This window comes from Pseudomonas sp. PDM15 (assembly GCF_014851565.1).
Classification (GTDB): domain Bacteria; phylum Pseudomonadota; class Gammaproteobacteria; order Pseudomonadales; family Pseudomonadaceae; genus Aquipseudomonas.
This window is the reverse complement of sequence record NZ_JACVAA010000011.1, coordinates 1-51,492: the sequence shown is the minus strand read 5'-3', so window position 1 is coordinate 51,492 and position 51,492 is coordinate 1. Positions and strand designations below refer to the sequence as shown.

Annotated in this window: 58 protein-coding genes, 4 tRNA genes and 1 pseudogene; 6 read left to right on the top strand and 57 right to left on the bottom strand. The window is 61.2% G+C overall.

Annotated elements, in window-relative coordinates:
* Positions 1–133, bottom strand: a 133-nt coding sequence (locus IB232_RS24065) for a cysteine peptidase family C39 domain-containing protein (RefSeq protein ID WP_192400821.1), incomplete at its 3' end; no start/stop codon positions are given.
* A gap of 282 nt (positions 134–415) precedes the next feature.
* Here IB232_RS24065 and IB232_RS23055 point away from each other — a divergent pair.
* Together IB232_RS23055 and IB232_RS23050 are read left to right on the top strand one after the other, a co-directional pair.
* On the top strand, positions 416–574 hold the full coding sequence (locus tag IB232_RS23055) for a hypothetical protein (protein ID WP_192400849.1): 159 nt from the start codon (positions 416–418) through the stop codon (positions 572–574).
* A 10-nt stretch (positions 575–584) separates the two neighbouring features.
* A complete protein-coding gene (locus IB232_RS23050) occupies positions 585–764 on the top strand; it encodes a general stress protein (RefSeq protein WP_192400848.1) in 180 nt (59 codons plus the stop codon).
* Between the two features lie 15 nt (positions 765–779).
* Here the strand turns inward: IB232_RS23050 and IB232_RS24060 are convergent.
* From IB232_RS24060 to IB232_RS23030, 4 genes and pseudogenes are all read right to left on the bottom strand, one after another.
* Positions 780–1,295: pseudogene (locus IB232_RS24060) on the bottom strand (methyl-accepting chemotaxis protein); the annotation flags it as partial.
* 1,261 nt (positions 1,296–2,556) lie between these two features.
* Positions 2,557–2,922: a DUF3509 domain-containing protein gene (locus IB232_RS23040; RefSeq protein WP_192400846.1), complete on the bottom strand. Its 366-nt coding sequence runs from the start codon at positions 2,920–2,922 to the stop codon at positions 2,557–2,559.
* 208 nt (positions 2,923–3,130) lie between these two features.
* On the bottom strand, positions 3,131–5,215 hold the full coding sequence (locus IB232_RS23035) for a TonB-dependent copper receptor (RefSeq protein WP_192400845.1): 2,085 nt from the start codon (positions 5,213–5,215) through the stop codon (positions 3,131–3,133).
* A gap of 62 nt (positions 5,216–5,277) precedes the next feature.
* A complete protein-coding gene (locus IB232_RS23030; protein ID WP_192400844.1) occupies positions 5,278–5,646 on the bottom strand; it encodes a DUF2946 family protein in 369 nt (122 codons plus the stop codon).
* 159 nt (positions 5,647–5,805) lie between these two features.
* On the opposite strand from IB232_RS23030, the gene IB232_RS23025 reads away from it, so the two are divergent.
* The 3 genes from IB232_RS23025 to IB232_RS23015 all read left to right on the top strand — a co-directional run bounded on the left by IB232_RS23025 (position 5,806) and on the right by IB232_RS23015 (position 8,848).
* Positions 5,806–6,942 carry a two-component system sensor histidine kinase NtrB gene (locus IB232_RS23025; RefSeq protein ID WP_192400843.1) on the top strand — a complete coding sequence of 379 codons (1,137 nt, stop codon included), beginning with the start codon at positions 5,806–5,808 and terminating at the stop codon, positions 6,940–6,942.
* A gap of 90 nt (positions 6,943–7,032) precedes the next feature.
* Positions 7,033–8,475 carry an ATPase domain-containing protein gene (locus IB232_RS23020; protein WP_192400842.1) on the top strand — a complete coding sequence of 481 codons (1,443 nt, stop codon included), beginning with the start codon at positions 7,033–7,035 and terminating at the stop codon, positions 8,473–8,475.
* Between the two features lie 7 nt (positions 8,476–8,482).
* Positions 8,483–8,848: a response regulator gene (locus IB232_RS23015; RefSeq protein ID WP_192400841.1), complete on the top strand. Its 366-nt coding sequence runs from the start codon at positions 8,483–8,485 to the stop codon at positions 8,846–8,848.
* 114 nt (positions 8,849–8,962) lie between these two features.
* Here the strand turns inward: IB232_RS23015 and IB232_RS23010 are convergent, their stop codons facing one another.
* The 3 genes from IB232_RS23010 to IB232_RS23000 all read right to left on the bottom strand — a co-directional run bounded on the left by IB232_RS23010 (position 8,963) and on the right by IB232_RS23000 (position 11,200).
* Positions 8,963–9,121 (bottom strand): DUF3309 family protein, encoded by a 159-nt coding sequence (locus IB232_RS23010; RefSeq protein WP_137975157.1) that lies wholly within the window; start codon positions 9,119–9,121, stop codon positions 8,963–8,965.
* Positions 9,122–9,301: 180 nt separating this feature from the next.
* Positions 9,302–9,796, bottom strand: coding sequence for a single-stranded DNA-binding protein (locus IB232_RS23005; protein ID WP_137975156.1), 495 nt, complete (start codon positions 9,794–9,796; stop codon positions 9,302–9,304).
* A 9-nt stretch (positions 9,797–9,805) separates the two neighbouring features.
* A complete protein-coding gene (locus IB232_RS23000) occupies positions 9,806–11,200 on the bottom strand; it encodes an MFS transporter (RefSeq protein WP_192400840.1) in 1,395 nt (464 codons plus the stop codon).
* 199 nt (positions 11,201–11,399) lie between these two features.
* Here IB232_RS23000 and uvrA point away from each other — a divergent pair, with 199 nt between their 5' ends.
* A complete protein-coding gene (gene uvrA, locus IB232_RS22995) occupies positions 11,400–14,234 on the top strand; it encodes an excinuclease ABC subunit UvrA (protein ID WP_192400839.1) in 2,835 nt (944 codons plus the stop codon).
* Positions 14,235–14,281: 47 nt separating this feature from the next.
* On the opposite strand, the gene katG is transcribed toward uvrA, so the two are convergent.
* The 49 genes from katG to birA all read right to left on the bottom strand — a co-directional run bounded on the left by katG (position 14,282) and on the right by birA (position 51,132).
* Positions 14,282–16,429 (bottom strand): catalase/peroxidase HPI, encoded by a 2,148-nt coding sequence (gene katG, locus IB232_RS22990; protein ID WP_192400838.1) that lies wholly within the window; start codon positions 16,427–16,429, stop codon positions 14,282–14,284.
* A gap of 234 nt (positions 16,430–16,663) precedes the next feature.
* Complete coding sequence (gene rplQ / locus IB232_RS22985) at positions 16,664–17,053, bottom strand: 50S ribosomal protein L17 (protein ID WP_021702687.1); 390 nt, start codon at positions 17,051–17,053, stop codon at positions 16,664–16,666.
* 43 nt (positions 17,054–17,096) lie between these two features.
* On the bottom strand, positions 17,097–18,098 hold the full coding sequence (locus IB232_RS22980) for a DNA-directed RNA polymerase subunit alpha (RefSeq protein ID WP_192400837.1): 1,002 nt from the start codon (positions 18,096–18,098) through the stop codon (positions 17,097–17,099).
* 22 nt (positions 18,099–18,120) lie between these two features.
* Entirely contained in the window at positions 18,121–18,741 is a 621-nt protein-coding gene (gene rpsD, locus IB232_RS22975; protein WP_192400836.1) for a 30S ribosomal protein S4, read from the bottom strand.
* 16 nt (positions 18,742–18,757) lie between these two features.
* A complete protein-coding gene (rpsK, locus tag IB232_RS22970; RefSeq protein ID WP_021702690.1) occupies positions 18,758–19,147 on the bottom strand; it encodes a 30S ribosomal protein S11 in 390 nt (129 codons plus the stop codon).
* 30 nt (positions 19,148–19,177) lie between these two features.
* Complete coding sequence (rpsM, locus tag IB232_RS22965; protein ID WP_021702691.1) at positions 19,178–19,534, bottom strand: 30S ribosomal protein S13; 357 nt, start codon at positions 19,532–19,534, stop codon at positions 19,178–19,180.
* Between the two features lie 133 nt (positions 19,535–19,667).
* A complete protein-coding gene (gene rpmJ, locus IB232_RS22960; RefSeq protein ID WP_003281814.1) occupies positions 19,668–19,784 on the bottom strand; it encodes a 50S ribosomal protein L36 in 117 nt (38 codons plus the stop codon).
* A 31-nt stretch (positions 19,785–19,815) separates the two neighbouring features.
* Positions 19,816–21,144 carry a preprotein translocase subunit SecY gene (gene secY, locus IB232_RS22955; protein WP_137975151.1) on the bottom strand — a complete coding sequence of 443 codons (1,329 nt, stop codon included), beginning with the start codon at positions 21,142–21,144 and terminating at the stop codon, positions 19,816–19,818.
* The gene (gene rplO / locus IB232_RS22950; RefSeq protein WP_192400835.1) at positions 21,145–21,579 is read right to left on the bottom strand and encodes a 50S ribosomal protein L15; all 435 of its coding nucleotides are present in this window, start codon (positions 21,577–21,579) and stop codon (positions 21,145–21,147) included.
* Between the two features lie 2 nt (positions 21,580–21,581).
* Positions 21,582–21,758, bottom strand: coding sequence for a 50S ribosomal protein L30 (gene rpmD / locus IB232_RS22945; protein ID WP_043310318.1), 177 nt, complete (start codon positions 21,756–21,758; stop codon positions 21,582–21,584).
* A 2-nt stretch (positions 21,759–21,760) separates the two neighbouring features.
* Positions 21,761–22,288: a 30S ribosomal protein S5 gene (gene rpsE, locus IB232_RS22940; protein ID WP_137975149.1), complete on the bottom strand. Its 528-nt coding sequence runs from the start codon at positions 22,286–22,288 to the stop codon at positions 21,761–21,763.
* A 3-nt stretch (positions 22,289–22,291) separates the two neighbouring features.
* Positions 22,292–22,642: a 50S ribosomal protein L18 gene (gene rplR, locus IB232_RS22935; protein ID WP_021702696.1), complete on the bottom strand. Its 351-nt coding sequence runs from the start codon at positions 22,640–22,642 to the stop codon at positions 22,292–22,294.
* Between the two features lie 10 nt (positions 22,643–22,652).
* A complete protein-coding gene (gene rplF, locus IB232_RS22930) occupies positions 22,653–23,186 on the bottom strand; it encodes a 50S ribosomal protein L6 (protein ID WP_137975148.1) in 534 nt (177 codons plus the stop codon).
* A 12-nt stretch (positions 23,187–23,198) separates the two neighbouring features.
* Positions 23,199–23,591: a 30S ribosomal protein S8 gene (gene rpsH, locus IB232_RS22925; protein ID WP_192400834.1), complete on the bottom strand. Its 393-nt coding sequence runs from the start codon at positions 23,589–23,591 to the stop codon at positions 23,199–23,201.
* 175 nt (positions 23,592–23,766) lie between these two features.
* Entirely contained in the window at positions 23,767–24,072 is a 306-nt protein-coding gene (gene rpsN / locus IB232_RS22920) for a 30S ribosomal protein S14 (RefSeq protein ID WP_137975146.1), read from the bottom strand.
* Between the two features lie 14 nt (positions 24,073–24,086).
* Positions 24,087–24,626 (bottom strand): 50S ribosomal protein L5, encoded by a 540-nt coding sequence (gene rplE / locus IB232_RS22915; RefSeq protein WP_137975145.1) that lies wholly within the window; start codon positions 24,624–24,626, stop codon positions 24,087–24,089.
* A 19-nt stretch (positions 24,627–24,645) separates the two neighbouring features.
* Positions 24,646–24,960: a 50S ribosomal protein L24 gene (rplX, locus tag IB232_RS22910; protein WP_137975144.1), complete on the bottom strand. Its 315-nt coding sequence runs from the start codon at positions 24,958–24,960 to the stop codon at positions 24,646–24,648.
* Positions 24,961–24,972: 12 nt separating this feature from the next.
* Positions 24,973–25,341, bottom strand: a complete 369-nt coding sequence (gene rplN / locus IB232_RS22905) for a 50S ribosomal protein L14 (RefSeq protein ID WP_003243907.1) — start codon at positions 25,339–25,341, stop codon at positions 24,973–24,975.
* A gap of 22 nt (positions 25,342–25,363) precedes the next feature.
* Positions 25,364–25,630, bottom strand: a complete 267-nt coding sequence (rpsQ, locus tag IB232_RS22900; RefSeq protein ID WP_137975143.1) for a 30S ribosomal protein S17 — start codon at positions 25,628–25,630, stop codon at positions 25,364–25,366.
* Between the two features lie 2 nt (positions 25,631–25,632).
* Positions 25,633–25,824 (bottom strand): 50S ribosomal protein L29, encoded by a 192-nt coding sequence (rpmC, locus tag IB232_RS22895; protein WP_016490538.1) that lies wholly within the window; start codon positions 25,822–25,824, stop codon positions 25,633–25,635.
* The gene (gene rplP / locus IB232_RS22890) at positions 25,824–26,237 is read right to left on the bottom strand and encodes a 50S ribosomal protein L16 (RefSeq protein WP_043310310.1); all 414 of its coding nucleotides are present in this window, start codon (positions 26,235–26,237) and stop codon (positions 25,824–25,826) included. Before rplP ends, rpmC begins: the two co-directional genes overlap by 1 nt.
* A gap of 12 nt (positions 26,238–26,249) precedes the next feature.
* Positions 26,250–26,936 carry a 30S ribosomal protein S3 gene (rpsC, locus tag IB232_RS22885; RefSeq protein WP_137975142.1) on the bottom strand — a complete coding sequence of 229 codons (687 nt, stop codon included), beginning with the start codon at positions 26,934–26,936 and terminating at the stop codon, positions 26,250–26,252.
* A gap of 13 nt (positions 26,937–26,949) precedes the next feature.
* A complete protein-coding gene (gene rplV / locus IB232_RS22880) occupies positions 26,950–27,282 on the bottom strand; it encodes a 50S ribosomal protein L22 (RefSeq protein ID WP_003210077.1) in 333 nt (110 codons plus the stop codon).
* 13 nt (positions 27,283–27,295) lie between these two features.
* Positions 27,296–27,571 (bottom strand): 30S ribosomal protein S19, encoded by a 276-nt coding sequence (gene rpsS / locus IB232_RS22875; RefSeq protein ID WP_003448728.1) that lies wholly within the window; start codon positions 27,569–27,571, stop codon positions 27,296–27,298.
* A gap of 16 nt (positions 27,572–27,587) precedes the next feature.
* Complete coding sequence (rplB, locus tag IB232_RS22870) at positions 27,588–28,409, bottom strand: 50S ribosomal protein L2 (protein ID WP_137975141.1); 822 nt, start codon at positions 28,407–28,409, stop codon at positions 27,588–27,590.
* Positions 28,410–28,423: 14 nt separating this feature from the next.
* Positions 28,424–28,723: a 50S ribosomal protein L23 gene (gene rplW, locus IB232_RS22865; protein ID WP_021702707.1), complete on the bottom strand. Its 300-nt coding sequence runs from the start codon at positions 28,721–28,723 to the stop codon at positions 28,424–28,426.
* Positions 28,720–29,322, bottom strand: coding sequence for a 50S ribosomal protein L4 (gene rplD, locus IB232_RS22860; RefSeq protein WP_192400833.1), 603 nt, complete (start codon positions 29,320–29,322; stop codon positions 28,720–28,722). Before rplD ends, rplW begins: the two co-directional genes overlap by 4 nt.
* A gap of 14 nt (positions 29,323–29,336) precedes the next feature.
* Positions 29,337–29,972, bottom strand: coding sequence for a 50S ribosomal protein L3 (gene rplC / locus IB232_RS22855; protein WP_137975140.1), 636 nt, complete (start codon positions 29,970–29,972; stop codon positions 29,337–29,339).
* Between the two features lie 83 nt (positions 29,973–30,055).
* Complete coding sequence (gene rpsJ / locus IB232_RS22850; protein WP_003103876.1) at positions 30,056–30,367, bottom strand: 30S ribosomal protein S10; 312 nt, start codon at positions 30,365–30,367, stop codon at positions 30,056–30,058.
* Between the two features lie 153 nt (positions 30,368–30,520).
* Positions 30,521–31,714, bottom strand: coding sequence for an elongation factor Tu (gene tuf, locus IB232_RS22845; RefSeq protein ID WP_137975139.1), 1,194 nt, complete (start codon positions 31,712–31,714; stop codon positions 30,521–30,523).
* Between the two features lie 30 nt (positions 31,715–31,744).
* A complete protein-coding gene (fusA, locus tag IB232_RS22840) occupies positions 31,745–33,874 on the bottom strand; it encodes an elongation factor G (protein ID WP_192400832.1) in 2,130 nt (709 codons plus the stop codon).
* Positions 33,875–33,904: 30 nt separating this feature from the next.
* Positions 33,905–34,375, bottom strand: coding sequence for a 30S ribosomal protein S7 (gene rpsG, locus IB232_RS22835; RefSeq protein WP_192400831.1), 471 nt, complete (start codon positions 34,373–34,375; stop codon positions 33,905–33,907).
* A 105-nt stretch (positions 34,376–34,480) separates the two neighbouring features.
* Positions 34,481–34,852 carry a 30S ribosomal protein S12 gene (gene rpsL, locus IB232_RS22830; RefSeq protein WP_021217014.1) on the bottom strand — a complete coding sequence of 124 codons (372 nt, stop codon included), beginning with the start codon at positions 34,850–34,852 and terminating at the stop codon, positions 34,481–34,483.
* Positions 34,853–35,008: 156 nt separating this feature from the next.
* A complete protein-coding gene (gene rpoC, locus IB232_RS22825) occupies positions 35,009–39,208 on the bottom strand; it encodes a DNA-directed RNA polymerase subunit beta' (protein WP_192400830.1) in 4,200 nt (1,399 codons plus the stop codon).
* 56 nt (positions 39,209–39,264) lie between these two features.
* A complete protein-coding gene (gene rpoB / locus IB232_RS22820; RefSeq protein ID WP_192400829.1) occupies positions 39,265–43,338 on the bottom strand; it encodes a DNA-directed RNA polymerase subunit beta in 4,074 nt (1,357 codons plus the stop codon).
* 220 nt (positions 43,339–43,558) lie between these two features.
* Positions 43,559–43,927: a 50S ribosomal protein L7/L12 gene (gene rplL, locus IB232_RS22815; protein WP_043310286.1), complete on the bottom strand. Its 369-nt coding sequence runs from the start codon at positions 43,925–43,927 to the stop codon at positions 43,559–43,561.
* A 77-nt stretch (positions 43,928–44,004) separates the two neighbouring features.
* Complete coding sequence (rplJ, locus tag IB232_RS22810; RefSeq protein ID WP_192400828.1) at positions 44,005–44,505, bottom strand: 50S ribosomal protein L10; 501 nt, start codon at positions 44,503–44,505, stop codon at positions 44,005–44,007.
* Between the two features lie 214 nt (positions 44,506–44,719).
* Entirely contained in the window at positions 44,720–45,415 is a 696-nt protein-coding gene (gene rplA, locus IB232_RS22805) for a 50S ribosomal protein L1 (protein ID WP_192400827.1), read from the bottom strand.
* Positions 45,415–45,846 (bottom strand): 50S ribosomal protein L11, encoded by a 432-nt coding sequence (gene rplK / locus IB232_RS22800; RefSeq protein ID WP_004373444.1) that lies wholly within the window; start codon positions 45,844–45,846, stop codon positions 45,415–45,417. The genes rplA and rplK overlap by 1 nt, the downstream gene beginning before the upstream one ends.
* Before the next feature lie 118 nt (positions 45,847–45,964).
* Entirely contained in the window at positions 45,965–46,498 is a 534-nt protein-coding gene (nusG, locus tag IB232_RS22795) for a transcription termination/antitermination protein NusG (RefSeq protein ID WP_021702718.1), read from the bottom strand.
* A gap of 9 nt (positions 46,499–46,507) precedes the next feature.
* The gene (secE, locus tag IB232_RS22790; RefSeq protein WP_137975133.1) at positions 46,508–46,876 is read right to left on the bottom strand and encodes a preprotein translocase subunit SecE; all 369 of its coding nucleotides are present in this window, start codon (positions 46,874–46,876) and stop codon (positions 46,508–46,510) included.
* 49 nt (positions 46,877–46,925) lie between these two features.
* A tRNA-Trp gene (locus tag IB232_RS22785) sits at positions 46,926–47,001 on the bottom strand.
* Positions 47,002–47,055: 54 nt separating this feature from the next.
* Positions 47,056–48,249, bottom strand: a complete 1,194-nt coding sequence (gene tuf, locus IB232_RS22780; protein WP_192400826.1) for an elongation factor Tu — start codon at positions 48,247–48,249, stop codon at positions 47,056–47,058.
* A gap of 84 nt (positions 48,250–48,333) precedes the next feature.
* Positions 48,334–48,409: transfer RNA gene (locus tag IB232_RS22775), tRNA-Thr, on the bottom strand.
* A gap of 26 nt (positions 48,410–48,435) precedes the next feature.
* Positions 48,436–48,509, bottom strand: a tRNA-Gly gene (locus IB232_RS22770).
* Positions 48,510–48,534: 25 nt separating this feature from the next.
* A tRNA-Tyr gene (locus IB232_RS22765) sits at positions 48,535–48,619 on the bottom strand.
* Between the two features lie 131 nt (positions 48,620–48,750).
* Positions 48,751–49,425 carry an SPOR domain-containing protein gene (locus IB232_RS22760; protein WP_192400825.1) on the bottom strand — a complete coding sequence of 225 codons (675 nt, stop codon included), beginning with the start codon at positions 49,423–49,425 and terminating at the stop codon, positions 48,751–48,753.
* Positions 49,425–50,177 carry a pantothenate kinase gene (locus IB232_RS22755; protein ID WP_192400824.1) on the bottom strand — a complete coding sequence of 251 codons (753 nt, stop codon included), beginning with the start codon at positions 50,175–50,177 and terminating at the stop codon, positions 49,425–49,427. The genes IB232_RS22760 and IB232_RS22755 overlap by 1 nt, the downstream gene beginning before the upstream one ends.
* Positions 50,167–51,132, bottom strand: a complete 966-nt coding sequence (gene birA / locus IB232_RS22750; protein ID WP_192400823.1) for a bifunctional biotin--[acetyl-CoA-carboxylase] ligase/biotin operon repressor BirA — start codon at positions 51,130–51,132, stop codon at positions 50,167–50,169. Before birA ends, IB232_RS22755 begins: the two co-directional genes overlap by 11 nt.
* Between the last annotated feature and the right edge of the window lie 360 nt (positions 51,133–51,492).

Below are 51,492 nucleotides of genomic sequence, written 5' to 3'. Positions count from 1 at the left end.
CATCTTCGGCGAACTCATGGGCCAACTGCTCGGACGAAGCGGCCACATTGTGAAAGCGCGCCAGCATCACCAAGCACGCTAGGCCCGTATCGACCTCGGGCGTGGGACCCGATCCTTGGGTGTTGTCCAACATCTGCAGTCCTTTGCACGCCATTTCGTGACGGGCAAGGGAAACAGCTACCTAAAGCGTGCAACGAGGGCATTCCCTTGCCATCTGGTAGTGGCATTTAACCATTACCTACCTTGGCGATACCACGCCCTCTTGGACCTAATTGCGAATCGCTCCACTAAATGATCATTTTCAGAGAATTGCCAATTGCAATCCGGCCGACGCCTTCACTGAGCACCAAACACTGAATCATGCCCTTGGCACCACAATCGTACCTCCTGAGAGCCACGAGCTGAGAGGCGCAGCATGAACACATCCCAAGGCGGTAAGCATACGGCCCACCACGGCCCCGAGAGCCTGCCCAGGTCCGGCATCAAGAACACCGGCCAGGGCGGCGGCAACGTGCTCGGCAACGGCATCCGGCAACGCGCGGAAAGCAGCGATCAGCGCGGCCAACGGCATTGAGGAGACAGACATGACAACCCATAAAGGCGGCAAGCACAGCTTCGCCGATGACCCGCAGAAAGTCTCCGAGGCCGGTCGCAAGGGCTCCGGCCATGCTACCGGCGGCAATGTAAGGAGCGATACCGACCGCGCCGAGAAGGCTCGCAAAGGCGGCCAGCACAGCCATGGGGGTGAGCGTAGCGGACGCTGAACCAGCGCCTGGTCGTCAGGTGCGGAATACGCCCAAGCCGCTCTTCAGCGCGCGGGCGGTGTCGCCCAGTTCGGCGGCGGAGCGGTTGATCGCGTCCACGTCCTGACGGGTGTGCTCGAAGGCGTCGCGCATGCCGCCGATACGACCGGACATGTCGGCCACGGCATGCTGGATTTCTTCGCTGCTGACCAGCGCCTGGTCCACCGTGCTGCTCACCTGGCCCATCTGCTGCACCAGCGCGTCGAGTGCCTCCAGCGCCTCATCGGCGTCGCCGGCAAGGGCGCGGGAACGCTCGGCGGTGCTGCTCATGCGCTGGGCCACTTGGCGGATGGCGCCGGTGACCTTGTCGATCACTTGATGGGCCTCGCCCAGGACGGTCTGGGTCTGCCCTGCCAGCTTGCGCACCTCGTCGGCCACCACGGCGAAACCGCGGCCCGCTTCGCCGGCACGCGCAGCCTCGATGGCTGCATTGAGCGCCAGCAGGTTGGTCTGTTCGGAGATGCCGGCGATCATCTGCAGTACCTGGCCGATCTGCTCGGCTTCGCTGCTCAGGCGCTCCAGGTCGACGGCCAGCTCGACGTTGGCCGAGGTGCTGCCGTGCACATCGCCGATCAGTCGTTGCAGTTCGTGGTGGGCACGACTCAGTTCGCCACTGGCGCGCTCCAGGCTGGCGCGCACGGCGCCTGCCAGGCTGGAGGAATGCCCGGCCGCATGCTGGATCGACTGGCCGTGCTGGTCGACATCGGCCAGCTGGCCGGCGGCCTGCTGGATCTGCCGGGTGATGTCGTCGGCGCGCAGCAGGAAGGTGTCCGCCAGTTTTTGCTGGTTGCTGTCGGCCATGCCCGACGCGCCGGACAGGGTCTGGCGCAGGTCCTGCAGCAGGCCGGACAGGCGCTCGCCCATCTGCCCCAGCTCGTCGCCGCTGATCAGGGCGATGGGCCGCGACAGGTCGCGGTTGTCGGCGATGCGGTTGAGCTGGCCGGTGAGCTGGAGAATTCCGTGCACCAGCATGCGTGCCGCCAGCCAGGACAGCAGCAGGCCGACGCCGAGGGTGGCGGCACCGATCAGCAGCAGGCTTTGCAGGCTGTCGTGGATGGCCTGCTGGAGGCTGTCCAGGGTCACATCCACGCCCACCACGAAGGGCTGGCCGCCGGCGGTGCGCAGGGGCAGGAAGATCGAGCGGAAGCTGCCGTAGCTGTCCGTGTATTCGTCGAACTGCACCTGGCCGCTGCGCGCGGCGACGGTGACAGCAGGGCTGGCATCGGAGTAGTGCTCCAGGTGCTTGGCGTATTCGTCGGCGGCGATGTCTTCGGGGCTGGCGCCGTCGGAGAGGTAATACACCTGGCCACCGGGATCCACCATCATGGTGTAGGCGTACTTGAGGTCGACCTCCGCCGCGTACTCACCGAGGTTGCGCACCTGGCCCAGGTAATCGCCCTCCTTCAAGCCCTCGGCGCTGCGCGCACGCTCCAGATAGTCGTCACCGAGCAGGCGCGGCACCGCATGGGCGGCGGCACGCAGGCGGTTGTCCATCTGCGCGCGGATATCCAGGGCTTTGGCGTATTGGGCGTAGCTGATGAAGGCGGCGATGCTGATCAGGTTGACCAGGGTAAACGCCAGCAACAGCTTGGTTTGCAGGCTGAGATTGCGCAGCAGCATGGCGGCAGTTCCATCCGATGGTAGAGGGCCGCGGCTGGCGGCGGCCTCCTACTGTGGCGGTTGGCGCCGGTAAAACTTGAGTGTCCAACGGCCTGCCGATCCCGGTCGGCGGCCGCCATGCCGCAGCCGAAGTCTAGACCGCAATCGCTTCGCGGCGCTGCTTCTTCATCAGCTCCAGCTTGCGCTTGTGCACCAGCATGCGCGAGGCGGTGACGTGGATCGGCCCGCCGGTGAAAGTGGGCAGATTACGCAGGCCCCAGCGGTCACCGTCATCCTTGTCGATGGCCTGGCCGTTGGCCAGTTTGAGGCTCAGGGTCACGTCGAAGATCAGCTCGCGCACGCTGTCCCGATTGAAGATCGCGGCGCTGTCGATAGCCTTGCTCAACGGCACTTCGTTCGGCTTGCGCAGGGTCAGCAGCAACATGCCGTCCGGGCGCGGCTTGATCGAAACGTTGTGGTCGGGAAAGGCGTCGAAGAATTCCTTGATCGCGATTTGCATCTCTCTACTCCCTATTGTTGTGTTCCGGGGTACTCAGCTAGTGCAGCGCCTGTGCCAACTCGCTAATCGCAGAAATACCAATACACATCAACAACTTACGAAACAGAGATAGCACCTTGCCCGATGCAGAATGCACGGCGCGCCGTTAGCGACGTGCAAAATGCACGACGCCACACAGCAGAAGCCCACCTCGCGGCGGGCCGTTGGCTCAGAAGTCGAGATCGACTTTGGCCCACAGGGTTCGCCCGGGCTCATCGATGGCCACCGGCTCGGCCGGATAGCCGAACCCGGCGTCGCCAGCCAGGTTGAGATGTTCGGCGTAGTCCTTGCCGAACAGGTTGTCGACGCCGGCGCTGAGCTTGAGGTTGGCACTGACGCGGTAGGCGCCGTTGAGCGAGAACACGCCGAAGCCGGCGCTGCTGCCGAAGTCCTGGCCGACCACGTTGCCGCGGCCCTCGTCCACCCGGTTCTGCGCCGCCACTACGCGCCACAGGGCGCCGGCGCTCCAGGCGTCGCGCTGGTAGGTCAGACCCAGGCGTGCTTCCAGCGGCGGCATCTGCGGCAGCGCCTCGCCATCGGAGCTGTTCTTGCCCCAGGCGTAGGCCAGGGTGGCGTCGGTCTTCCACTGCTCGCTGAGGTCATAGTCCACCCCCAGTTCGCCGCCCATGATGCGCGCGTCGATATTGTCGGCCCGCGAGCCGCCCGTCATACCGCCGCTGTAGTCGAACAGGATGTAGTCGCGCGCCTGGCCGACATAGCCGGAGGCCCAGGCCTGCAGATCGACGCCGTTGTACTGCACGCCGAAGTCGAGCTGAGTGGTCTTCTCGGGTTTGACGCCGTCGAAGGCATTGTCACTGCCGACAGCTCCGGTCTCCGCCGAGAACAGCTCCCAGTAGTCGGGGAAGCGCTGCACATGGCCAAGGCCGGCGTACAGAGTGGTTGGCGAGCCGGCCAGATCGTGCTCGTAGCGGAAGAAGCCGCTGGGCAGGGTATCGGCACGGGTCTCGCCCTCGGTCGGGTTGGCCACCTGCATCATGCCGCTCCACTGGCTGGCGCGATAATCCTTGGCCGAGGCACGGTCCAGGCGCGCACCGCCGACCAGACGCTCCCGCTCCGCCAGGTGCCAGGTGGCCTCGGCGAAGGCACCGTAGCTGTGCATCACCGCATCCTTGTCCCAGGGGAACTGGTCAGTGTCGATGTAGCGATCGCTCATCATGTCGTAATCGGAGTTGCGCCAGCGATGCTCGCTGCGCAATGCGTCGATACCGGCCACCAGTTCGACCTCGCTCCATTTGAACGTAGCCGCGAAGCGCCCGCCAATCGTGCGTCGATCGACCTGGGACGCCATGGGCATGGCCATCATGCTGCTCGGGTCGGGCTGGCGCAGACTAAAGTTGTCCATGATGTGGTCGGCGTAGTTGTAGTAGAGCTGCGCCTCCAGCTTGTCGAGCGTGCCACCCAGGTTGGACTTCTCGAAACGCAGGCCGAGGCTCTCGCGCTCGAACTGCGCGCCGTCCATGCCGCGCCCGGCATAGCGCGCCTCACCGTCGCCCTTGCCGGCGCTGAACTCGATCAGGGTGTCGGCGTCCGGCGTCCAGCCGATAGCCAAGTCGCCGTTCCACTTGCTCCAGCGTGACGGCACGGTATCGCCGTCGCCGTCCTCGTAGTCATCGGCCTGGACCTGGTTGCCGACGAAGCGCAGGTAGCCCTGTTCGCCGCCCACGGCGCCGTCCAGCACCTTGTCCACGCGGCCGTTGGAGCCGGCCAGCAGGCTGGCATGCAGGCGGCTGCCGAGTTCGCCGAAGCGCTCCGGCTCACGCTCGAACAGCACGGTACCGGCCGAAGCACCCGGTCCCCAGAGCACGGTCTGCGGGCCCTTGATCACGGTCAGTTGGTCGAAGGTCTCCGGCGAGATATAGGAGCTCGGCGCATCCATGCGGTACGGACAGGCGCCGAGCATCAGGCCGCCGTTGGTGCGCAGGTTGATGCGCGAGCCGAACATGCCGCGCAGCACCGGGTCGCCGTTGCTGCCGCCGCTGCGGATGGCGGCGAAGCCGGGGATGGTCTTCAGATAGTCGGTGGCATCGCTGGCCGGCACCGGCTGGCGGGCGTCCTTGGGATCGGCGTGGATGGTCAGTGGCGAGCTCTGCTGCACGGCGGTGACCACTGTGGGCGCCAGCTCGGCATCGGAGGGTTGGGCAGCGAAGGTCGGGGCGGCCATGGTCAGACCGAGGGCGGACAGAACGAAAGGCAGGCGAGCGGCGCGTGCCGGCACGAAAACGAACGGAATCATGGTGTTTTCCTGAAAGAGTGAACAGCGCTGGGCCCTCGCGGAGAGGGCGAGTGTGGGCGGGTTCAGGAAAACGTCGGGGGTGCCCTGCCGGGTGGCGCAACGAGGAACGGCGGACTGAGGCCCAGCGCCTCGGCGAAGCGCGGACGCTCCGGCGGCGCTACCCGCGGAGGTGGCGGCGTGAAGGGCAAAGACTGCAGGTTGGCGATCTGTACGCCGCACTGCACGCAGGGCAACTGGTGCGAGGCGGCGCCACCCTTGTCCTCGCCGAGCTGCCACTGCATGCCCTGCGAGGTGCACATCAGCATGAAGCCGCCTTCGCTCATCTGCGGCGGCGCCCACAGCGGCATGCTCACGCGCAGCAGCATGCCCACCAGGGCAAAGGCGTAGAGCCAGTCGCGGAAGTTGTGGCTGAGCGGGTTCAGGTGGGGCATCCTTTCATGGCTGCGCATTCTAGCCAGTGAACGGCCCCGGGCTACTGCCAAGGCGTCGCACCCAGGTGCGCCATCCCTGAACCAGTCGCAAACATCGCCAGGGCCGTCGCTCTACACTGCATAACCACGAGCTCACTCGGAATCGGATCGAAAAACGCCATGGCCGATGAACCACCACTGACTCCCAGCGGCCTGACCGAGCGCAGCTACGAGCTGCTGGTCCAGGCAGTGGTCGACTACGCGATCTACATGCTCGACCCGCAGGGCCGGATCATGACCTGGAATGTCGGCGCCGAGCGGATCAAGGGCTACACAGCCAAGGAAGTGATCGGCCAGCACCTGGAGCTGTTCTTTCCGGAGGAGGATCGCCGCCAGGGCAAGGCGCAACGGCTGATCGCCACTGCCCTGCGCGAGGGCCGCGCCCAGGACGAGGGCTGGCGGGTGCGCAAGGACGGCTCGCGCTTCTGGGCGCTCACCGTGCTCGACGCCATCCACGACGAAGCCGGTTGTCTGGTCGGCCTGGCCAAGATCACCCGCGACATGACCGAGCGCCACGAGGCGCAACAGCACCTGGACGAGGTGCGCGCGCAGCTGTTCCAGGCGCAGAAGATGGAAGCCCTCGGCCAGCTCACCGGCGGCATGGCGCACGACTTCAACAACCTGCTCACGGTGATCATCGGCTCCAGCGATCTGGCCCGGCGTAGCAACAACCTGGAACGCATCCAGCTGCTGCTGGAGAACATCCACGAGGCCGGCATTCGCGGACGTGAGCTGACCCAGAACCTGCTGACCTTCGCCCGCCGCCGAACCCCGCAGGATTGGGCGCTCGACCTGGCTAGCACCCTGCAGGCCTCCTCGGCCCTGTTCGCCCAGGCACTGCCCAAGAGCATTAGCCTGGACTTGGAAATCCCTCCCGCGCTGCATCAGGCGCGGGTCGACGCCAACCAGCTGGAAATGGCCCTGCTCAACCTGGTGTTCAACGCCCGCGATGCCATGGAACAGCAGGGTGGGCGCATCCTGCTGCGCGCCGAGAATCGGCATCTGGCGGGCGAGTGGGAAGAGCTCCACGGCGACTTCGTGCTGATCTCGGTCAGCGACGACGGCCCCGGCATCGCCCCCGAGCTGCAGACGCGTATCTTCGAACCGTTCTTCACCACCAAGCAATTCGGCAAGGGCACCGGCCTCGGCCTTAGCCAGGTGTACGGATTCGCGCGGAACGCCGGTGGTTCGATCCGGGTCGAAAGCGAACCCGGCAAGGGCACCCGCATGACCCTTTATCTGCCCGCCGCAGTCTAGCTGGCGTTGTCCGCCATACTGGCTTGCCGGTAAAGTGCGACCATTCGCAGCGCACCGGCGCTGCCACTCGATATAGAGATGGAACGGACCTTGGAACAACTAAAACGCCTTCAAAGCGGCATCGATGGCCTCGACGTCCTGTTGAAAGGAGGACTGGTCAGCGGTGCCTCATACATTGTTCAGGGCCGCCCAGGTTCGGGCAAGACCATCCTGGCCAACCAGATTGCCTTCAACCACGTGCGTGAAGGCGGTCGCGTGCTGGTGGCCACGCTGCTGGCCGAATCCCACGACCGGTTGTTCCAGTTCCTCTCCACCCTGAGCTTCTTCGAGCCGCAGCGGGTGGGCAGCGAGATCCAGTTCGTCAGCGCCTTCGACACCATGCAGAACGAAGGCCTGGACGAAGTGGTGCGCCTGCTGCGCCGCGAGATCAACCGGCAGAAGGCTACCCTGCTGATCGTCGACGGCGTGCTCAATGCCCGTTCGCGCGCCGAGTCGCCACTGGACACCAAGAAATTCATCTCCGAGCTGCAGGGCCACGCCGCCTTCGCCGGCTGCACCGTGCTGCTGATCACCAGCGCCCGCCTGGACGATGGCAGCCCCGAGCACACCATGGTCGACGGCGTGATCGAAGTCGGCGAAGAGCTGCATGGCAGCCGCTCGGTGCGCCGCATCCAACTGCGCAAGACCCGCGGCAGCGGCGCCCTTTCGGGCCTGCACGAATGCGAGATCACCAGCGACGGCATGGTCATCTACCCACGCCTGGAGAGCCTGTATTCGCGCCCCTCGCAACCGGACAGTGGCGACCTGCGCCGCCTCACCAGCGGCATCGCTGGCTTGGACGAGCTGATCGGCGGCGGCCTGCCGGAATCCTCGGTGACCCTGCTCATGGGCCCCTCCGGCGTGGGCAAGACCAGCGCCGGCCTGAACTTCCTGGCCCAGAGCACTGCGCAAGAGCCAGGCCTGCATTTCGGCTTCTACGAGACGCCGCAGCGCCTGCGCCTGAAGGCCCAGGCGTTGGGCCATGACCTGCGAGCCCTGGAGGACAGCGGCGCGCTGCATATCGTCTGGCAGCCAACCACGTCCGGCTTGCTCGATGCCCTCGGCCTGAAGCTGCTCGACACGGTCGAGCGCCTGGGTATCAAGCGTGTGCTGCTCGACAGCCTGGGCGGCATGGCCCGCGTGGCGACCAACCAGGCACGCCTGGTCGAGTTCTTCAGTGCCCTGATGAACGAGCTACGTTCACGCGGCGTGACCGTGATGGCCACCTGGGAGATGCGCGACCTGTTCGGCTCCGAGATCAACGCACCAGCGCCGGAGCTTTCCAGCCTCGTCGACAACCTGCTGCTGATGCGCTTCGTGGAAATCAATTCCGAACTTAAACGGGTTCTCTCCACCCTGAAGATGAGAGACAGCACCTATGACCCGGCCCTCCTGGAGGTCGTGTTCGATGAACAGGGGCTACGTCTGAAGAAGGCTTTTAGGAATGCGACTGCAGTGCTGTCCGGCACCGCAATACCGAGCGCGAATAAATGAGCAGAGCATGACGACCATCCTGATAGTCGATGACGAATATCTGATTGCGGATATTCTCGGCTACGCGTTGGAGGATGAAGGCTACATGGTGGTCAAGGCCGCCAATGGCCGGCGCGGCCTCGAAGTGCTCGACCGTGAACGCCCTTCTCTGGTCATCACCGACTTCATGATGCCGATGATGGACGGCGTAGAGTTCGCCCGGGCCATTCGCAGTCGCCCTGCCACCGCCGACCTGCCCATCCTGTTGATGAGCGGCGCCCATGGCAGCAACGGCCGGGCCACGCCCGAACTGTTCGCCGAGGTGTTCGACAAGCCCTTCGAACTCGATTACGTGATTGCCAAGATCCGCGAACTGGTCGGCCCGGCGGGCTGATAGCACGCTGCTCCCAGCATATCGCCGGCAGCTCTCAGGCAAGGCGATCCTGACAAAATCCCGGCGGTACTTGGCGACACGCCGCCCCGAGCGGGGCGACGCTTGCCGTGGTGGCTAGACGTATCCCAGCAACAGCAATATCAGCAGGATCACCACCACCAGGCCGAGGCCACCGGACGGGCCGTAGCCCCAGGAGCGGCTGTGTGGCCAGGCCGGAATGGCACCGATCAACAGCAGGATCAGGACGATCAGCAGTATGGTTCCCAAGGTCATGACGATTTCCTCGCAGTCGTGGTCATGCGCGCGCCAACGGGCGACGCCCATCTAGCCAGGCCATTCCCGGCCCTACAGAACTATCGACCCATCTGCCGCAACGGCAGTTCGGACTATTTCCTCGGCCCTGAAATGCAAAAGCCCGGCGATGCCGGGCTTTTTCCTGTCCTGGGGCGAACCTCAGAACGGGATGTCGTCGTCGAAGCTGTCGTAGTCCGGGGCCGGCTGTTGGGCCGCCGGCTGCGGCGCCGGACGCGGTGCGGCCTGCTGCGGGGCCGGGCGCGACTGCTGCTGACGCGGGGCGTATTCACCGCCGCCTTCGCTGTTGTTGCCACGGCCGCCGAGCAGTTGCAGGGTGCCGTTCATGTCGACCACGATCTCGGTGGTGTAGCGCTTGACGCCGTCCTTCTCCCACTCGCGGGTCTGAAGGCGGCCTTCGACGTAGCACTGGCCGCCCTTACGCAGGTATTCGCCGGCGATCTCGGCGAGCTTGCCGAAGAACACCACACGGTGCCATTCGGTACGATCCTGCTGTTGGCCGGTCTGCTTGTCCTTCCAGCTGTCGGTGGTGGCGAGGGTGATGTTGGTCACCGCGTTGCCATTGGGCAGATAGCGAGTTTCCGGGTCGCCGCCGACGTTGCCGATCAGAATGACTTTGTTAACCCCACGGGCCATTTCGTTCTCCTAAGCTGAATGCGTCTCCGCGGCCTCTTCGAGCACTCGCTCGAGCAACACGCGGTCCAATTGTTGGGTGTCCACTTTGATGTACAACGCGGCCTCCTCGGCCACCACGATGGCGTCGCTGACGCCGGGTATCGCGAGGAGTCGCCCCACCAGTGCGCTATCGGCCACGGCATGGGCCGTGAGCGGCCGGCGCAGGCTGGTCACATAAGGCGGCTCGCGCATAGTAGCAGCTGCCAGCAGCCAAATAACCCCCAGCGCAGCGCAGCCGACGAACACCAGGCCGAGCCCGCCATGCTGGTACAACCAGCCGCCGAGAATGCCGCCCACGGCGGCGCCGAGGAACTGGCTGGTGGAGTACACGCCCATGGCCGTGCCCTTGCCGCCGGCAGGCGCCACCTTGCTCACCAGCGAGGGCAGCGAGGCCTCCAGCAGGTTGAAGGCGGTGAAGAACAGGATGAAGCCGAACACCAGCGCCTTGAGGCCATGACCAAAGGCCCAGAAGTACAGCTCGCACAGCACCAGCACCAGCACCGCACCGCTCAGCACGCGTTTCATCTGGCGCTTCTTCTCGCCATAGATGATGAACGGCACCATGCCGAAGAAGCCGATCAGCAGCGCACTGAGATAGACCCACCAGTGCTCTTCCTTGGCTAGCCCGCCCTGCTCCACCAGCGCCAGCGGCAACACCACGAAGCTGGCCATAAGGATCGCGTGCAGCACACCGATGCCCAGGTTCAGGCGCAGCAGCTCGGCGTTGCGCAGAGTCGGCAGCAGCGCCTGGCGCGCCACCCCGGACTCGCGGTGTTGCAGCGCGCTGGAGGCACGCGGCACGAACAGAGCAATGATCAGCATGCCGACCAGCGCCATACCGGCAGTGGCCCAGAACAGACCGGACAGGCCGAAGGCGCGGGTCAGCAGCGGGCCGACCACCATGGCCACGGCGAACGACAGGCCGATGCTCATGCCGATCATGGCCATGGCCTTGGTGCGGTGCTGCTCGCGGGTGAGGTCCGACAGCAGCGCCATCACCGCCGCCGAGATGGCGCCCGCGCCCTGCAGCACGCGGCCGGCGATCACGCCCCAGATGGAGTCGGCATTGGCCGCCAGCACGGCGCCGGCGGCGAAGATCAGCAGGCCGATATAGATCACCGGCAAGCGGCCGATGCGGTCGGAGATGATGCCGAAGGGAATCTGCAGCAGCGCCTGGGTCAGGCCGTAGGCGCCGATGGCCAGGCCGATCAGCGCCGGCGTGGCGCCGGCCAGGTCGGTGCCGTAGGTGGCCAGCACCGGCAGGACCATGAACATGCCCAGCATGCGGAAGGCGAACACCAGGGCCAGGCCACCGGCGGCGCGCGTTTCCCTGGCGCTCATGCGTTCGCTGTGCGGATCGTGCATGGAAAAACCCTGAACAAAGAGGCCGGCGATTCTATCAGTCATGACAGGGGCTGTGACCTTCTGTAAGCGCAGCGGGGTGTATGGAAAGCACGCCAGCCGTCAGGGCGTGCGCCACTTCGGCAAAGCCGCGGCGCTTTGCCGCGCGGCAGGCCGCGGCCGTATACTCCGTCGTTTCCGCCCGCCACCTGCGAGGCCGTTCGTGGACAAGATTCTGATCCGGGGTGCGCGCACCCATAACCTGAAAAACGTCGACCTGACCCTGCCGCGCGACAAGCTGATCGTGATCACCGGCTTGTCCGGCTCCGGCAAGTCGTCGCTGGCCTTCGACACCCTGTACGCCGAGGGCCAGCGCCGCTACGTGGAATCGCTGTCGGCCTATGCTCGGCAGTTCCTGTCGATGATGGAGAAGCCCGACGTCGACACCATCGAGGGGCTCTCCCCGGCCATCTCCATCGAGCAGAAGTCGACCTCGCACAACCCGCGCTCGACCGTCGGCACCATCACCGAGATCTACGACTACCTGCGCCTGCTCTACGCTCGCGTCGGCATCCCGCGCTGCCCGGACCACGACGTGCCGCTGGAGGCGCAGACCGTCAGCCAGATGGTCGACCAGGTACTGGCCCTGCCCGAGGGTCGCAAGCTGATGCTGCTGGCTCCGGTGATCCGCGAGCGCAAGGGCGAGCACCTGGCGGTGTTCGACGAGCTGCGCGCCCAGGGCTTCGTCCGCGCCCGGGTCAACGGCCGCATCTACGAGATGGATGAGCTGCCCAAGCTGGACAAGCAGAAGAAGCACTCCATCGACGTGGTGGTGGACCGCTTCAAGGTGCGCGAAGACCTGCAGCAGCGCCTGGCAGAATCCTTCGAGACCGCTATCAATCTGGCCGACGGCATCGCTCTGGTCGCCCCCATGGACGATGAAGTCGGCGACGAGATCATCTTCTCCGCGCGCTTCGCCTGCCCGCATTGCGGCCACTCGATCAGCGAGCTGGAACCCAAGCTGTTCTCCTTCAACAACCCGGCCGGCGCCTGCCCGACCTGCGACGGCCTGGGCGTGAAGCAGTTCTTCGACGGCAAACGCCTGGTCAACGGCGAGCTGACCCTGGCCGAGGGCGCGATCCGTGGCTGGGACCGGCGCAACGTCTACTACTTCCAGATGCTCGGCTCACTGGCCGCGCACTACGGCTTCAGTCTGGACAAGCCGTTCGACGACCTGGCCGCCGAACACCAGAAGTTCATCCTGTTCGGCAGTGGCACGCAGAACGTCGACTTCAAGTACCTCAACGACCGCGGCGACATCGTCAAACGCTCGCACCCGTTCGAGGGCATCATCCCCAACCTCGAGCGCCGCTACCGCGAGACCGAGTCGGCCACCGTGCGCGAGGAACTGGCCAAGTTCCTCAGCACCCAGCCCTGCCCGGATTGCCGTGGCACCCGCCTGCGCCGCGAGGCGCGCCACGTGTGGGTCGGTGACCGCACGCTGCCGGCCGTCACCGGCCTGCCGGTCGGCGACGCCTGTGACTACTTCGGCGGCATGCACCTCACCGGCCGGCGCGGCGAGATCGCCGAGAAGATCCTCAAGGAGATCCGCGAGCGCCTGCAGTTCTTGGTCAACGTCGGCCTCGACTACCTGACCCTGGACCGCAGCGCCGACACCCTGTCCGGTGGCGAAGCCCAACGTATCCGACTGGCCAGTCAGATCGGCGCCGGCCTGGTGGGCGTGATGTACATCCTCGACGAGCCCTCCATCGGCCTGCACCAGCGCGACAACGAGCGCCTGCTGGGCACCCTCACCCACCTGCGCAACCTGGGCAACACGGTGATAGTCGTCGAGCACGACGAGGACGCCATCCGCCTGGCCGACTACGTGGTCGACATCGGCCCCGGCGCCGGCGTACACGGTGGCCGCGTGGTCGCCGAAGGCACTCCGGACGAGGTGATGAACCACCCAGACTCGCTGACCGGCAAGTACCTCTCCGGCCGCGAGAAGATCCGCTACCCGGCGCAGCGCACCGTGCGCGACAAGAAGAAGTCGCTGAAGCTCAAGGGCGCGCGCGGCAACAACCTGCGCAACGTCGACCTGGAGATTCCGCTCGGCCTGCTCACCTGCGTCACCGGCGTATCCGGCTCAGGCAAGTCGACGCTGATCAACAACACCCTGTTCCCGCTGGCCGCCACCGCACTGAACGGCGCTACCACTTTGGAAGCCGCCGCCCACGACTCGCTGGACGGCCTGCAGCACCTGGACAAGGTGGTCGACATCGACCAGAGCCCGATCGGCCGTACGCCGCGCTCCAACCCGGCGACCTACACCGGCCTGTTCACCCCAATCCGCGAGCTGTTTGCCGGCGTGCCGGAGTCGCGCTCGCGCGGCTACGGCCCGGGCCGTTTCAGCTTCAACGTCAAGGGCGGCCGCTGCGAGGCCTGCCAGGGCGACGGCGTGATCAAGGTGGAGATGCACTTCCTGCCGGACATCTACGTGCCGTGCGATGTGTGCAAGGGCAAGCGCTACAACCGCGAGACCCTGGAAGTGAAGTACAAGGGCAAGAGCATCACCGAGGTGCTCGACATGACCATCGAGGAGGCTCGCGAATTCTTCGATGCCGTGCCGGCCCTGGCGCGCAAGCTGCAGACCCTGGTCGACGTGGGCCTGTCCTACATCAAGCTGGGCCAGAGCGCGACCACGCTGTCCGGCGGCGAGGCGCAGCGGGTCAAGCTGAGCCGCGAGCTGTCCAAGCGCGACACCGGCAAGACCCTGTACATCCTCGACGAGCCGACCACCGGCCTGCACTTCGCCGACATCCAGCAACTGCTCGACGTGCTGCACCGCCTGCGCGACCACGGCAACACCGTGGTGGTGATCGAGCACAACCTGGACGTGATCAAGACCGCCGACTGGCTGGTGGACCTCGGCCCCGAGGGCGGCTCCAAGGGCGGCATGATCATCGCCACCGGCACCCCGGAAGACGTGGCGGCGAACAAGGCCTCGCACACCGGGCACTTCCTCAAGCCATTGCTGGAACGCGATCGCGCCTGATACGAAAAAGCCCCGCATCTGCGGGGCTTTTTCTTGTTGCGGACGACTCAGGCCGCCAGGTCGAACCGATCCAGATTCATCACCTTGGTCCAGGCGGCGACGAAGTCCTTCACGAACTTCGCCTTGCCATCGGCGCTGGCATATACCTCGGCATAGGCCCGCAGGATCGAGTTGGAGCCGAAGATCAGGTCGCTGCGGGTGCCGCTGTACTTCACGGCACCGGTCTTGCGGTCCTTGCCCTCGAACACCTCGGCGTCGGCATCCACGGCTTTCCACACGGTGTTCATGTCCAGCAGGTTGACGAAGAAGTCGTTGCTGAGTACGCCAACCTTGTCTGTGAGCACGCCCTGCTGGCTGCCATCGTGGTTGGCGCCGAGCACACGCAGGCCGCCGACCAGGGCGGTCAGCTCCGGCGCGGTGAGCGTGAGCAGCTGCGCCCGATCGACCAGCAAGGCCTCGGTGGTGGCACCGACCTTGCCCCTGCGGTAGTTGCGGAAGCCATCGGCGGTCGGCTCCAGCACGGCGAAGGAGTCGACATCGGTCTGTTCCTGAGACGCGTCGACCCGACCGGCAGAGAAAGGCACCTCCACGCTGACGCCCGCGGCCTTGGCAGCCAGCTCGATGCCGACATTGCCGGCCAGCACTAGCACGTCAGCCAGCGATGCCTTGCCGGAAGCCTTCTGGATCTCGACCAGCTTGGGCAGCGCCTTGATGGCACGCTGGTTGACCTCCCAGTCCTTCTGCGGCGCCAGGGCCAGACGTGCACCATTGGCACCGCCGCGCTTGTCCCCGCCGCGGTAGGTGGAGGCCGAGGCCCAGGCCACCGAGACCAGGTCGCCGACCGACAACCCAGAGGCGGCGATCTTCGCCTTGAGGTCGGCGATGTCCGCCGTCGAGGGGTTGTGCGTGGCAGCCGGCAGCGGATCCTGCCAGATCAGGTCTTCCTTCGGCACCTCCGGGCCGAGGTAGCGGGCCTTCGGCCCCATGTCGCGGTGGGTCAGCTTGAACCAGGCGCGGGCGAAAGCCTCGGCGAAGGCCTGCGGATCCTCGAGGAAGCGCTTGGAGATTTTGCCGAACTCCGGATCGAAGCGCAGGGTCAGGTCGGTGGTGAGCATCTTCGGCTTGTGGAACTTGCCCGGCACATGGGCATCCGGGATGTTCTCCGGCGCGTCCTTGGCCACCCACTGCTTGGCGCCGGCGGGGCTTCGCTCAAGCTCCCACTCATACTTGAACAGGTTCTCGAAGAAGTTGTTGCTCCACAACGCCGGGGTCTTGGTCCAGGTCACCTCCAGGCCACTGGAAACGGTGTCCTTGCCGGAGCCGCTACCGAAGTTGCTGGTCCAGCCCAAGCCCTGGTCCTCGATGGTGCCGCCCTCGGGCTCGGCGCCCTTGTGCGACTCGGGCGCGGCACCGTGGGCCTTGCCGAAGGTGTGGCCGCCGGCGATCAGGGCGACGGTTTCCTCGTCGTCCATGGCCATGCGACCGAAGGTGGCGCGTATGTCCTTGGCCGCGGCCATGTAGTCGCCGCTGGCATTCGGACCTTCCGGGTTCACGTAGATCAGTCCCATGTGGGTGGCGCCCAGGCTGTTGATCAGCTCGCGGTCGCCCTCGAAGCGCTGGTCGTCAGCCAGCCACTTGGTCTCGGCGCCCCAGGCCACGTCCATGTCCGGTTCCCAGACATCCTCGCGACCGCCGGCGAAGCCGAAGGTACGGAAGCCCATGGACTCCAGCGCCACGTTGCCGGCCAGGATGTACAGGTCGGCCCAGGAAATCTGCTGGCCGTACTTCTGCTTGATCGGCCACAGCAGGCGTCGCGACTTGTCGATGTTGACGTTGTCCGGCCAGGAGCTGAGCGGCGCGAAGCGCTGCTGGCCCCGCCCGCCGCCGCCGCGGCCGTCGGTGGTGCGGTAGGTACCGGCGGAGTGCCAGGCCATACGGATCATCTGCGGGCCATAATGCCCAAAGTCCGCCGGCCACCAGTCCTGGCTGTCGGTCATGAGCTTGACCAGGTCGCCCTTGAGGGCCTTGTAGTCGAGCTTCTTGAATTCTTCGGCGTAGTTGAATTGCTCGCCGAGCGGGTTGGATTTCTCGGAGTGCTGGTTGAGCAGATCGACGCGCAGCTGATTCGGCCACCAATCCTTGTTGGTAGTCCCGCCAGCGGCATGATGGAACGGGCATTTGCCTTGATTCGACATTGTTCTCTCCTTCTCCTCTCTGGTCGGTCCCTGCGATTGCGGCCGACGGTGGAAGGAGACTAGACCCGCTTCGCCTGGCGGACCAATTTATGAAAGACAACAAGTCGATAGCTTTTATCTCTTAAGAACGAATGCTCATCGCCAAATCGTTAAGGTGCTGAACACGCCAGAAAACCGGATTCCAGAAAGCAAAAAACCGGGCCTAGGCCCGGTTCCTTGTGCAGCAGAAGCAGCTTATTCGGCAGCTTCTACGGCTTCACCAGCAACCTGACGGTCAACCAGCTCGACGTACGCCATAGGAGCGTTGTCGCCAGCACGGAAGCCGCACTTCAGGATGCGCAGGTAGCCGCCCTGACGGGTGGCGTAGCGCTTGCCCAGATCGTTGAACAGCTTGCCGACGATGGCTTTCGAACGGGTACGGTCGAAGGCCAGACGACGGTTGGCAACGCTGTCTACCTTGGCCAGGGTGATCAGCGGCTCGGCAACGCGGCGCAGTTCCTTGGCTTTCGGCAGGGTGGTTTTGATCAGTTCGTGTTCGAACAGCGACACCGCCATGTTCTGGAACATAGCCTTGCGGTGTGCGCTGGTGCGGCTCAGGTGACGGCCACTTTTACGATGACGCATGATTAATTCCTTACCAAACTTTCGGTTCGGTGATTACGGACGATCAGGCAGTAGCCTTATCGTCCTTCTTCAGACTTGCCGGCGGCCAGTTGTCGAGGCGCATACCGAGGGACAGACCGCGGGAGGCCAGAACGTCCTTGATCTCGGTCAGGGACTTCTTGCCCAGGTTCGGAGTCTTGAGCAGCTCTACTTCAGTGCGCTGAATCAGGTCACCGATGTAGTAGATGTTCTCCGCCTTCAGGCAGTTGGCCGAACGTACGGTCAGCTCGAGGTCGTCGACTGGACGCAGGAGGATCGGATCGATCTCGTCTTCCTGCTCGACCACTACCGGCTCACTGTCGCCCTTCAGATCAACGAAGGCCGCCAGTTGGTGCTGGAGGATGGTCGCGGCACGGCGGATGGCCTCTTCAGGATCCAGGGTGCCGTTGGTTTCCAGGTCAATGACCAGCTTGTCCAGGTTGGTACGCTGCTCGACGCGGGCGTTCTCCACCACGTAGGCAACACGACGGACCGGGCTGAACGAGGAGTCCAGCTGCAGACGGCCGATGCTACGGCTTTCGTCTTCATCGCTCTGACGGGCATCAGCCGGCTCGTAGCCACGGCCACGACGCACGGTGAGTTTCATGTTCAGAGCGCCGTTGGCCGCCAGGTTGGCGATTACGTGATCGCCGTTGACGATCTCGACGTCGTGATCCAGCTGGATATCGGCAGCAGTGACCACACCCGAGCCTTTTTTGGCCAGAGTCAGGGTGACTTCGTCACGGCCGTGCAGCTTGATGGCCAGGCCTTTCAGGTTGAGCAGGATCTCAATCACATCTTCCTGCACACCTTCGATGGCGGAGTACTCGTGGAGTACGCCGTCAATCTCGGCCTCGACCACTGCACAGCCAGGCATGGAGGACAACAGGATGCGACGCAGCGCGTTGCCCAGGGTATGGCCAAAACCACGCTCGAGAGGCTCGAGGGTGATCTTGGCGCGGGTCGAACTGACCGCCTGAACGTCGATATGACGGGGGGTCAGGAACTCATTTACCGAAATCTGCATGGATGCACCTATTTTCTAGCCCTTACTTGGAGTAGAGCTCGACAATCAGGCTTTCGTTGATGTCGGAGGACAGATCGCCGCGAGCCGGAACGCTTTTGAACACGCCGGATTTCTTCTCAGCATCTACTTCGACCCACTCAACGCGACCACGCTGGGCGCACAGGTCAAGAGCCTGGGCAACGCGCAGCTGGTTCTTGGCCTTTTCGCGAACGGCCACGACGTCACCAGCTTTGATCTGGTAGGACGGGACGTTCACGGTCGAACCGTTCACGGTGATGGCTTTGTGCGATACCAGCTGACGAGATTCGGCGCGGGTAGCACCGAAGCCCATGCGGTAAACCACGTTGTCCAGACGGCATTCCAGCAGCTGCAGCAGGTTCTCGCCGGTAGCGCCCTTGCGACGGGCAGCTTCCTTGTAGTAACCGCTGAACTGACGCTCCAGCACGCCGTAGATACGACGAACTTTCTGCTTCTCACGGAGCTGGGTACCGTAGTCGGACTGACGACCACGGCGAGCGCCGTGCTGGCCAGGAGCCGCTTCGATGTTGCACTTGGATTCGAGCGCGCGCGCACCACTCTTCAGGAAGAGATCGGTGCCTTCACGGCGAGACAGTTTGCACTTGGGACCAATGTAACGAGCCATTCTTCACTGTCTCCTATTACACGCGACGCTTCTTCGGCGGACGGCACCCGTTGTGCGGGATAGGCGTCACGTCGGTGATGCTGGCGATTTTGTAGCCGCAGGCGTTCAGAGCACGCACAGCGGATTCGCGACCAGGACCTGGGCCCTTGACGTTGACGTCGAGGTTCTTCAGGCCATATTCCAGAGCTGCCTGACCAGCGCGCTCGGCAGCCACCTGGGCAGCGAACGGAGTGGACTTACGGGAGCCGCGGAAACCGGAACCACCGGAGGTAGCCCAGGACAGAGCGTTACCTTGACGGTCGGTGATGGTCACGATGGTGTTGTTGAAAGACGCGTGGATATGGGCGATCCCATCAACCACTGTCTTTTTGACTTTCTTACGAGTACGAGCAGCTGGCTTAGCCATGACTTATATCCTGTCGATTCGCGGGCGCAATTACTTGCGGATCGGCTTACGCGGGCCCTTACGGGTGCGCGCGTTGGTCTTGGTGCGCTGACCGCGGACCGGCAGGCCACGGCGGTGACGCAGACCGCGGTAGCAGCCCAGGTCCATCAGACGCTTGATCTTCATGTTGATTTCGCGGCGCAGGTCACCCTCGGTGGTGAGCTTGGCAACTTCGCCACGCAGCTGCTCGATCTGCTCGTCAGAGAGATCTTTGATCTTTGCCGCCGGATTGACACCGGTGGTTGCACAGATTTTCTGCGCAGTGGTGCGACCAACACCGTAGATGTAGGTCAGCGAGATAACAGTGTGCTTGTTATCCGGAATGTTGACGCCTGCAATACGGGCCATTCAGTGGAACTCCAATTGACAGCTACCCACGCCCTGGAAGCCAAGAAATAGGGCGCGCGATATTAGCGCTGTAATAACAAAGAATCAACCCGGCAGCGCACTAGCTGCCGGGCTCATTACGCGTGAATCACACTCAGCCTTGGCGCTGTTTGTGACGCGGCTCCGCGCTGCAGATCACGCGCACGACACCGTCGCGGCGGATGATCTTGCAGTTGCGGCACAGCTTCTTGACCGATGCACGAACTTTCATCAGTAACTCCTAGAACCTTACGGAAACCATGTCAGCGGAGCATGCCGCCGCCATAGCCCTTCAGGTTGGCTTTCTTCATCAGGGATTCGTACTGGTGCGAAACGAGGTGCGATTGTACTTGGGACATAAAATCCATCACAACCACGACCACGATCAGCAACGAGGTCCCGCCAAGGTAGAACGGAACGTTGGCTGCCACCTGCAGGAACTGCGGGAGCAGACATACGGCCGTCATGTACAGAGCACCGAACATGGTCAAGCGGGTCAACACGCCATCGATATAGCGCGCGGACTGCTCGCCCGGACGGATGCCCGGAATAAAGGCACCGGACTTCTTCAGGTTTTCCGCTACGTCTTTCGGGTTGAACATCAGCGCCGTATAGAAGAAGCAGAAGAAGATGATCCCTGCACTAAACAGCAGAATGTTCAACGGCTGACCGGGAGCGATCGCCTGGGACAGATCCTGCAGCCAGCTCATGCCAGAAGACTGGCCGAACCAGGTACCCAGCGAAGCCGGGAACAGCAGGATGCTGCTGGCGAAGATAGCCGGAATGACGCCGGCCATGTTCACCTTCAGCGGCAGGTGGCTGGTCTGCGCAGCGAAGACCTTGCGGCCCTGCTGACGCTTGGCGTAGTGCACCGCAATGCGACGCTGACCACGCTCGATGAACACCACGAAACCGATGATCGCTACCGCCAGCAGGCCGATGGCAATCAGGGCGAAGATGTTGATATCACCCTGGCGAGCAGACTCGAAAGACTGCCCGATAGCCGACGGCAGACCGGCCACGATGCCTGCAAAGATCAGCATCGAGATACCGTTGCCGACACCCCGCTCGGTGATTTGCTCGCCCAGCCACATCATGAACATGGCGCCGGCCACGAAGGTCGTCACCGCCACGAAGTGGAAGCCGAAATCAACCGAGAAGGCCACGCCCTGACTGGCCAGACCGACGGACATGCCGACGGCTTGAACCACTGCCAGGACGAGAGTGCCGTAGCGGGTGTACTGGCTGATCTTGCGACGGCCAGCTTCCCCTTCCTTCTTCAACTGCTCCAGCTGCGGGCTGACGGCGGTCATCAGCTGCATGATGATCGAGGCCGAGATGTACGGCATGATCCCCAGTGCAAAGATGCTCATCCGCTCCAGCGCGCCGCCGGAAAACATGTTGAACAGGCTAAGAATGGTCCCCTCGTTCTGTCGGAACAGGTCGGCCAGCCGGTCAGGGTTTATTCCGGGAACCGGAATGTGCGCACCGATCCGATAGACGATGATCGCCAGGAACAGAAAACGCAGCCGAGCCCACAGCTCGGACAACCCGCCATTGCTGAGCGCGGAGAGAGCACCTTGCTTAGCCATTTAGTCCTCGAACTTGCCGCCAGCTGCTTCGATAGCCGCACGCGCACCTTTGGTGACGGCGATACCTTTCAGGGTAACCGCACGAGTAACCTCGCCGGACAGCATGACTTTCACGCGCTGTACGTGCTGGTTAATCAGGTTGGCATCCTTCAGCGACTGCAGGGAGACGACATCGCCTTCCACTTTGGCCAGCTCGGAAGTGCGCACTTCAGCGCGGTCCATGGCCTTCAGGGAAACGAAGCCGAACTTCGGCAGACGGCGGTGCAGGGGCTGTTGGCCACCCTCGAAGCCCGGAGCAATGGTGCCGCCGGTACGAGAGGTCTGACCCTTGTGACCACGGCCAGCAGTCTTACCCAGACCACTACCGATACCACGGCCTACACGAAGCTTCTCGCGACGGGCACCGGGCGCGGAGCGCAGATCGTTCAGTTGCATGATTAACCCTCCACCTTCAGCAGGTAGTAAGCCTTGTTGATCATGCCGCGATTCTCAGGAGTGTCCTGAACTTCCACGGAGTGACCAATGCGACGCAGGCCGAGACCCTTGACGCAAGCTTTGTGGTTGGCCAGACGGCCGTTGGTGCTCTTGATCAGAGTAACTTTGACGGTAGCCATGATCAGAGAATCTCCTCGACGCTCTTGCCACGCTTAGCAGCCACGGAAGCCGGGGACTGCATGGCTTTCAGACCCTTGAAGGTGGCGTACACCACGTTCACCGGGTTGGTGGAGCCGTAGCATTTGGCCAGGACGTTCTGCACGCCAGCCACTTCCAACACGGCACGCATGGCGCCGCCGGCGATGATGCCGGTACCTTCGGAAGCCGGCTGCATGAACACGTGGGACGCGCCATGGACGGACTTCATCGGGTATTGCAGAGTGGTGCCGTTCAGGTCGACCTGAATCATGTTGCGACGTGCAGCTTCCATCGCCTTCTGGATGGCGGCCGGCACTTCGCGGGACTTGCCGCGACCGAAACCGACGCGACCATTGCCATCACCCACCACGGTCAACGCGGTGAAGGTGAAGATACGGCCACCCTTTACGGTCTTGGCAACACGGTTAACCTGGACCAGTTTCTCGGTGTAGCCATCGCTCTGGGCATCGTCACGGTTGCCGCGATCGCGCTTTTGCTCGTTATTTGCCATAACTTAGAACTCCAGCCCGCCTTCACGAGCAGCATCAGCCAGCGCTTTCACGCGGCCGTGGTACTTGAAGCCAGAACGATCGAACGCTACCTGGGTAACGCCAGCGGCTTTCGCGCGCTCGGCAACCAGTTGGCCGACTTTCTTGGCCGCGTCGACGTTGCCGGTGGCGCCGTCACGCAGTTCTTTGTCCAGGGTCGAGGCGCTGGCCAGAACCTTGGCGCCGTCGGCCGAAATGACCTGGGCGTAGATGTGCTGGGAAGAGCGGTACACGCTGAGGCGTACAGTTTCCAGCTCGCGCATTTTCAGGCGTGCCTTGCGAGCGCGACGCAGACGAGTTTCTTTCTTTTCGCTCATTTGCTATGCCCTACTTCTTCTTAGCTTCTTTACGACGTACGACTTCGTCGGAGTAACGCACACCTTTGCCTTTGTACGGCTCAGGACGACGGAAGTCGCGGATCTCCGCAGCTACCTGACCAACCAGTTGCTTGTCGATGCCCTTGATCAGGATATCGGTCTGGCTCGGGGTCTCGGCAGTTACGCCCTGCGGCAGTTCGTAGTCGATCGGATGGGAGAAGCCCAGAGCGAGGTTCAGCACCTGGCCTTTGGCCTGGGCTTTGTAACCCACACCAACCAGCTGCAGCTTGCGCTCGAAGCCTTGGCTCACGCCAATGACCATGTTGTTGACCAGTGCACGGGTTGTACCGGCCATGGCACGGTTCTGCTGATCGCCATTGCGGGCAGCGAAACGCAGCTCACCGGCGTCCTGGATGACTTCCACGGACGAGTGCACGTTCAGTTCGAGGGAGCCCTTGGCGCCCTTGATCGAAAGCTGTTGACCTGCGAGTTTGACCTCGACACCAGCCGGCAGCTTAACGGGGTTCTTAGCAACGCGAGACATGCTTATCCCCCCTTAGAACACGGTGCAAAGCACTTCACCGCCGACACCGGCAGCGCGTGCAGCGCGATCAGTCATCACACCTTTGTTGGTGGAGACGATGGAAACGCCCAGACCGCCGCGAACTTTCGGCAGTTGATCAGCCGGCTTGTACTGGCGCAGGCCAGGACGGCTGACACGTTTCACTTCCTCGATGACCGGACGGCCCTCGAAGTACTTCAGCTCGATGGACAGCTGCGGCTTGGCGTCGCTGCTGACCTGGTATCCCGCGATGTAACCTTCATTCTTCAGAACGTTGGCTACTGCCACCTTCAGCTTGGAAGACGGCATGCTTACTACCGACTTTTCAGCCATCTGGGCATTACGGATACGAGTTAGCATGTCCGCTAACGGGTCCTGCATACTCATGGGCTAGATGCTCCTGATACAAAAAGAACAGCCTTTCGGCTGGAACCATCCACGAGCTCGGCAAATGCCAGGCTCAGGAGAGCCGGACATTCTAGAGATCGATCAAAAATGAATCAAGCCCCAAAAGGGGCTTGATCGATAAAACAAAGCCGGCGCTAGGCCGGCTTCGCTTTTCTTACCAGCTGGCTTTCACCAGGCCCGGCACATCACCGCGCATCGCAGCTTCGCGCAGCTTGTTACGGCCGAGGCCGAACTTGCGGTACACGCCGTGCGGACGGCCAGTGATGCGGCAACGGTTACGCAGGCGGCTGGCGCTGGCGTCACGCGGTTGCTTTTGCAGGGCGACCTGGGCTTCCCAACGCTGCTCCGGAGTGGAGTTCGGGTTGGCGATGACAGCTTTCAGCTCGGCACGCTTCTTGGCGTACTTGGCTACCGTTTGCTGACGCTTCAGCTCACGGTTCTTCATGCTCGTTTTGGCCATGATCCAAACTCCAATCAGTTGCGGAACGGGAACTTGAAAGCACGCAGCAGAGCGCGGCCTTCATCGTCCGTACGGGCAGTGGTGGTCAGGGTGATGTCCAGACCACGCAGCGCATCGATCTTGTCGTAATCGATCTCCGGGAAGATGATCTGCTCTTTGACGCCCATGCTGTAGTTGCCACGACCATCGAAGGACTTGGCATTCAGGCCGCGGAAGTCACGCACGCGCGGCAGGGAGATCGCGAGCAGACGATCCAGGAATTCGTACATACGATCGCGACGCAGAGTCACCTTGACACCGATCGGCCAACCTTCACGAACCTTGAAGCCTGCAATGGACTTGCGGGCGAAGGTCACGACGGGCTTTTGACCGGTGATCTTTTCCAGGTCGGCAACGGCGTTTTCGATGATCTTCTTGTCACCGATCGCTTCGCCAAGACCCATGTTCAGGGTGATTTTGGTAACGCGCGGAACTTCCATCACGTTGGCCAGCTTCAGTTCTTCCTTCAGCTTGGGCGCGATTTCCTTCCGGTAAATCTCTTTCAGTCGTGCCATGGTGTTTTACCTATGATTCTCAAGCGCCAACCGGCTTTTGGGTGGACTTGAAGACACGAATTTTCTTACCGTCTTCGACTTTGAAACCAACGCGGTCAGCCTTGCTGGTTTCGCTGTTGAAGATGGCGACGTTGGAAACGTGTAGGGGCGCCTCTTTCTCGACGATACCGCCCTGAACACCAGCCATCGGGTTCGGTTTGGTATGACGCTTGACGAGGTTGATGCCGCCGACGATCAGACGATCGTCAGCCAGCACTTTCAGCACCTTGCCACGCTTGCCCTTGTCTTTGCCGGCGATGACGATGATCTCGTCGTCACGACGAATCTTTTGCATGACGGCTTCTCCTTACAGCACTTCGGGGGCGAGCGAGACGATCTTCATGAACTTCTCGGAACGCAGTTCACGAGTCACCGGCCCGAAGATACGGGTGCCGATCGGCTCTTGCTTGTTGTTCAGCAGAACAGCAGCGTTGCCGTCGAAGCGGATGATCGAGCCATCGGCACGGCGTACGCCGTGACGGGTACGGACCACAACAGCGGTCATTACCTGGCCTTTCTTCACCTTGCCGCGCGGAATCGCTTCCTTCACGGTGACCTTGATGATGTCGCCGATACCGGCGTAACGACGGTGCGAACCACCAAGGACCTTGATGCACATAACGCGACGAGCACCGCTGTTGTCAGCGACGTCGAGCATGGATTGAGTCTGAATCATATCTTTCTCCGACCCTTAGTCCTTAGACTTCCACGGCACGTTCGAGGACTTCCACCAGGGCCCAGCACTTGGTCTTGGCCAGCGGACGGGTCTCGCGAATGGAGACCTTGTCGCCGATCTTGCACTGGTTGGTTTCGTCGTGAGCGTGCAGCTTGGTCGAGCGCTTAACGTACTTACCGTAGATCGGGTGCTTAACGCGACGCTCGATCAGAACGGTGATGGTCTTGTCCATTTTGTCGCTGACGACGCGGCCAGTCAGCGTGCGGACGGTTTTCTCAGCTTCAGCCATGATTACTTACCTGCCTGCTGGTTGAGCACAGTCTTCACGCGAGCAATGTCGCGCTTCACTTGCGAGAGCAGGTGAGACTGCCCCAACTGACCAGTTGCCTTCTGCATACGCAGATTGAACTGGTCGCGCAGCAGACCGAGCAGTTGCTCGTTCAGCTGCTGAACCGATTTTTCACGAAGTTCATTCGCTTTCATCACATCACCGTCCGCTTAACAAAGGAGGTGGCGAGGGGCAGCTTTGCAGCAGCCAGGGCGAATGCCTCACGCGCCAGCTCTTCTGGAACACCTTCAATCTCGTACAGCACCTTGCCCGGCTGGATTTGGGCTACCCAGTACTCGACGCCACCCTTACCTTTACCCATACGAACTTCGAGGGGCTTTTTGGTAACTGGCTTGTCCGGGAACACACGGATCCAGATCTTACCGCCACGCTTAACGTGACGAGTCAGAGCACGACGGGCCGATTCGATCTGACGAGCAGTCAGGCGACCACGGGAAACAGCTTTCAGGGCGAATTCGCCGAAGCTGACCTTGCTACCGCGATGGGCCAGACCACGGTTGTGGCCGGTCATCTGCTTGCGGAATTTTGTACGCTTGGGTTGCAGCATGTTGCGTACTCCTTACTTAGCAGCTTTCTTACGCGGCGCCGGGGCGGCAGGTTTGGACTCTTCCAGCTGGCCACCGATGACCTCGCCTTTGAAGATCCACACCTTCACACCGATCACACCGTAGGTGGTGTGCGCTTCGTAAGTGGCGTAGTCGATATCGGCACGCAGGGTGTGCAGAGGCACACGGCCTTCGCGATACCACTCGGTACGGGCGATTTCTGCACCGCCAAGACGACCGCTCACCTGGATCTTGATGCCCTTGGCACCAATACGCATGGCGTTTTGTACGGCACGTTTCATGGCGCGGCGGAACATCACACGACGCTCCAGCTGCTGAGCAACGCTTTGTGCTACCAACATACCGTCGAGTTCCGGCTTGCGGATCTCTTCGATGTTGATGTGCACCGGCACACCCATTTGCTTGGTCAGGTCCTGACGCAGCTTCTCAACATCTTCACCTTTCTTGCCGATCACGATGCCGGGACGAGCGGTGTGGATGGTGATGCGTGCAGTCTGAGCCGGACGAGCGATGTCGATACGGCTTACGGACGCGCTTTTTAGTTTGTCTTGGAGGTACTCACGAACCTTCAGGTCGGCAAACAGATAATCAGCGTATTGACGCTTGTCTGCGTACCAGACGGAGGTGTGCTCCTTGACGATTCCCAGGCGGATGCCAACGGGATGTACTTTCTGACCCATCTGATCGACTCCGTTACTTGTCCGCAACCTTGACAGTGATATGGCAAGACCGCTTGACGATGCGATCAGCACGGCCTTTGGCACGCGGCATGATGCGCTTCAGCGAACGCCCCTCGTTGACGAAAACGGTGCTGACCTTCAGGTCATCAACGTCTGCGCCTTCGTTGTGCTCGGCGTTGGCTACGGCCGACTCCAGCACTTTCTTGATGATCTCGGCGGCTTTCTTCGAGCTGAAAGCCAGCAGGTTGAGCGCTTCGCCCACCTTCTTCCCGCGGATCTGGTCGGCGACCAAGCGGGCTTTCTGGGCGGAGATGCGAGCGCCCGACAGCTTAGCGGCTACTTCCATCGTTCCTTACCCCTTAACGCTTGGCTTTCTTGTCCGCAGCGTGCCCACGATAAGTGCGGGTACCAGCGAACTCGCCGAGTTTGTGGCCGACCATGTCTTCGTTCACGAGGACCGGGACATGTTGACGACCGTTATGCACAGCAATGGTCAGACCGACCATTTGCGGCAGAATGATGGAGCGACGCGACCAGGTTTTAACCGGCTTGCGATCGTTCTTTTCCACCGCCACTTCGATCTTCTTCAGTAGGTGAAGATCGATAAAAGGACCTTTTTTCAGAGAACGCGGCACTGTCGTATCCCTCTAATTACTTACGGCGGCGAACGATCATGTTGTCGGTACGCTTGTTCGCACGGGTCTTCGCACCCTTGGTCGGGAAGCCCCACGGCGAAACAGGGTGACGACCACCAGAGGTACGACCCTCACCACCACCATGCGGGTGGTCGACCGGGTTCATGGCAACACCACGAACGGTCGGGCGAACACCGCGCCAGCGAGTGGCACCGGCTTTACCCAGGGAACGCAGGCTGTGCTCGGAGTTGGATACTTCACCCAGGGTCGCACGGCACTCGGAGAGAACCTTGCGCATCTCGCCGGAGCGCAGACGCAGGGTAACGTAGGCACCTTCACGAGCTACCAGCTGGGCGGAAGCACCAGCGGAGCGAACCAGCTGTGCGCCTTTACCCGGCTTCAGTTCGATCGCATGAATGGTCGAACCAACAGGGATATTGCGCAGCGGCAGGCTGTTACCGGCCTTGATCGGAGCAGCAGCACCGGATACCAGTTGATCGCCAGCACTCACACCTTTCGGAGCGATGATGTAGCGACGCTCACCGTCGGCGTATTTCAGCAGAGCGATGTGGGCGGTACGGTTCGGATCGTATTCCACGCGCTCAACGACGGCAGGGATGCCATCCTTGTTACGACGGAAGTCGACCAGACGGTAGTGCTGCTTGTGGCCACCGCCGATGTGGCGAGTGGTGATACGACCGTTGTTGTTACGGCCGCCAGTTTTCGACTTCTTCTCGAGCAGCGGAGCATAAGGAGCGCCTTTGTGCAGCTCCTGATTGACCACTTTGACCACGAAACGGCGGCCAGCGGAAGTCGGTTTGCATTTAACGATTGCCATGATGCGCCCCTACCTTACTCAGCACTGCTGGTGAAATCGAGATCTTGGCCAGCCTGGAGGGAGACATAAGCCTTCTTCCAGTCGTTGCGCTTGCCCAGACCGCGAGCGGTACGCTTGGTCTTGCCCTGTACATTGACAGTGCGGACCTCGTCCACTTTCACGCTGAACAGGCTTTCAACGGCCTTCTTGATTTCCAGCTTGGTTGCATCAACGGCAACCTTGAAAACGAATTGGCTCTTACCATCTGCCAGCACGGAGGCTTTCTCGGAGATGTGCGGGCCAACCAGCACTTTGAATACGCGTTCCTGGTTCATGCCAGCAGCTCCTCGAATTTCTTCACGGCCGACACGGTTACCAGCACTTTGTCGAAGGCGATCAGGCTGACCGGATCGGTGCCTTGAACGTCACGAACATCAACGTGCGGCAGGTTGCGCGCAGCCAGGTACAGATTCTGGTCAACGGCCTCGGTAACGATCAGCACATCGCGCAGACCCATACCGTCCAACTTGCCCAGCAGAGCCTTGGTCTTCGGAGCGTCGACGGCGAAGTCTTCGACAACGACCAGACGATCCAGACGAACCAGCTCGGAGAGGATGGAGCGCAGAGCGGCGCGGTACATCTTCTTGTTCAGCTTCTGGCTGTGATCCTGCGGCTTGGCCGCGAAGGTCACACCACCGCCCCGCCAGATCGGACCAACGCTGGAACCGGAACGAGCACGACCAGTGCCCTTCTGACGCCACGGCTTTTTGCCACCACCGGTGACTTCAGCGCGAGTTTTCTGAGCACGGGAGCCCTGACGACCGCCAGCCATGTAGGCGACGACAGCCTGGTGCACCAGAGTCTCGTTGAACTCACCGCCGAACGTGCGCTCGCTGACTTCGATAGCCTGAGCGCCATTTACATTCAGTTGCATCTCAGCTTCCCCTATTAACCGCGAGCTTTGACAGCCGGACGCACCAGCACGTCGCCACCGGTAGCGCCCGGAACGGCACCCTTGACCAGCAGCAGATTACGCTCGGCGTCGACACGGACCACTTCCAGGGACTGCACGGTCACGCGCTCAGCGCCCATATGACCGGACATTTTCTTGCCCTTGAAGACACGACCAGGAGTCTGGCACTGGCCGATGGAGCCCGGAGCACGGTGGGAAACGGAGTTACCGTGGGTATTGTCCTGACCGCGGAAATTCCAGCGCTTGATGGTACCGGCGTAGCCTTTACCTTTGGACTCACCGGTAACATCTACCAGCTGGCCAGCTTGGAACAATTCGGCAGTGATCTGATCGCCAGCCTGGTATTCGCCGTCCTGCAGACGGAATTCCCAGACGCCACGACCAGCAGCGACATTAGCCTTAGCGAAATGACCAGCCTGAGCCTTGGTCACGCGGGAAGCACGACGCTCGCCCACGGTCACCTGCACAGCGCGGTAGCCATCGCTATCTTCGGATTTGAACTGAGTGACGCGATTCGGCTCGATCTCAATGACCGTGACCGGAATGGAGACACCTTCTTCGGTGAAAATACGGGTCATACCCGCTTTTCTACCGACTACACCAATAGTCATGTTGTAAACCTCATGAGTGTACGGGGCTTTCACCCGCTATGGCCGCCCATTTCAGAGCGTTACACGACTAAAACCGCCAGGTTTTAGCCGAGGCTGATCTGCACTTCCACGCCAGCAGCAAGGTCAAGCTTCATCAGCGCGTCGACGGTCTTATCCGTCGGCTGGACGATGTCCAGAACACGCTTATGAGTGCGAATCTCGTACTGATCACGCGCGTCTTTGTTGACGTGCGGGGAGATCAGAACGGTGAAACGCTCCTTGCGAGTGGGCAGCGGAATAGGACCACGCACCTGAGCACCAGTACGTTTCGCGGTTTCCACGATTTCCTGGGTGGATTGATCGATCAGGCGATGGTCAAAAGCCTTCAACCGAATACGGATTTGTTGGTTTTGCATTTTGACCTCAGACTCTATCTCTGCTTTCCCCAACGGACGGACTACGCCCGTTAAAAGGAGGCGTGATTGTACGGATGCCCCCTGGGGGTGTCAACTTTTAACCAATACAAAGAAAAAGGGCCCCGAAGGGCCCTTTTCCTCAACAGCCTTCGATTACTCGATGACTTTGGCAACCACGCCAGCACCAACGGTACGACCGCCTTCGCGAATTGCGAAACGCAGGCCGTCGTCCATGGCGATCGGCTTGATCAGGGTGACAACCATTTTGATGTTGTCGCCCGGCATTACCATCTCAACGCCTTCCGGCAGTTCGCACGAACCGGTTACGTCGGTGGTACGGAAGTAGAACTGCGGACGGTAGCCCTTGAAGAACGGGGTGTGACGACCACCTTCTTCTTTGGACAGAACGTACACTTCAGCTTCGAACTTGGTGTGCGGCTTGATGGTGCCCGGCTTGGCCAGAACCTGACCACGCTCTACGTCGTCACGCTTGGTGCCGCGCAGCAGAACGCCGCAGTTCTCGCCAGCACGACCTTCGTCGAGCAGCTTGCGGAACATCTCAACGCCGGTGCAGGTGGTCTTGGTGGTATCACGCAGACCAACGATCTCGATTTCTTCCTGGATCTTGACGATGCCGCGCTCAACACGACCGGTTACCACGGTACCGCGGCCGGAGATGGAGAACACGTCTTCGATCGGCATCAGGAACGGCATGTCGATGGCACGAACCGGCTCAGGGATGTAGGCATCCAGAGTCTCGACCAGCTTCTTAACAGCGCTGGTACCCATTTCGTTGTCGTCTTGGCCGTTCAGAGCCATCAGAGCGGAACCGATGATGATCGGAGTGTCGTCGCCCGGGAAGTCGTAGGTGGACAGCAGGTCACGAACTTCCATCTCAACCAGTTCCAGCAGCTCAGCGTCGTCCACCATGTCAGCCTTGTTCAGGAAGACAACGATGTAAGGAACGCCTACCTGGCGGGACAGCAGGATGTGCTCACGGGTTTGCGGCATCGGGCCATCGGCGGCCGAGCAAACCAGGATCGCGCCGTCCATCTGGGCAGCACCGGTGATCATGTTCTTCACGTAGTCGGCGTGACCCGGGCAGTCAACGTGCGCGTAGTGGCGAACGGCCGAGTCGTACTCAACGTGAGCAGTGTTGATGGTGATACCGCGAGCCTTCTCTTCCGGAGCGGAGTCGATCTTGTCGAAGTCGACCTTGGCCGAACCGAACACTTCGGAGCAGACGCGGGTCAGAGCAGCGGTCAGAGTGGTTTTACCGTGGTCAACGTGACCGATGGTGCCAACGTTGACGTGCGGTTTGTTACGTTCGAATTTTTCTTTAGCCACGACAGTGAACCTCTTGCCTAAAGGGCTGGATCAGCCTTGTTTTTTAACCAGTGCTTCGACGATGTTCGACGGAGCTTCGGAGTATTTGGAGAATTCCATGGAGTAGCTTGCGCGACCCTGGGACATGGAACGCACGTCGGTCGCGTAACCGAACATCTCGCCCAGCGGAACCTCAGCACGGATCACCTTGCCGGAAACCGTGTCTTCCATACCCTGGATCAGACCACGACGACGGTTCAGGTCACCCATCACGTCACCCATATAGTCCTCAGGGGTTACCACTTCGACCTTCATGATCGGCTCAAGCACAACACCGCCGCCCTTCTGAGCGAGCTGCTTGGTCGCCATGGAGGCGGCCACCTTGAACGCCATCTCGTTGGAGTCGACGTCATGGTAGGAACCATCGAATACGGTCGCCTTCAGGCCGATCAGCGGATAGCCGGCAACAACGCCGTTCTTCATCTGCTCTTCGATGCCCTTCTGGATGGCCGGGATGTATTCCTTCGGAACCACACCGCCCACGACTTCGTTGACGAATACCAGACCTTCCTGGCCTTCGTCAGCCGGCGCGAAGCGAATCCAGCAGTGACCGAACTGACCACGACCACCGGACTGGCGAACGAACTTGCCTTCGATTTCGCAGTTCTTGGTGATCTTCTCGCGGTAGGAAACCTGCGGCTTACCGATGTTGGCCTCGACGTTGAATTCGCGGCGCATACGGTCGACCAGGATGTCCAGGTGCAGCTCACCCATACCGGAGATGATGGTCTGGCCGGTTTCTTCGTCGGTCTTGACGCGGAACGACGGGTCTTCCTGGGCCAGCTTGCCCAGAGCGATACCCATCTTCTCCTGGTCAGCCTTGGTCTTCGGCTCAACAGCTACCGAGATTACAGGCTCCGGGAAGTCCATACGCTCGAGGATGATCGGCTTCTCCGGATCGCACAGGGTCTCACCAGTGGTGACGTCCTTCATGCCGATCAGAGCAGCGATGTCGCCAGCGCGCACTTCTTTGATCTCGTCACGCTGGTTGGCGTGCATCTGCACCATACGACCAACGCGCTCTTTCTTGCCCTTGACCGAGTTGATCACCGAGTCACCGGAGTTCAGCACGCCCGAGTAAACGCGAACGAAGGTCAGAGTACCCACGAACGGGTCGGTAGCGATCTTGAACGCCAGAGCGGAGAACGGCTCAGCATCATCAGCATGACGCTCGTCGTACTGTGCGTCAGTGATCTCTTCCTTCGGAGTGTCGACCAGGTCAGGGTGGATACCCTTGATCGCCGGGATCTCGGTCGGAGCAGGCAGGAAGTCGATCACGGCGTCGAGAACCAGGGGCACGCCCTTGTTCTTGAACGAGGAACCGCAAACGGCCGGAACGATTTCGCAGGCGATGGTACGCTGACGCAGGCCGGCCTTGATCTCTTCGATCGACAGCTCACCCTCTTCCAGGTACTTGTTCATCAGCTCTTCGCTGGCTTCGGCAGCAGCTTCAACCATGTTCGAGCGCCACTCGTTGGCCAGATCGACCAGCTCGGCAGGAATCTCTTCCTCGCGGTAGCTGGTGCCCTTGTCGTCTTCGTTCCAGTAGATCGCCTTCATCTTCAGCAGATCGATCTGGCCCTGGAAGTCATCTTCCGCACCGATGGCCAGCTGAACCGGGACCGGAGTGTGGCCCAGGCGCTGCTTGATCTGCCCGACTACGCGCAGGAAGTTGGCACCAGCACGGTCCATCTTGTTCACGTAGACGATACGCGGAACACCGTACTTGTTGGCCTGACGCCATACGGTCTCGGACTGCGGCTCAACGCCAGAGGTGCCGCAGAACACCACGACAGCACCGTCCAGTACGCGCAGGGAGCGCTCAACTTCGATGGTGAAGTCTACGTGGCCGGGGGTGTCGATGACGTTTACGCGGTACTTGTCGTACTGACCACGCGAACCTTCCCAGAAGGTGGTGATGGCAGCGGAGGTAATGGTGATACCACGCTCCTGCTCCTGCACCATCCAGTCGGTGGTAGCAGCGCCGTCATGCACCTCACCCATCTTGTGGCTGAGACCTGTGTAGAACAGGATCCGCTCGGTGGTGGTGGTCTTGCCCGCGTCAACGTGGGCGCAGATACCAATGTTCCGGTAGCGGTTAATTGCTGTGTTACGAGCCATAAAGCCCTCGCAAAAGAATGGAAGCCGTAATTAGAAGCGGTAGTGCGAGAACGCTTTGTTGGCCTCAGCCATACGGTGCACGTCTTCACGCTTCTTGACAGCAGCGCCTTTGCCTTCGAAGGCATCCAGCAGCTCGCCAGCCAGGCGCAGGGCCATGGACTTCTCACCACGCTTGCGCGCGCTTTCTACCAGCCAACGCATGGCCAGAGCATTACGACGGGACGGACGAACTTCGACCGGAACCTGGTAGGTAGCACCGCCTACACGGCGGGACTTTACTTCGACCAGCGGAGCGATGGCGTCGAGAGCTTTCTCGAAGATCTCCAGGGGATCGCTGTTCTTGCGGGTTTTGACGGTATCCAGAGCACCATAAACGATGCGCTCGGCCACGGCCTTTTTACCGCTTTCCATCACGTGGTTCATGAACTTGGCGAGAATCAGGCTTCCGTATTTCGGATCGTCCAGAATCTCACGCTTAGCTGCTACACGACGTCTTGGCATGATAAGCCCTCAAACGGTCTTCAGGTTAGCCCGGGACCAATAACCAACTGGTTACGCCCGACCTTACTCTTATCGACTCAATAAATAGAAAAATGGCGAACCGAATTACTTCGGACGCTTGGTACCGTACTTCGAGCGACCCTGCTTACGGTCTTTGACACCGGTGGTGTCCAGCGAACCGCGAACAGTGTGGTAGCGCACACCCGGAAGGTCTTTTACACGACCGCCACGGATCAGCACGACGCTGTGCTCTTGCAGGTTGTGACCTTCACCACCGATGTAGGAGGTGACTTCAAAACCGTTGGTCAGACGAACACGGCACACCTTACGCAGTGCGGAGTTCGGTTTCTTCGGCGTGGTGGTGTACACACGAGTGCACACGCCACGACGCTGCGGGCAGTTCTGCAGCGCAGGCACGTCGCTCTTCTCGACGATGCGCTTGCGCGGCTGGCGTACCAGCTGGTTGATAGTTGCCATCTATAAGCTCCACTGTTGTCTTTCGACGCTATTGCCCTAAAGCAAAATGGCAGAGCTAGTCGCCCTGCCAAATTTAGGGGTGCATGAGTCTAAAGAGACGCACGCCCCCAGTCAAGACAAGGCCCCGGGCGATTGCTCACCCGGGGCCCTATCCGATCAGTTGCCGCTGGAGTTCAGCGCTTCGGTCAGAGCCGCTTCGACCTCACTCGCGCTCACGCGCTGAGGCTTGTCGGCATCACGACGACGCTTACGCTCGCTGTGGTAGGCCAGACCGGTACCGGCCGGGATCAGACGACCCACAACGACGTTCTCCTTCAGGCCGCGCAGGTAGTCGCGCTTGCCGGTCACGGCCGCTTCGGTCAGCACGCGGGTGGTCTCCTGGAAGGAAGCCGCGGAGATGAACGATTCGGTGGACAGCGACGCCTTGGTGATACCCAGCAGCACGCGCTCGAACTTGGCGATGAACTTGTCGTCTGCCGCCAGTTGCTCGTTCTCGCCCAGGACGTGGGTCAGTTCCATCTGGTCGCCCTTGATGAAGCTGGAGTCGCCGGATTCGCTGATCTCAACCTTACGCAGCATCTGACGCAGAATGGTCTCGATGTGCTTGTCGTTGATCTTCACGCCCTGCAGACGGTAAACGTCCTGGATCTCGTTGACGATGTACTTGGCCAGCGCGCTGACGCCCAGCAGACGCAGGATGTCGTGCGGATCGCTCGGGCCATCGGAGATAACTTCGCCGCGGTTCACTTGTTCGCCTTCGAAGACGTTCAGGTGACGCCACTTCGGAATCAGCTCCTCGTACGGATCGCTGCCATCGGTCGGGGTGATGACCAGACGGCGCTTGCCTTTGGTCTCCTTGCCGAACGAGATGGTGCCGCTGATTTCCGCCAGGATCGACGCCTCTTTCGGACGACGGGCTTCGAACAGGTCGGCAACGCGCGGCAGACCACCGGTGATGTCGCGGGTCTTCGAGGTTTCCTGCGGGATACGGGCGATGACGTCACCGACACCGATCTGCGCACCGTCGGCCACGCCGACCAGGGCGTTGGCCGGCAGGAAGTACTGGGCCGGTACGTCGGTACCCGGCAGCAGCAGCTCCTTGCCATTGGCGTCGACCATCTTCAGCGCCGGGCGGATGTCCTTGCCGGCGGCCGGACGATCCTTCGGATCCAGTACCTCGATGTTGGTCAGACCGGTCAGTTCGTCGGTCTGGCGCTTGATGGTGATGCCCTCCTCCATGCCGACGAAGGTCACGGTACCCTTCATTTCGGTCACGATCGGGTGGGTGTGCGGGTCCCACTTGGCGACGATGGCGCCAGCGTCGACCTTGTCGCCTTCCTTCACGGAAATCACGGCACCGTACGGCAGCTTGTAGCGCTCGCGCTCGCGGCCGAACTCGTCGGCGATGGCCAGCTCACCGGAGCGCGAAACCGCGACCAGGGCGCCATCGGCACGCTCGACGTGCTTCAGGTTGTGCAGACGGATCGCGCCACCGTTCTTCACCTGAACGCTGTCGGCAGCCGAAGTACGGCTGGCAGCACCACCGATGTGGAACGTACGCATGGTCAGCTGGGTACCCGGTTCACCGATGGACTGGGCGGCGATAACGCCGACCGCCTCACCGATGTTGACCTGATGACCACGGGCCAGATCGCGACCGTAGCACTTGGCGCAGATGCCATAGCGGGTTTCGCAGGTGATCGGCGAACGCACGATTACTTCGTCGATGCTGTTGCGCTCGATGAACTCGACCCACTGCTCGTCGACCAGGGTACCGGCCGGAACGATGATTTCATCGCTGCCTGGCTTCGGTACGTCCTTGGCAATTACACGGCCGAGTACGCGCTCACCGAGCGGCTCGACCACGTCGCCACCTTCGATGTGCGGAGTCATCAGCAGACCGTGTTCGGTGCCGCAGTCGACTTCGGTCACAACCAGGTCCTGGGCCACGTCGACCAGACGACGAGTCAGGTAACCGGAGTTCGCGGTCTTCAGTGCGGTATCCGCCAGACCCTTACGAGCACCGTGAGTGGAGATGAAGTACTGCAGTACGTTCAAGCCTTCACGGAAGTTCGCAGTGATCGGCGTTTCGATGATGGAGCCGTCCGGCTTGGCCATCAGGCCACGCATACCGGCCAGCTGGCGGATCTGGGCGGCACTACCACGAGCACCGGAGTCCGCCATCATGTACATGGAGTTGAAGGACTCTTGGTCGACTTCCTTGCCCTCGCGGTCGATGACCTTCTCTTTCGAGAGGTTGGCCATCATCGCCTTGGACACTTCGTCGTTGGCCTTGGACCAGAGGTCGATCACCTTGTTGTACTTCTCGCCCTGGGTAACCAGGCCGGAGGCGTACTGCGATTCGATTTCCTTCACTTCCTCGGTGGCGGCGTCGATGATGCGCGCCTTCTCGTCCGGGATGACGAAGTCGTTCACGCCGATCGACACACCGGAGATGGTCGAGTAGGCGAAACCGGTGTACATCAGCTGGTCGGCGAAGATCACGGTGTCCTTCAGACCAACGGTGCGGTAGCACTGGTTGATCAGACGGGAGATCGCCTTCTTCTTCATCGACTGGTTGACCACGTCATAGGACAGGCCGGCCGGCACGATCTGGAACAGCAGCGCACGGCCGACGGTGGTGTCGACGATGCGGGTGTTCTTGACCAGGCTGCCATCCTTCTGCTTGACGGTCTCGTTGATGCGCACCTTGACCTTGGCGTGCAGGGAGGCCTCGCCGGCGCGGAACACGCGGTCGACTTCCTGCAGGTCGGCGAACACGCGACCTTCGCCCTTGGCGTTGATGGCTTCACGGGTCATGTAGTACAGACCCAGTACCACGTCCTGCGACGGCACGATGATAGGCTCGCCGTTGGCGGGCGACAGCACGTTGTTGGTCGACATCATCAGCGCGCGCGCTTCCAGCTGGGCCTCGAGGGTCAGCGGAACGTGTACGGCCATCTGGTCACCGTCGAAGTCGGCGTTGTACGCGGCGCAGACCAGCGGATGCAGCTGGATGGCTTTACCTTCGATCAGAACCGGCTCGAACGCCTGGATGCCCAGACGGTGCAGGGTCGGTGCGCGGTTGAGCAGCACGGGATGTTCGCGGATGACTTCGGCGAGAACGTCCCAGACCTCTGGCAGTTCGCGCTCGACCATCTTCTTGGCCGCCTTGATGGTGGTGGCCATGCCGCGGGCCTCGAGCTTGCCGAAGATGAACGGCTTGAACAGCTCGAGGGCCATCTTCTTCGGCAGACCGCACTGGTGCAGACGCAGGGTCGGGCCCACGGTGATCACGGAACGACCGGAGTAATCCACGCGCTTACCGAGCAGGTTCTGACGGAAGCGACCTTGCTTACCCTTGATCATGTCGGCCAGGGACTTCAGCGGACGCTTGTTCGAGCCAGTGATGGCGCGACCGCGACGGCCGTTGTCGAGCAGGGCGTCGACCGCTTCCTGCAGCATGCGCTTTTCGTTGCGCACGATGATGTCCGGCGCAGCCAGGTCGAGCAGGCGCTTCAGACGGTTGTTACGGTTGATCACGCGGCGATACAGATCGTTGAGATCGGAAGTCGCGAAGCGGCCGCCATCCAGCGGAACCAGCGGACGCAGGTCCGGCGGCAGTACCGGCAGAACGGTCAGGACCATCCACTCCGGGTGGTTGCCGGAGTCCTTGAAGGCTTCCATCAGCTTCAGGCGCTTGGACAGCTTCTTGATCTTGGTCTCGGAGTTGGTCTGCGGAATCTCTTCACGCAGGCGGCCGATCTCGTGATCCAGGTCGATAGCGTTGAGCAGCTCGCGAACGGCCTCGGCGCCCATGCGCGCGTCGAAGTCGTCACCGAACTCTTCGAGGGCTTCGAAGTACTGCTCGTCGTTCAGCAGCTGGCCCTTTTCCAGGGTGGTCATGCCCGGGTCGATCACCACGTAGCTCTCGAAATAGAGCACGCGCTCAATGTCACGCAGGGTCATGTCCAGCAGCAGGCCGATACGGGACGGCAGGGACTTCAGGAACCAGATGTGGGCGACCGGCGAAGCCAGTTCGATGTGCGCCATGCGCTCACGACGAACCTTGGCCAGGGCCACTTCCACGCCGCACTTCTCGCAGATCACGCCGCGGTGCTTGAGGCGCTTGTACTTACCGCACAGGCACTCGTAGTCCTTGACCGGGCCAAAGATCTTGGCGCAGAACAGGCCGTCACGCTCGGGCTTGAAGGTACGGTAGTTGATGGTTTCCGGTTTTTTCACTTCACCGAAAGACCAGGAGCGGATCATCTCAGGCGAAGCCAGACCGATACGGATCGCATCGAACTCTTCAACCTGACCCTGGTTTTTCAACAGATTCAGCAAGTCTTTCAAGGCCTTTCCTCCTCACGGACCTGCTGCGGCCGACGGTGCGGCCGCAGCAAGGCGTGTTATTCGGTTTCCAGTTCGATGTCGATACCGAGCGAGCGGATCTCTTTGATCAACACGTTGAAGGACTCGGGCATGCCGGCCTCCATGCGGTGATCGCCGTCCACGATGTTCTTGTACATCTTGGTCCGGCCGTTCACGTCGTCCGACTTCACGGTCAGCATTTCCTGCAGGGTGTAGGCGGCGCCGTAGGCTTCCAGTGCCCAGACCTCCATCTCACCGAAGCGCTGACCACCGAACTGCGCCTTACCACCCAGCGGCTGCTGGGTAACCAGGCTGTAGGAACCGGTGGAACGAGCGTGCATCTTGTCGTCGACCAGGTGGTTCAGCTTGAGCATGTACATGTAGCCGACGGTGGTCGGACGCTCGAACTGGTTACCGGTACGACCGTCGAACAGGCGCATCTGGCCGCTTTCCGGCAGATCGGCCAGTTTCAGCATGGCCTTGATCTCGGTTTCCTTGGCACCGTCGAATACCGCGGTAGCCATCGGAACGCCGCCTTTCAGGTTCTTCGCCAACTCAAGGATCTCGGTGTCCGAGAACTCGTTCAGGCTTTCCTGGCGACCGCCGATTTCGTTGTAGATCTCGTTGAGGAACTTGCGCAGCTCGGCGATCTTGCGCTGCTCTTCGAGCATGCGATTGATCTTCTCGCCCAGGCCCTTGGCCGCCAGGCCCAGGTGGGTTTCGAGGATCTGACCGACGTTCATACGCGACGGCACGCCCAGCGGGTTGAGGACGATGTCGACCGGGGTGCCATTGGCATCGTGCGGCATGTCTTCGACCGGCATGATCACGGAGACCACACCCTTGTTACCGTGACGACCGGCCATCTTGTCGCCCGGCTGGATGCGGCGCTTGATGGCGAGGTAGACCTTGACGATCTTCAGCACGCCCGGCGCCAGGTCATCGCCCTGCTGCAGCTTGCGCTTCTTGTCTTCGAACTTGTCGTCGAGCATCTGACGACGATCGCTGATGTAGGCCTGGGCCTTCTCCAGCTGCTCGTTCAGAGCATCGTCGGCCATGCGCAGCTTGAACCACTGGCCACGCTCCAGACCGTCGAGGTACTCGTCGGTGATCGCGGTGCCCTTCTTCAGGCCAGCGCCGCCTTCGGCCTTGGCGCCGACCAGAGCGGAACGCAGACGCTCGAAGGTAGCGCCTTCGACGATGCGGAACTCTTCGTTGAGGTCCTTGCGGATCTCGTCGAGCTGCTGCTTCTCGATGGCCAGGGCGCGGCTGTCGCGCTCCACGCCATCACGGGTGAAGACCTGTACGTCGATGACGGTGCCCTTGGTGCCGGTCGGCACGCGCAGAGAGGTGTCCTTAACGTCGCTGGCCTTCTCACCGAAGATCGCACGCAGCAGTTTCTCTTCCGGAGTCAGCTGAGTCTCGCCTTTCGGAGTGACCTTGCCGACCAGGATGTCGCCGGCCATGACTTCAGCGCCGACGTAGACGATACCGGCTTCGTCCAGCTTGTTCAGCGCAGCCTCACCCACGTTCGGGATGTCCGCGGTGATTTCCTCTGGGCCGAGCTTGGTGTCACGGGCCACACAGGTCAGTTCCTGGATGTGGATCGTGGTGAAACGGTCTTCCTGGACCACGCGCTCGGACAGGCAGATGGAGTCTTCAAAGTTGAAGCCGTTCCACGGCATGAACGCGACGCGCATGTTCTGACCCAGCGCCAGTTCACCCATGTCGGTGGACGGGCCGTCGGCCATGATGTCGCCACGCGCCACCACGTCACCCTTGCTCACCAGCGGGCGCTGGTTGATGCAGGTGTTCTGGTTGGAGCGGGTGTACTTGGTCAGGTTGTAGATGTCGACACCGGCTTCACCGGTTTCCACTTCGTCATCGGCAACACGAACCACGATACGGCTGGCGTCGACGGAGTCGATCACACCGCCACGACGGGCCACGACGCAGACACCGGAGTCACGGGCGACGTTGCGCTCCATGCCGGTACCCACCAGCGGCTTGTCGGCGCGCAGGGTCGGTACAGCCTGACGCTGCATGTTCGAGCCCATCAGTGCACGGTTGGCGTCGTCATGCTCGAGGAACGGAATCAGCGAGGCAGCGACGGACACGACCTGCTTCGGCGATACGTCCATCAGGGTGACGTCTTCCGGCGCCTTGACGGTGAACTCGTTGAGGTGACGCACGTTTACCAGTTCGTCGACCAGTTGGCCCTTGGCGTTCATGGTCGCCGAAGCCTGGGCGATCACGTGATCGGCCTCTTCGATGGCGGACAGGAACACGATCTCGTCGGTGACCTTGGTGTCCTTCACCACGCGGTACGGGCTTTCCAGGAAGCCGTACTGGTTGGTGCGGGCATAGGCGGCCAGGGAGTTGATCAGACCGATGTTCGGACCTTCAGGGGTCTCGATCGGGCACACGCGGCCGTAGTGGGTCGGGTGTACGTCGCGGACTTCGAAGCCGGCGCGCTCACGGGTCAGACCGCCCGGGCCGAGTGCGGAGACGCGACGCTTGTGGGTGATCTCGGAGAGCGGGTTGTTCTGGTCCATGAACTGGGAGAGCTGGCTGGAACCGAAGAACTCTTTCACCGCCGCCGCAACCGGCTTGGCGTTGATCAGGTCTTGCGGCATCAGGCCTTCGCTTTCGGCCATCGACAGACGCTCTTTGACCGCGCGCTCGACGCGGACCAGGCCCACGCGGAATTGGTTCTCGGCCATCTCGCCGACGCAACGTACGCGACGGTTACCCAGGTGGTCGATGTCGTCGACGATGCCCTTGCCGTTACGGATGTCGACCAGGGTCTTCAGCACGTCGACGATGTCTTCTTTGGACAGAACGCCGGAGCCTTCGATCTCGGTGCGACCGATACGACGGTTGAACTTCATGCGGCCGACGGCGGACAGGTCGTAACGCTCGGCGCTGAAGAACAGGTTGTTGAACAGGGTCTCGGCGGCATCCTTGGTTGGCGGCTCGCCAGGGCGCATCATGCGGTAGATCTCGACCAGGGCTTCCAGCTGGTTGCCGGTGGAGTCGATCTTCAGCGTGTCGGAGATGAACGGACCGCAATCGATGTCGTTGGTGTACAGGGTCTCGATGCGGACAACCTGGGCCTTGACGATCTTGGCCAGCAGGTCGGTGGTCATCTCGGTGTTGCACTCGGCAACGATCTCGCCGGTGGCCGGATGCACGATGGCCTTGGCGGTGGTGCGGCCCAGCAGGTAGTCGAGCGGAACTTCCAGCTCTTTGATGCCGGCCTTGTCGATCTGGTTGATGTGGCGCGCGGTGATACGGCGGCCCTGCTCAACGATGACCTTGCCCTTCTCGTCCTTGATGTCGAACGCGGCGATCTCGCCACGCAGACGCTGCGGCACCAGTTCCAGGTTCAGGGTCTCGCCCTTCACGTGGAAGACGTTGGTGTCATAGAAGGTGTCCAGCACTTCCTCGGTGCTGTAGCCCAGGGCGCGCAGCAGGACGGAAGCCGGCAGCTTGCGGCGACGGTCGATACGGACGAACACGGCGTCCTTCGGATCGAACTCGAAGTCCAGCCAGGAACCGCGGTAGGGGATGATACGCGCGGAGTACAGCAGCTTGCCGGAGCTGTGGGTCTTGCCACGGTCGTGGTCGAAGAACACACCCGGGGAGCGGTGCAGCTGGGAGACGATCACACGCTCGGTACCGTTGATGATGAAGGTACCGTTCTCGGTCATGAGCGGAATTTCGCCCATGTACACTTCTTGCTCTTTGATGTCCTTGATCGCTTTGTTCGACGACTCTTTGTCGAAGATGATCAGACGGACTTTGACCCGCAGCGGCACGGCGAAGGTCACGCCACGCAGCACGCACTCTTTGACGTCGAACGCCGGCTCGCCCAGGCGGTAGCCAACGTACTCGAGAGCGGCGTTGCCGGAGTAGCTGATGATCGGGAATACGGACTTGAAGGCCGCATGCAGGCCAACGTCGCGGAACTGCTCCTTGCTCACTCCTTGCTGCAGGAATTCGCGATACGAATCCAGCTGGATGGCCAGGAGATACGGCACATCCATCACGTCCGGCAACTTGCTAAAGTCCTTGCGGATACGTTTTTTCTCAGTGTATGAGTAAGCCATCAGCGTTCCCCAGCTTGGTCACCTGCTTGTTTGGCCGCTGCCGACGGCAACGACCAGAAAATCGTGCAAACCCCTTGGTTTGCGCCGCCCTCGGGCGGGGTTTTCACGCCATGGACAGAGCTCATTCGAACTCCGCCCATAACGGAAAAAGGCCGGTGGCATTAGCCACCAGCCATCAGCCTTTCGCTTAACGCTCGGGCTGTAGACGCAAGGTCGTCGCTTACTTGAGCTCGACTTTGGCGCCAGCTTCTTCCAGCTTCTTCTTGGCGTCTTCAGCAGCTTCCTTGGTCAGGCCTTCGGCGATGACTTGCGGAGCGGTGTCGACTTTCTCTTTGGCTTCTTTCAGACCCAGACCGGTCAGTTCGCGAACAGCCTTGATCACGTTGACTTTCTTGTCGCCGGCTTCGGCCAGAACAACGTTGAACTCGGTTTGCTCTTCAGCAGCGGCAGCAGCCGGGCCAGCAGCAGCAACGGTGGCAGCAGCGGCGGTAACGCCGAACTTCTCTTCCATCGCTTTGATCAGCTCAACAACTTCCAGAACGGTTTTCTGGCCGATGGCTTCGATGATTTGCTCGTTAGTCAGAGACATGACTTAAATCCTGTATTGGGGTGACAGCCTACGCAGCCATCAAATTAAACATATGATTTGAAAGGTACTTCCGCGCCTTAGGCGGCGGCAGATTCTTTCTGGTCGCGAACGGCCGCCAGAGTACGAGCCAGCTTGCTGGTAGCGCCTTGAATCACGCTCATCAGCTGCGAAATGGCTTCGTCGTAGGTCGGCAGAGTTGCCAGTACGTCGATCTGGTTTGCTGCGAGGAACTTGCCCTCGAACGCAGCTGCCTTGATCTCGAACTTGTCGTTACCTTTAGCGAACTCTTTGAACAGACGGGCAGCAGCGCCCGGGTGCTCGTTGGAGAAAGCGATCAAGGTCGGGCCGGCGAAAACGTCGTTGAGGATACTGTAATCAGTATCAGCAACTGCACGCTTGAGCAGGGTGTTACGTACGACTTTCACGTACACACCAGCTTCACGAGCCTCTTTACGGAGTCCGGTCATAGCGCCAACAGTCACACCGCGGGCATCAGCCACAACAGCGGACAGGGCGACTTTGGCAGCCTCGTTGACTTCAGCGACGATGGCCTTCTTGTCTTCGAGTTTAATTGCCACGGGTAAAACTCCTGCTTGTTACCGTTTCACCTGATCGAAACCAGGTGTCGTTTTGGTGTCTGATTCGGTAAGGAACCGGGAGCACCATCTGCGTAGGCTTGTGGAGATCGCTCTCCGGGTTTAAGGCTTGCGCCGCCTACGGTCTTGGATAGCCCCCGCCAGGCAGGGACCCCAATCTTTTCGGGCCGGCGGACAAGTCCGCCAGCCATGTCACTTAGGCTTCCAGGGAAGCCTGATCGATCACCAGACCCGGACCCATGGTGGTGCTCAGAGTCACGCGCTTGACGTACACACCTTTGGAGGTGGACGGCTTCAGACGCTTCAGGTCGGACAGCAGGGCTTCCACGTTCTGCTTCAGCGCGGCGGCTTCGAAGCCGACCTTGCCAACGGAGGTGTGGATGATGCCGTTTTTGTCGGTACGGAAACGCACCTGACCAGCCTTGGCGTTCTTCACGGCGGTAGCGACGTCCGGAGTCACGGTGCCGACTTTCGGGTTCGGCATCAGACCGCGCGGGCCGAGAACCTGACCCAGCTGACCGACGACGCGCATGGCGTCCGGCGAGGCGATGACCACGTCGTAGTTCAGGTCGCCGGCTTTCATTTCGGCAGCCAGTTCGTCCATACCGACCTTGTCAGCGCCAGCAGCCAGAGCGGCTTCAGCGCCCGGACCCTGGGTGAACACGGCAACGCGGACCGTCTTGCCAGTGCCGTTCGGCAGCACGGTGGCGCCACGCACGACCTGGTCGGATTTACGCGGGTCTACACCCAGGTTCACGGAGACGTCGAAGGACTCGGTGAACTTGACGGTGGACAGCTCGGCCAGCAGCTTGGCGGCCTCTTCGAAGTTGTAAGCCTTGCCGGCTTCGACCTTCTCGGCGATAGCCTTCTGACGCTTGGTTACCTTAGCCATTACACACCCTCCACGTTCAGGCCCATGCTACGAGCGGAGCCGGCGATGGTACGCACGGCCGCATCCAGGTCAGCGGCGGTCAGATCGGCCTGCTTGGTCTTGGCGATCTCTTCCAGCTGAGCACGGGTAACGGTGCCAACTTTGACGGTGTTCGGGCGAGCGGAACCGCTGGTCAGGCCGGCGGCCTTCTTCAGCAGAACCGAAGCCGGGGTGCTTTTGGTTTCAAAGGTGAAGCTGCGGTCGCTGTAAACGGTGATGATCACAGGAGTCGGCAGACCAGGTTCCATGCCCTGGGTCTTGGCGTTGAACGCCTTGCAGAATTCCATGATGTTCACGCCGTGCTGACCCAGAGCAGGGCCGACGGGTGGCGACGGGTTGGCCTGGCCGGCCTTTACTTGCAGCTTGATGTAAGCCTGAATCTTCTTAGCCATGAGCTACTCCAATATCGGGTCAGACGCCTCGCTGAGGCTCCCCGGTTAGTACGCATTTATCCCAGTGACGACAAAACCCCACAGCCAGCGGCTGCGGGGTTCGGGATGCATTGTCCAGTTATGCCTTCTCGACCTGACTGAACTCCAGCTCCACCGGCGTGGAGCGACCGAAAATAAGCACGGCCACCTGGATCCGGCTCTTCTCGTAGTTAACTTCTTCGACGACGCCATTGAAGTCGGCGAACGGACCGTCGATGACGCGAACAGTCTCGCCCGGCTCGAACAGAGTCTTCGGCTTCGGCTTGTCACCACTATCGGCAACACGACGCAGGATGGCGTCGGCTTCTTTCTCGGTGATCGGCGCCGGCTTGTCGGCAGTACCACCAATGAAGCCCATGACGCGAGGCGTGTCCTTGATCAGGTGCCAAGTCGCCTCATTCATTTCCATCTGAACCAGCACATAACCAGGGAAGAATTTCCGCTCGCTCTTGCGCTTCTGGCCGTTACGCATCTCCACCACTTCTTCGGTGGGGACCAGAATCTCGCCGAACTCGTCTTCCATGCCAGCCAGCTTGACGCGCTCGATCAGCGAGCGCATGACATGCTTCTCGTAACCCGAGTAAGCATGCACAACGTACCAACGCTTAGCCACGGGACACCCTTAACCGACAATCAACGAAACAAGCCAGCCCAGCAGGCTATCCAAGCCCCACAGGACCAGCGACATCACCAGAACCACGGCAACCACGATCAGAGTGGTTTGCGTGGTTTCCTGGCGGGTCGGCCAGACAACCTTGCGAATCTCGATGCGCGCTTCTTTTGCCAGAGCAAAGAACGCCTGACCTTTCGCGGTCTGCAGCGCGACGAAACCGACCACTACGGCCAGAGCCAGCAGCGCCAGCACGCGATACAGAAGCGGTTCGGCCGAGAAATACTGATTGCCGACAACACCTGCGACGACCAGAGCAGCCACTACAAGCCACTTCAGCGCGTCAAAGCGGGAGTCTTTAGCTTCAGCTTTGGCATTCATGAGAAAACCCTGTCGAAAGAAACGCCAGATCCACTTTTATCCAGGAATCTGGCAGGCCAGGAGGGAATCGAACCCCCAACCTGCGGTTTTGGAGACCGCCGCTCTGCCAATTGAGCTACTGGCCTAAAATCGAAGTAAGGCCGACCATTATGCCGACCTTACCAAGGCAGATCAACCGATTACTCGATGACTTTGGCAACCACGCCGGCACCAACGGTACGACCGCCTTCGCGAATTGCGAAACGCAGGCCGTCGTCCATGGCGATCGGCTTGATCAGGGTGACAACCATTTTGATGTTGTCGCCCGGCATTACCATCTCAACGCCTTCCGGCAGTTCGCACGAACCGGTTACGTCGGTGGTACGGAAGTAGAACTGCGGACGGTAGCCCTTGAAGAACGGGGTGTGACGACCACCTTCTTCTTTGGACAGAACGTACACTTCAGCTTCGAACTTGGTGTGCGGCTTGATGGTGCCCGGCTTGGCCAGAACCTGACCACGCTCTACGTCGTCACGCTTGGTGCCGCGCAGCAGAACGCCGCAGTTCTCGCCAGCACGACCTTCGTCGAGCAGCTTGCGGAACATCTCAACGCCGGTGCAGGTGGTCTTGGTGGTATCACGCAGACCAACGATCTCGATTTCTTCCTGGATCTTGACGATGCCGCGCTCAACACGACCGGTTACCACGGTACAGCGGCCGGAGATGGAGAACACGTCTTCGATCGGCATCAGGAACGGCATGTCGATGGCACGAACCGGCTCAGGGATGTAGGCATCCAGAGTCTCGACCAGCTTCTTAACAGCGCTGGTACCCATTTCGTTGTCGTCTTGGCCGTTCAGAGCCATCAGAGCGGAACCGATGATGATCGGAGTGTCGTCGCCCGGGAAGTCGTAGGTGGACAGCAGGTCACGAACTTCCATCTCAACCAGTTCCAGCAGCTCAGCGTCGTCCACCATGTCAGCCTTGTTCAGGAAGACAACGATGTAAGGAACGCCTACCTGGCGGGACAGCAGGATGTGCTCACGGGTTTGCGGCATCGGGCCATCGGCGGCCGAGCAAACCAGGATCGCGCCGTCCATCTGGGCAGCACCGGTGATCATGTTCTTCACGTAGTCGGCGTGACCCGGGCAGTCAACGTGCGCGTAGTGGCGAACGGCCGAGTCGTACTCAACGTGAGCAGTGTTGATGGTGATACCGCGAGCCTTCTCTTCCGGAGCGGAGTCGATCTTGTCGAAGTCGACCTTGGCCGAACCGAACACTTCGGAGCAGACGCGGGTCAGAGCAGCGGTCAGAGTGGTTTTACCGTGGTCAACGTGACCGATGGTGCCAACGTTGACGTGCGGTTTGTTACGTTCAAATTTTTCCTTAGCCATCTGACCCGTCTCCGAACAAGGAATTGAGAACTGACACTGCCATTAAAACAAAGGCAGATATCTGCATATCTGCCTTTGTTGAAGTGGAGCTCATGAGCGGATTTGAACCGCTGACCTCACCCTTACCAAGGGTGTGCTCTACCAACTGAGCTACATGAGCGAAACACTTTGCATGAACAACAAACTTGGAGCGGGCAGCGGGAATCGAACCCGCATCATCAGCTTGGAAGGCTGAGGTTCTACCACTAAACTATGCCCGCGGAGCTTGTGGCTCTCGCTTAAATCTGGTGGAGGGGGAAGGATTCGAACCTTCGAAGTCTATGACGTCAGATTTACAGTCTGATCCCTTTGGCCGCTCGGGAACCCCTCCAAAGTGAGGCGGCATTCTCTTCTCATGCCACCCTGCTGTCAAGCATTTCCTCAATAAAAACTTGAGGTTAGCACTCTTTGACAACAGCCCCGCAAGGCGACCCTCGCAAAGCGGGCGCCATTCTATGCAAACTACTGGGCAGTTGCAACGCTTTCACACGGCATTATTTGGTGCTGCAAATCTTTGAAGTCCGAGGCCAGCTGCTGGAGGACATCATCGGCCAGGCGGCGACTCTCCGGAGCGACTCGCACCCAGAAGCTGCGCTGCGCTCGCGGCAGCTCGCGCAGCATCGGCTCGTAGCCAGCATCACGCAGGCGCTGCATCACGCTCTCCGCGGAATCGCTGCGCGGGAAAATCCCCAGTGAAATGCCGTTGGCCAAATCGCCTTGAGTGATGATGTAGCTGTCGATCTTGCGCGCCTGCAACTCCTTCAACTGGCGCAACGAGGCCTGGCGAGAAGCCAGCGGAGCCAGGTAGACCCAATAGTCCAACCCTGCCGCAGCATCCACCGCGCGCACCTGAGCCTCAATATCCAGAGCAATAAGGCGCTGCTCGATCTGGCGGGCAGCATCCTCGCCCTGGAAGCTCCCCAGGAAAAGGCAGGTTTCATCCACACCGGAAGACGACTGCGCAAGTTCCGGGCGCGTCTTCGCACGGTCGGCAGCGTCCAGCAGGCGAATACCCTGACGCTCGCCTTTATAAAGCGCCATCGGCTCTACTTCCTTGACCCGCAAAGGCGCCTGCTGCTGATGCCAGACGTAATAGAAAAGGTTAAGAACCAGCAGGAGCAAGAAGAACCAACGCATCAGGCAATCTCCACCGACAGAGGACAAGCCTGAGCCAAGCCGACGAATACAAGGTCAGACACTTGCCGCGCCTGCGGCAACACCTCACTCACCAAGCCAGCATCGCCTCCCGTGAGATAAACACCAAAAGTCTCTCCGAGCAACTCACGAGCAAGCTCGACCTGAGTCAGGACAAAGCCACGCAGCATCAGCGCACAGCCACGCTCTACAGCTTCGACCGTGACCCTTCCCGGCTGCAGGCTGTGCACCGCCGCCTCGGCCGCAGCATCGTCGTAACGAATACGGCGCGTATGAGTTCGCAGCTGATTGCGCATCAGCGGAAGACCGGGACAGATGTAACCGCCGAGGTGCTCGCCATGAGCCGTCACGAAATCAGAGGTGACCGCCGTCCCAAGATCCAGCACCAGGCAAGCACCCCGCTCCAGCTGATACGCGCCGACCACGGCGAGCCAGCGATCCAGCCCCAGCCGCGCATAATCGTCATAGCCGTTACGTACCCCCGCGAGCTGCAAGGCAGGCTGAGCGCAAAGCACCTCGACCCCGAACTCCGCCTTGAGCGCATCCGTAAGCGATGAAGTTTCCGCATCGCTGCGAACGCTGACCAACCGGCAACCCAGTAGCGACAGGCCAGCGACACCGCGCAGCGCCTCGAGCAAGCGTTCGTCGGAGTCAACGACGCCGCCATGCATCCGCCCCTCGCCTTGAACTCGCCACTTGATCAGGCTATTCCCGCAGTCCAGCTCAAGAATCATCACGCAACCTCAGACTAAGCTCGCCACCACTGAATTGCCGCTCTTGCCCCGCAATATCCAGGCGCAGCGATCCGACCCGATCAACTCCAAGGACGCGACCATCGATACGCTGAGGCCCCGCCAACAAGCTGACCTCCCGCCCCTGCCAGAGATGGCCCATTTCCCACTCCTCGCGTAAAGCCGCGAAGCCGTCTCGCCCATGCAAATCCAGGTAATGGCGCAGCCAGCGACCCAGCACCAACACAAGCTCAGTGCGATCAACCACGCAGCCAAGCTGCTCGCGCAGCGAAGTCCAAGGCTGATCGATCAGCGTCGAGATGCCAGGCAACATATTCACATTGATACCAATGCCGATCACCACCTGACATGCGCCCGCAGGGTCTCCTGCAAGTTCGAGCAGCACTCCGGCAATTTTTCGCCCCGACACCAGCAGATCGTTCGGCCACTTGAGCCCGACACTGGCGCAGCCAACCTCTTGCAGAGTCCGCAGCACAGCCAAGCCAACCGACAGGCTCAAGCCATCGAGAGGAAAGGTCGATCCTTCCAGACGCAGCCCGAGACTGTAATAGATGTTCTCGCCGAATGGGCTGACCCAGGTACGCCCCCGACGACCGCGACCACTTTCCTGTTTCTCAGCCACTACCAGGAGTGGGGCTTTAGCAGAGGCCGCCAGACGGCGCAGCACTTCGGCATTGGTGGAGTCGATCGATTCAGTTACCTGGGCTTTCCAGCCAACACCACTAGAAGCAGCAAGGATCACCTCTTCATCCAACAACGAAAGCGGCGAGGCCAGACGGTATCCCCGCCCGCGCACCCTATGCACCTGCAGACCAAGTGCAGCCTCTAGATGCTGCAGGCGCTTCCAGACAGCGGCACGACTGACCCCCAGCAGCGCCCCGATGGACTCGCCGGAATGAAACTGGCCATCCTGTAGCAGCCGCAATACTTCCCGCATCAAAAGAACGCTCGGATAAAGAGGCAGGCATCATAACGATGCGACATTGAAATGCCTAGAAATGCCAACACCTCAGCAAGCCAGCGGCCATCAGCACCGTGGGCGCCTAACTTCTCAGACGCGCAGAAACGCAAAAGCCACCGTTAGGTGGCTTTTACTGCGCGCAGTCTACCCTGACTCAACTCGGCCTGAACGCTGCCCCGCTTTCGCTACTGCGCATTGCGCGGACAGCCGAATATTTTCTTGCGCACAAAAGCCAAACCCCCACCCGCTTACGCGGATGGGGGTTTGGGGATAGGAGCTTGACGATGACCTACTCTCACATGGGGAAACCCCACACTACCATCGGCGATGCGTCGT

Bases quoted from the DNA above. Each gene is read 5' to 3' on its own strand.
- rplC (WP_137975140.1), bottom strand. From the start codon at position 29,972: ATGACTATTGGTGTAGTCGGTAGAAAAGCGGGTATGACCCGTATTTTC.
- rplB (WP_137975141.1), bottom strand. From the start codon at position 28,409: ATGGCAATCGTTAAATGCAAACCGACTTCCGCTGGCCGCCGTTTCGTG.
- IB232_RS23010 (WP_137975157.1), bottom strand. From the start codon at position 9,121: ATGACCTTGGGAACCATACTGCTGATCGTCCTGATCCTGCTGTTGATC.
- rpsQ (WP_137975143.1), bottom strand. From the start codon at position 25,630: ATGGCTGAAGCTGAGAAAACCGTCCGCACGCTGACTGGCCGCGTCGTC.
- rplX (WP_137975144.1), bottom strand. From the start codon at position 24,960: ATGCAAAAGATTCGTCGTGACGACGAGATCATCGTCATCGCCGGCAAA.
- rpmD (WP_043310318.1), bottom strand. From the start codon at position 21,758: ATGGCTACCGTCAAAGTTACTCTGATCAAGAGCACCAACGGCCGTCTG.
- rplD (WP_192400833.1), bottom strand. From the start codon at position 29,322: ATGCAACTGAATGTAAATGGCGCTCAGGCTATCGAAGTCAGCGAGCGC.
- rpsG (WP_192400831.1), bottom strand. From the start codon at position 34,375: ATGCCAAGACGTCGTGTAGCAGCTAAGCGTGAGATTCTGGACGATCCG.
- rpsL (WP_021217014.1), bottom strand. From the start codon at position 34,852: ATGGCAACTATCAACCAGCTGGTACGCCAGCCGCGCAAGCGCATCGTC.
- secY (WP_137975151.1), bottom strand. From the start codon at position 21,144: ATGGCTAAGCAAGGTGCTCTCTCCGCGCTCAGCAATGGCGGGTTGTCC.
- IB232_RS23025 (WP_192400843.1), top strand. From the start codon at position 5,806: ATGGCCGATGAACCACCACTGACTCCCAGCGGCCTGACCGAGCGCAGC.
- IB232_RS23005 (WP_137975156.1), bottom strand. From the start codon at position 9,796: ATGGCCCGTGGGGTTAACAAAGTCATTCTGATCGGCAACGTCGGCGGC.
- IB232_RS23040 (WP_192400846.1), bottom strand. From the start codon at position 2,922: ATGCAAATCGCGATCAAGGAATTCTTCGACGCCTTTCCCGACCACAAC.
- rpsK (WP_021702690.1), bottom strand. From the start codon at position 19,147: ATGGCTAAGCCAGCTGCTCGTACTCGTAAGAAAGTCAAAAAGACAGTG.
- fusA (WP_192400832.1), bottom strand. From the start codon at position 33,874: ATGGCTCGTAACACAGCAATTAACCGCTACCGGAACATTGGTATCTGC.
- IB232_RS23015 (WP_192400841.1), top strand. From the start codon at position 8,483: ATGACGACCATCCTGATAGTCGATGACGAATATCTGATTGCGGATATT.
- rplK (WP_004373444.1), bottom strand. From the start codon at position 45,846: ATGGCTAAGAAGATTCAGGCTTACATCAAGCTGCAAGTAAAGGCCGGC.
- tuf (WP_192400826.1), bottom strand. From the start codon at position 48,249: ATGGCTAAGGAAAAATTTGAACGTAACAAACCGCACGTCAACGTTGGC.
- rplO (WP_192400835.1), bottom strand. From the start codon at position 21,579: ATGCAACTGAACGATCTGCGCTCCGCGCCCGGTGCCCGTCGCGAGAAG.
- birA (WP_192400823.1), bottom strand. From the start codon at position 51,132: ATGCGGGAAGTATTGCGGCTGCTACAGGATGGCCAGTTTCATTCCGGC.
- rpoB (WP_192400829.1), bottom strand. From the start codon at position 43,338: ATGGCTTACTCATACACTGAGAAAAAACGTATCCGCAAGGACTTTAGC.
- IB232_RS23035 (WP_192400845.1), bottom strand. From the start codon at position 5,215: ATGATTCCGTTCGTTTTCGTGCCGGCACGCGCCGCTCGCCTGCCTTTC.
- IB232_RS23050 (WP_192400848.1), top strand. From the start codon at position 585: ATGACAACCCATAAAGGCGGCAAGCACAGCTTCGCCGATGACCCGCAG.
- rpsD (WP_192400836.1), bottom strand. From the start codon at position 18,741: ATGGCTCGTTACATTGGTCCCAAGTGCAAACTGTCTCGCCGTGAAGGC.
- IB232_RS23055 (WP_192400849.1), top strand. From the start codon at position 416: ATGAACACATCCCAAGGCGGTAAGCATACGGCCCACCACGGCCCCGAG.
- rpsJ (WP_003103876.1), bottom strand. From the start codon at position 30,367: ATGCAAAACCAACAAATCCGTATTCGGTTGAAGGCTTTTGACCATCGC.
- rpmJ (WP_003281814.1), bottom strand. From the start codon at position 19,784: ATGAAAGTTCGTGCATCGGTCAAGAAGCTGTGCCGCAACTGCAAGATC.
- rpsE (WP_137975149.1), bottom strand. From the start codon at position 22,288: ATGGCAAATAACGAGCAAAAGCGCGATCGCGGCAACCGTGACGATGCC.
- rplN (WP_003243907.1), bottom strand. From the start codon at position 25,341: ATGATTCAGACTCAATCCATGCTCGACGTCGCTGACAACAGCGGTGCT.
- rplW (WP_021702707.1), bottom strand. From the start codon at position 28,723: ATGAACCAGGAACGCGTATTCAAAGTGCTGGTTGGCCCGCACATCTCC.
- secE (WP_137975133.1), bottom strand. From the start codon at position 46,876: ATGAATGCCAAAGCTGAAGCTAAAGACTCCCGCTTTGACGCGCTGAAG.
- rpmC (WP_016490538.1), bottom strand. From the start codon at position 25,824: ATGAAAGCGAATGAACTTCGTGAAAAATCGGTTCAGCAGCTGAACGAG.
- rplF (WP_137975148.1), bottom strand. From the start codon at position 23,186: ATGTCTCGCGTTGCTAAGAACCCCGTTAAGCTGCCGGCTGGTGTCGAG.
- rplR (WP_021702696.1), bottom strand. From the start codon at position 22,642: ATGAGCGAAAAGAAAGAAACTCGTCTGCGTCGCGCTCGCAAGGCACGC.
- rplQ (WP_021702687.1), bottom strand. From the start codon at position 17,053: ATGCGTCATCGTAAAAGTGGCCGTCACCTGAGCCGCACCAGCGCACAC.
- IB232_RS22980 (WP_192400837.1), bottom strand. From the start codon at position 18,098: ATGCAGATTTCGGTAAATGAGTTCCTGACCCCCCGTCATATCGACGTT.
- rpsN (WP_137975146.1), bottom strand. From the start codon at position 24,072: ATGGCCAAAACGAGCATGAAGAACCGTGAGCTGAAGCGTCAGCAAACG.
- rplA (WP_192400827.1), bottom strand. From the start codon at position 45,415: ATGGCTAAGGTAACCAAGCGTCAGAAGGCTATCGCCGAGAAGGTCGAA.
- rplL (WP_043310286.1), bottom strand. From the start codon at position 43,927: ATGTCTCTGACTAACGAGCAAATCATCGAAGCCATCGGCCAGAAAACC.
- katG (WP_192400838.1), bottom strand. From the start codon at position 16,429: ATGTCGAATCAAGGCAAATGCCCGTTCCATCATGCCGCTGGCGGGACT.
- rplP (WP_043310310.1), bottom strand. From the start codon at position 26,237: ATGCTGCAACCCAAGCGTACAAAATTCCGCAAGCAGATGACCGGCCAC.
- IB232_RS23030 (WP_192400844.1), bottom strand. From the start codon at position 5,646: ATGCCCCACCTGAACCCGCTCAGCCACAACTTCCGCGACTGGCTCTAC.
- IB232_RS22760 (WP_192400825.1), bottom strand. From the start codon at position 49,425: ATGCGTTGGTTCTTCTTGCTCCTGCTGGTTCTTAACCTTTTCTATTAC.
- rpsH (WP_192400834.1), bottom strand. From the start codon at position 23,591: ATGAGTATGCAGGACCCGTTAGCGGACATGCTAACTCGTATCCGTAAT.
- rpsC (WP_137975142.1), bottom strand. From the start codon at position 26,936: ATGGGTCAGAAAGTACATCCCGTTGGCATCCGCCTGGGAATCGTCAAG.
- rplE (WP_137975145.1), bottom strand. From the start codon at position 24,626: ATGGCACGACTGAAAGAGATTTACCGGAAGGAAATCGCGCCCAAGCTG.
- IB232_RS23000 (WP_192400840.1), bottom strand. From the start codon at position 11,200: ATGCACGATCCGCACAGCGAACGCATGAGCGCCAGGGAAACGCGCGCC.
- rpsM (WP_021702691.1), bottom strand. From the start codon at position 19,534: ATGGCCCGTATTGCAGGCGTCAACATTCCGGATAACAAGCACACTGTT.
- IB232_RS22755 (WP_192400824.1), bottom strand. From the start codon at position 50,177: ATGATTCTTGAGCTGGACTGCGGGAATAGCCTGATCAAGTGGCGAGTT.
- rplV (WP_003210077.1), bottom strand. From the start codon at position 27,282: ATGGAAGTAGCCGCTAAGCTGTCGGGCGCTCGCATCTCCGCCCAGAAA.